General features: G+C 57.7%; 49 protein-coding genes and 1 pseudogene (1 of these 50 running past the window's edge). 21 read left to right on the top strand and 29 right to left on the bottom strand.

Features of this window, described 5'->3' with window-relative positions; all coding sequences use genetic code 11:
• Positions 1 to 682 carry the 3' portion of an ectoine/hydroxyectoine ABC transporter ATP-binding protein EhuA gene (gene ehuA / locus BUB54_RS11705; protein WP_048877325.1) on the top strand. 113 nt of this gene lie to the left of the window's left edge, so 682 of the gene's 795 nt are visible here — the last part of the coding sequence; the start codon falls outside the window, past its left edge; its stop codon occupies positions 680 to 682.
• Between the two features lie 339 nt (positions 683 to 1,021).
• Here the strand turns inward: ehuA and metF are convergent, their stop codons facing one another.
• Positions 1,022 to 1,921, bottom strand: coding sequence for a methylenetetrahydrofolate reductase [NAD(P)H] (gene metF / locus BUB54_RS11700; RefSeq protein ID WP_048877326.1), 900 nt, complete (start codon positions 1,919 to 1,921; stop codon positions 1,022 to 1,024).
• 14 nt (positions 1,922 to 1,935) lie between these two features.
• Positions 1,936 to 2,868, bottom strand: coding sequence for an ArsR/SmtB family transcription factor (locus BUB54_RS11695; RefSeq protein ID WP_048877327.1), 933 nt, complete (start codon positions 2,866 to 2,868; stop codon positions 1,936 to 1,938).
• Positions 2,869 to 3,007: 139 nt separating this feature from the next.
• On the opposite strand from BUB54_RS11695, the gene BUB54_RS11690 reads away from it, so the two are divergent.
• Positions 3,008 to 4,066 (top strand): HoxN/HupN/NixA family nickel/cobalt transporter, encoded by a 1,059-nt coding sequence (locus BUB54_RS11690; protein WP_048877328.1) that lies wholly within the window; start codon positions 3,008 to 3,010, stop codon positions 4,064 to 4,066.
• Positions 4,067 to 4,094: 28 nt separating this feature from the next.
• Here the strand turns inward: BUB54_RS11690 and BUB54_RS11685 are convergent, their stop codons facing one another.
• Together BUB54_RS11685 and BUB54_RS11680 are read right to left on the bottom strand one after the other, a co-directional pair.
• The gene (locus BUB54_RS11685; RefSeq protein WP_048877329.1) at positions 4,095 to 5,588 is read right to left on the bottom strand and encodes an AMP-binding protein; all 1,494 of its coding nucleotides are present in this window, start codon (positions 5,586 to 5,588) and stop codon (positions 4,095 to 4,097) included.
• Between the two features lie 26 nt (positions 5,589 to 5,614).
• Positions 5,615 to 6,433, bottom strand: coding sequence for a p-hydroxycinnamoyl CoA hydratase/lyase (locus BUB54_RS11680; RefSeq protein ID WP_048877330.1), 819 nt, complete (start codon positions 6,431 to 6,433; stop codon positions 5,615 to 5,617).
• A 219-nt stretch (positions 6,434 to 6,652) separates the two neighbouring features.
• Between BUB54_RS11680 and BUB54_RS11675 the strand changes: the two genes are divergently transcribed.
• Together BUB54_RS11675 and BUB54_RS11670 are read left to right on the top strand one after the other, a co-directional pair.
• A complete protein-coding gene (locus BUB54_RS11675) occupies positions 6,653 to 7,117 on the top strand; it encodes a MarR family winged helix-turn-helix transcriptional regulator (RefSeq protein WP_052948270.1) in 465 nt (154 codons plus the stop codon).
• 41 nt (positions 7,118 to 7,158) lie between these two features.
• A complete protein-coding gene (locus tag BUB54_RS11670) occupies positions 7,159 to 8,754 on the top strand; it encodes an acyl-CoA dehydrogenase family protein (protein ID WP_052948271.1) in 1,596 nt (531 codons plus the stop codon).
• Here the strand turns inward: BUB54_RS11670 and BUB54_RS11665 are convergent, their stop codons facing one another.
• Positions 8,755 to 9,462 carry a GntR family transcriptional regulator gene (locus BUB54_RS11665; RefSeq protein ID WP_048877331.1) on the bottom strand — a complete coding sequence of 236 codons (708 nt, stop codon included), beginning with the start codon at positions 9,460 to 9,462 and terminating at the stop codon, positions 8,755 to 8,757.
• A gap of 108 nt (positions 9,463 to 9,570) precedes the next feature.
• On the opposite strand from BUB54_RS11665, the gene BUB54_RS11660 reads away from it, so the two are divergent.
• Both BUB54_RS11660 and BUB54_RS11655 read left to right on the top strand, forming a co-directional pair.
• On the top strand, positions 9,571 to 10,599 hold the full coding sequence (locus tag BUB54_RS11660; RefSeq protein WP_048877332.1) for an aromatic ring-hydroxylating dioxygenase subunit alpha: 1,029 nt from the start codon (positions 9,571 to 9,573) through the stop codon (positions 10,597 to 10,599).
• The gene (locus tag BUB54_RS11655; RefSeq protein ID WP_082075556.1) at positions 10,599 to 11,561 is read left to right on the top strand and encodes a PDR/VanB family oxidoreductase; all 963 of its coding nucleotides are present in this window, start codon (positions 10,599 to 10,601) and stop codon (positions 11,559 to 11,561) included. The genes BUB54_RS11660 and BUB54_RS11655 overlap by 1 nt, the downstream gene beginning before the upstream one ends.
• Positions 11,562 to 11,603: 42 nt before the next feature.
• On the opposite strand, the gene BUB54_RS11650 is transcribed toward BUB54_RS11655, so the two are convergent.
• The 12 genes from BUB54_RS11650 to BUB54_RS11595 form a co-directional block, all read right to left on the bottom strand.
• Positions 11,604 to 12,701 carry an NAD(P)-dependent alcohol dehydrogenase gene (locus BUB54_RS11650; protein ID WP_048877333.1) on the bottom strand — a complete coding sequence of 366 codons (1,098 nt, stop codon included), beginning with the start codon at positions 12,699 to 12,701 and terminating at the stop codon, positions 11,604 to 11,606.
• 12 nt (positions 12,702 to 12,713) lie between these two features.
• The gene (locus BUB54_RS11645; RefSeq protein ID WP_048877334.1) at positions 12,714 to 14,186 is read right to left on the bottom strand and encodes a benzaldehyde dehydrogenase; all 1,473 of its coding nucleotides are present in this window, start codon (positions 14,184 to 14,186) and stop codon (positions 12,714 to 12,716) included.
• A gap of 28 nt (positions 14,187 to 14,214) precedes the next feature.
• The gene (locus BUB54_RS11640; RefSeq protein WP_073211656.1) at positions 14,215 to 15,288 is read right to left on the bottom strand and encodes a branched-chain amino acid ABC transporter permease; all 1,074 of its coding nucleotides are present in this window, start codon (positions 15,286 to 15,288) and stop codon (positions 14,215 to 14,217) included.
• A complete protein-coding gene (locus BUB54_RS11635) occupies positions 15,285 to 16,181 on the bottom strand; it encodes a branched-chain amino acid ABC transporter permease (RefSeq protein ID WP_048877335.1) in 897 nt (298 codons plus the stop codon). Before BUB54_RS11635 ends, BUB54_RS11640 begins: the two co-directional genes overlap by 4 nt.
• 12 nt (positions 16,182 to 16,193) lie before the next feature.
• Entirely contained in the window at positions 16,194 to 16,901 is a 708-nt protein-coding gene (locus BUB54_RS11630; RefSeq protein WP_048877336.1) for an ATP-binding cassette domain-containing protein, read from the bottom strand.
• Positions 16,898 to 17,626 carry an ABC transporter ATP-binding protein gene (locus tag BUB54_RS11625; protein ID WP_048877337.1) on the bottom strand — a complete coding sequence of 243 codons (729 nt, stop codon included), beginning with the start codon at positions 17,624 to 17,626 and terminating at the stop codon, positions 16,898 to 16,900. Before BUB54_RS11625 ends, BUB54_RS11630 begins: the two co-directional genes overlap by 4 nt.
• The gene (locus BUB54_RS11620) at positions 17,623 to 18,507 is read right to left on the bottom strand and encodes an alpha/beta hydrolase (protein WP_073211652.1); all 885 of its coding nucleotides are present in this window, start codon (positions 18,505 to 18,507) and stop codon (positions 17,623 to 17,625) included. Before BUB54_RS11620 ends, BUB54_RS11625 begins: the two co-directional genes overlap by 4 nt.
• Positions 18,508 to 18,521: 14 nt before the next feature.
• A complete protein-coding gene (locus tag BUB54_RS11615) occupies positions 18,522 to 19,826 on the bottom strand; it encodes an ABC transporter substrate-binding protein (RefSeq protein WP_048877338.1) in 1,305 nt (434 codons plus the stop codon).
• 20 nt (positions 19,827 to 19,846) lie between these two features.
• On the bottom strand, positions 19,847 to 20,830 hold the full coding sequence (locus BUB54_RS11610) for a SphA family protein (protein WP_048877339.1): 984 nt from the start codon (positions 20,828 to 20,830) through the stop codon (positions 19,847 to 19,849).
• A gap of 310 nt (positions 20,831 to 21,140) precedes the next feature.
• Positions 21,141 to 22,040 (bottom strand): helix-turn-helix domain-containing protein, encoded by a 900-nt coding sequence (locus tag BUB54_RS11605; protein WP_048877340.1) that lies wholly within the window; start codon positions 22,038 to 22,040, stop codon positions 21,141 to 21,143.
• A 243-nt stretch (positions 22,041 to 22,283) separates the two neighbouring features.
• Complete coding sequence (locus BUB54_RS11600) at positions 22,284 to 23,912, bottom strand: amidohydrolase (protein WP_048877341.1); 1,629 nt, start codon at positions 23,910 to 23,912, stop codon at positions 22,284 to 22,286.
• The gene (locus tag BUB54_RS11595; protein ID WP_048877342.1) at positions 23,912 to 25,405 is read right to left on the bottom strand and encodes an APC family permease; all 1,494 of its coding nucleotides are present in this window, start codon (positions 25,403 to 25,405) and stop codon (positions 23,912 to 23,914) included. The genes BUB54_RS11600 and BUB54_RS11595 overlap by 1 nt, the downstream gene beginning before the upstream one ends.
• Positions 25,406 to 25,695: 290 nt before the next feature.
• Here BUB54_RS11595 and BUB54_RS11590 point away from each other — a divergent pair, with 290 nt between their 5' ends.
• The 3 genes from BUB54_RS11590 (at position 25,696) to BUB54_RS11580 (ending at position 28,847) form a co-directional block, all read left to right on the top strand.
• A complete protein-coding gene (locus BUB54_RS11590; protein WP_148359161.1) occupies positions 25,696 to 26,643 on the top strand; it encodes an AraC family transcriptional regulator in 948 nt (315 codons plus the stop codon).
• Between the two features lie 436 nt (positions 26,644 to 27,079).
• Positions 27,080 to 28,282: an outer membrane beta-barrel protein gene (locus BUB54_RS11585; RefSeq protein WP_082075558.1), complete on the top strand. Its 1,203-nt coding sequence runs from the start codon at positions 27,080 to 27,082 to the stop codon at positions 28,280 to 28,282.
• A gap of 106 nt (positions 28,283 to 28,388) precedes the next feature.
• Positions 28,389 to 28,847, top strand: coding sequence for a DUF3237 domain-containing protein (locus tag BUB54_RS11580; protein ID WP_048877345.1), 459 nt, complete (start codon positions 28,389 to 28,391; stop codon positions 28,845 to 28,847).
• A gap of 451 nt (positions 28,848 to 29,298) precedes the next feature.
• Here the strand turns inward: BUB54_RS11580 and BUB54_RS11575 are convergent, their stop codons facing one another.
• The 3 genes from BUB54_RS11575 to BUB54_RS11565 all read right to left on the bottom strand — a co-directional run bounded on the left by BUB54_RS11575 (position 29,299) and on the right by BUB54_RS11565 (position 33,896).
• The gene (locus BUB54_RS11575) at positions 29,299 to 31,179 is read right to left on the bottom strand and encodes an EAL domain-containing protein (RefSeq protein WP_082075559.1); all 1,881 of its coding nucleotides are present in this window, start codon (positions 31,177 to 31,179) and stop codon (positions 29,299 to 29,301) included.
• A gap of 691 nt (positions 31,180 to 31,870) precedes the next feature.
• Positions 31,871 to 32,875, bottom strand: coding sequence for a dipeptidase (locus tag BUB54_RS11570; protein ID WP_048877369.1), 1,005 nt, complete (start codon positions 32,873 to 32,875; stop codon positions 31,871 to 31,873).
• A complete protein-coding gene (locus tag BUB54_RS11565) occupies positions 32,856 to 33,896 on the bottom strand; it encodes an A/G-specific adenine glycosylase (RefSeq protein WP_244890776.1) in 1,041 nt (346 codons plus the stop codon). Before BUB54_RS11565 ends, BUB54_RS11570 begins: the two co-directional genes overlap by 20 nt.
• Positions 33,897 to 33,907: 11 nt before the next feature.
• Here BUB54_RS11565 and BUB54_RS11560 point away from each other — a divergent pair, with 11 nt between their 5' ends.
• Genes BUB54_RS11560 through smc form a run of 3 tightly spaced genes read left to right on the top strand, consistent with a single transcriptional unit; the run spans position 33,908 to position 38,562 of the window.
• On the top strand, positions 33,908 to 34,351 hold the full coding sequence (locus BUB54_RS11560) for a DUF721 domain-containing protein (RefSeq protein WP_048877348.1): 444 nt from the start codon (positions 33,908 to 33,910) through the stop codon (positions 34,349 to 34,351).
• A 60-nt stretch (positions 34,352 to 34,411) separates the two neighbouring features.
• Entirely contained in the window at positions 34,412 to 35,020 is a 609-nt protein-coding gene (locus BUB54_RS11555; protein WP_052948272.1) for a DsbA family protein, read from the top strand.
• Between the two features lie 11 nt (positions 35,021 to 35,031).
• On the top strand, positions 35,032 to 38,562 hold the full coding sequence (gene smc / locus BUB54_RS11550) for a chromosome segregation protein SMC (RefSeq protein WP_048877349.1): 3,531 nt from the start codon (positions 35,032 to 35,034) through the stop codon (positions 38,560 to 38,562).
• Positions 38,563 to 38,570: 8 nt separating this feature from the next.
• Here the strand turns inward: smc and BUB54_RS11545 are convergent, their stop codons facing one another.
• Positions 38,571 to 39,455 carry an SPFH domain-containing protein gene (locus BUB54_RS11545; RefSeq protein WP_048877350.1) on the bottom strand — a complete coding sequence of 295 codons (885 nt, stop codon included), beginning with the start codon at positions 39,453 to 39,455 and terminating at the stop codon, positions 38,571 to 38,573.
• A 77-nt stretch (positions 39,456 to 39,532) separates the two neighbouring features.
• Between BUB54_RS11545 and rmuC the strand changes: the two genes are divergently transcribed.
• Positions 39,533 to 40,930: a DNA recombination protein RmuC gene (rmuC, locus tag BUB54_RS11540; protein ID WP_052948273.1), complete on the top strand. Its 1,398-nt coding sequence runs from the start codon at positions 39,533 to 39,535 to the stop codon at positions 40,928 to 40,930.
• 19 nt (positions 40,931 to 40,949) lie between these two features.
• Here rmuC and BUB54_RS11535 read toward each other — a convergent pair whose 3' ends face one another.
• Positions 40,950 to 41,924 (bottom strand): hypothetical protein, encoded by a 975-nt coding sequence (locus BUB54_RS11535; protein ID WP_139284884.1) that lies wholly within the window; start codon positions 41,922 to 41,924, stop codon positions 40,950 to 40,952.
• Positions 41,925 to 42,052: 128 nt separating this feature from the next.
• On the opposite strand from BUB54_RS11535, the gene BUB54_RS11530 reads away from it, so the two are divergent.
• Both BUB54_RS11530 and BUB54_RS11525 read left to right on the top strand, forming a co-directional pair.
• A complete protein-coding gene (locus BUB54_RS11530; RefSeq protein WP_048877352.1) occupies positions 42,053 to 42,631 on the top strand; it encodes an SCO family protein in 579 nt (192 codons plus the stop codon).
• 59 nt (positions 42,632 to 42,690) lie between these two features.
• The gene (locus BUB54_RS11525) at positions 42,691 to 44,118 is read left to right on the top strand and encodes an NAD(P)/FAD-dependent oxidoreductase (protein WP_048877353.1); all 1,428 of its coding nucleotides are present in this window, start codon (positions 42,691 to 42,693) and stop codon (positions 44,116 to 44,118) included.
• A gap of 3 nt (positions 44,119 to 44,121) precedes the next feature.
• Here the strand turns inward: BUB54_RS11525 and argJ are convergent, their stop codons facing one another.
• Together argJ and BUB54_RS11515 are read right to left on the bottom strand one after the other, a co-directional pair.
• Positions 44,122 to 45,342, bottom strand: coding sequence for a bifunctional glutamate N-acetyltransferase/amino-acid acetyltransferase ArgJ (argJ, locus tag BUB54_RS11520; RefSeq protein ID WP_048877354.1), 1,221 nt, complete (start codon positions 45,340 to 45,342; stop codon positions 44,122 to 44,124).
• Between the two features lie 6 nt (positions 45,343 to 45,348).
• Positions 45,349 to 46,254, bottom strand: a complete 906-nt coding sequence (locus tag BUB54_RS11515) for a peptidylprolyl isomerase (protein WP_048877355.1) — start codon at positions 46,252 to 46,254, stop codon at positions 45,349 to 45,351.
• Positions 46,255 to 46,354: 100 nt separating this feature from the next.
• Here BUB54_RS11515 and BUB54_RS11510 point away from each other — a divergent pair, with 100 nt between their 5' ends.
• Together BUB54_RS11510 and secA are read left to right on the top strand one after the other, a co-directional pair.
• Positions 46,355 to 47,257, top strand: a complete 903-nt coding sequence (locus BUB54_RS11510) for a bestrophin family protein (protein ID WP_048877372.1) — start codon at positions 46,355 to 46,357, stop codon at positions 47,255 to 47,257.
• Positions 47,258 to 47,338: 81 nt separating this feature from the next.
• Entirely contained in the window at positions 47,339 to 50,014 is a 2,676-nt protein-coding gene (gene secA, locus BUB54_RS11505) for a preprotein translocase subunit SecA (protein ID WP_048877356.1), read from the top strand.
• A 318-nt stretch (positions 50,015 to 50,332) separates the two neighbouring features.
• Here secA and BUB54_RS20810 read toward each other — a convergent pair whose 3' ends face one another.
• The 3 genes from BUB54_RS20810 to BUB54_RS11495 form a co-directional block, all read right to left on the bottom strand.
• Positions 50,333 to 50,509: a hypothetical protein gene (locus BUB54_RS20810; protein ID WP_175556504.1), complete on the bottom strand. Its 177-nt coding sequence runs from the start codon at positions 50,507 to 50,509 to the stop codon at positions 50,333 to 50,335.
• Between the two features lie 241 nt (positions 50,510 to 50,750).
• Positions 50,751 to 51,230: a hypothetical protein gene (locus BUB54_RS11500; protein WP_073211649.1), complete on the bottom strand. Its 480-nt coding sequence runs from the start codon at positions 51,228 to 51,230 to the stop codon at positions 50,751 to 50,753.
• A gap of 195 nt (positions 51,231 to 51,425) precedes the next feature.
• Positions 51,426 to 51,692 (bottom strand): hypothetical protein, encoded by a 267-nt coding sequence (locus tag BUB54_RS11495; RefSeq protein ID WP_148359164.1) that lies wholly within the window; start codon positions 51,690 to 51,692, stop codon positions 51,426 to 51,428.
• Positions 51,693 to 52,169: 477 nt separating this feature from the next.
• Here BUB54_RS11495 and BUB54_RS11485 point away from each other — a divergent pair, with 477 nt between their 5' ends.
• Positions 52,170 to 52,421, top strand: coding sequence for a helix-turn-helix domain-containing protein (locus BUB54_RS11485; RefSeq protein WP_052948275.1), 252 nt, complete (start codon positions 52,170 to 52,172; stop codon positions 52,419 to 52,421).
• An 827-nt stretch (positions 52,422 to 53,248) separates the two neighbouring features.
• Here BUB54_RS11485 and BUB54_RS11480 read toward each other — a convergent pair.
• Positions 53,249 to 54,181: a LysR family transcriptional regulator gene (locus tag BUB54_RS11480; RefSeq protein ID WP_048877375.1), complete on the bottom strand. Its 933-nt coding sequence runs from the start codon at positions 54,179 to 54,181 to the stop codon at positions 53,249 to 53,251.
• A 132-nt stretch (positions 54,182 to 54,313) separates the two neighbouring features.
• Between BUB54_RS11480 and BUB54_RS11475 the strand changes: the two genes are divergently transcribed.
• From BUB54_RS11475 to BUB54_RS11465, 3 genes and pseudogenes are all read left to right on the top strand, one after another.
• A complete protein-coding gene (locus BUB54_RS11475) occupies positions 54,314 to 55,030 on the top strand; it encodes an SDR family NAD(P)-dependent oxidoreductase (protein WP_048877358.1) in 717 nt (238 codons plus the stop codon).
• 427 nt (positions 55,031 to 55,457) lie between these two features.
• Positions 55,458 to 55,638, top strand: a pseudogene (locus tag BUB54_RS21515) (IS21 family transposase); the annotation flags it as partial.
• An 87-nt stretch (positions 55,639 to 55,725) separates the two neighbouring features.
• The gene (locus BUB54_RS11465) at positions 55,726 to 56,022 is read left to right on the top strand and encodes a transposase (protein WP_048877360.1); all 297 of its coding nucleotides are present in this window, start codon (positions 55,726 to 55,728) and stop codon (positions 56,020 to 56,022) included.
• Positions 56,023 to 56,488: 466 nt separating this feature from the next.
• On the opposite strand, the gene BUB54_RS11460 is transcribed toward BUB54_RS11465, so the two are convergent.
• The gene (locus BUB54_RS11460; protein WP_048877361.1) at positions 56,489 to 57,277 is read right to left on the bottom strand and encodes an SDR family NAD(P)-dependent oxidoreductase; all 789 of its coding nucleotides are present in this window, start codon (positions 57,275 to 57,277) and stop codon (positions 56,489 to 56,491) included.
• Positions 57,278 to 57,671: the final 394 nt, after the last annotated feature.

The raw sequence follows: 57,671 nt of genomic DNA, 5'->3' as shown, positions 1-57,671 counted from the left end.
TCTGATTGGCCCCTCCGGCTCAGGGAAATCCACGGTCTTACGAATTTTGATGACCCTGGAAACGATACAGGAGGGGCAGATTGAACTCGATGGCATCCCCTATCGCGAACCGGGCGGTCATGGGCCATTCCATGCATCGGCCAAGCATCTGCATAATATCCGCAGTCGCGTGGGCATGGTTTTTCAAGGCTTCAATCTGTTCCCGCATATGAGCGTATTGCGCAACATCACTGAAGCGCCCGTTGTTGTGCTTGGCTTATCTAAGCGCGAAGCCAAAGAGCGTGCCATGCAATTGCTTGAAATGGTTGGGCTCGCAGACAAAGCAGACGCCTTCCCAACGCAACTGTCCGGCGGGCAAAAGCAGCGCGTTGCCATTGCACGGGCTTTGGCAATGCGCCCGCGTGTCATGCTGTTTGACGAACCGACATCCGCGCTGGACCCGGAACTGGTCGGCGAGGTTCAGGAGGTAATCCGTGGCCTCGCGCACGAACATGATCTAACCATGCTGCTAGTCACGCATGAAATGCGCTTTGCTCGTGAAATTGCCGACCGTGTATGCTTTTTCGATAAAGGACGCATCGTTGAGCAAGGTCCGCCTGCGGAGGTTATGGTGAACCCCCAGGAAGAACGGACACAGAACTTCCTGGCTCCCTATCTTGCCGATCGGCAGGCAGGTGTATAGCCTTACTTGCCGATCACCTCAATCAAGCGGGCTGCAGCAATGCTGCTTTGTCAGCTAAGATCGATCTGTCTAACCCTCCCCTTGAAACGCCAGAGCCAGGAGAATCTTCAATATCGCCTCTGGTCAGAGCGTGGCAATCAGCACCCTGCTTGAAGCCCTGCTGACCCTGCCAAAAGCGAGGGTTGAGGTTGAAACCGATCCGGCACAGCTACGCCCGAAAGATATCCTTGACGAGCGGATCACAGGCGTCCGGACCCAGACCAGAGCCGCCCCCTCCCCTTCAACATACACCGCAAGATGCTCTGGAAGATTGGGAGAAACGGGACGCCCTACCCCCGCTTAGCGCCCGGACAACGCCGCCGAAGAAATATCCTTTTGCTGGCAACTGAGTAAATGGCACAACGCCTGGGTCATTGGTGCCCGGTTCAGCGTATAAAAATGAAACTGCCGCACTCCCTCGGCATAAAGCCTCTGGCATAGGGTTCCTGCCACCATGGCCGCCACCAACGGGCGCATTTCCGGCCGTTCATCAAGCCCTTCCAGCATCCTGTCCAACTCTGGTGGAATCGCCGCCCCACAAGCCGTCGCAAATTTGCGCACCTGCCCGGCATTCACCACCGGCAAAATCCCCGGCACGATCTCCCCGCCAATACCCGCCGCCGCGGCCCGGTCACGGAAGCGCAGAAATGCCTCTGGGGCAAAAAAGAATTGCGTCAATACCCGGTCTGCCCCGGCATCAATCTTGGCCTTGAGATTATCAAGATCGGCCTGATCAGAGGGCGAATCCGGATGACGCTCAGGATACCCCGCCACAGACACCTCAAACGGCGCGAGTCGCTTGAGTGCGCGCGTCAGAGCGGCCGCATTTTCAAACCCGTCAGGATGCGGCTGAAATTTGCCGCTACCATCCGGCGGATCGCCACGCAATGCAACAATATGACGAACACCCGCCGCCCAATAGGCTTCGGCAATTTTTAACACTTCCGTTTGGCTGGCCCCAACGCAGGTCAGATGCGCCGCCGCGTTCAACGCGGTTTCATTGGCAATCCGCGCCACCGCTTTGTGCGTACGTTCTCTTGTTGTGCCCCCCGCCCCATAGGTCACTGAGACAAAACGTGGCGCACAAGGGGCCAGCGCGGTCACGGCCTGCCACAAATCCGCTTCCATCTTCTCAGTCTTTGGCGGGAAAAACTCAAAAGAAACCTGCACTTCATTATCACGCATTATTATCTGATCCATGGGATACACCTCCCTTAAGCGGCGCGCGGCTTGCGCCCGAGCCAGAGTTTAACCGTCAGCTCACGGCCAGCGAGCGTACGTGCCGTTTCCATCTTAAGCCCCGTCGCCATAAGCCAAGCCTGCATCTGCTCATCCGAGAAACCGAGCCGCGCATGGGCATGGCGCGTCCGCAGTTCTTCATGTTCATGCGGGGCAAAATCCACCACCAGCAAACGGCCTCCATCCACAAGTAGCCGCGCGGCCTCACGCAGCGCGGTCTCTGGTTGAGGAAGATAATGCAGCACCTGATGCAACAGCGCAGTCTCCGCGCTGGCATCCGGCATATCCAGGGCACAGATATCCCCCTGATATAATTTCACGCGGCTCGAGGCCAGTTTGGCGCGGGCGAAGCGCAACATCTCCGGGCTGCGATCTATACCGACAACGCTTTCAGCCCTGGCTCCCAGCACTTCCAGCATCCGTCCTGTGCCCGTGCCTAAATCAACGACCCTGCCAAGTGCCTCCTTTGCCAAAAGTTCAGTAATCGCCGCCTCAATATCGGCATCAGCCACATAGAGCGTACGCAGTTCGTCCCACATACCCGCATTGGCATTGAAATACGCCTCAGCCGCCCGCGCCCTATCAGCCACTACAGCTGAGAGCCGCGCCTTATCCGCTTTCATCCAGGCTTCGGCGTCTTCTAGCGCCGCCCACTCATCCAGTGCCACCAGAAGCGGACGGGCCAGCCTCTCGTCCCCAAGCCCTAGAAAAACCCAAGCACCTTCCTTCCGACGCTCAATCAGCGATGCATCCGCCAAAATTTTAATATGCCGGGAGATACGCGGCTGGCTCTGCACCAAAATCTGCGCCAGCTCCCCAACCGAGAGCTCCATGCACCGCAACAGGGCAAAAATGCGCAGGCGCGTAGGGTCGGCAAGCGCGCGAAAGATGGCAATGGGCAAATCCATTATGAATGGATGACATAAAGATATCTTTATGTCTATATCCCTTTAAGCGACTGTCTTCCTAAAGTATGCAGTTTTTATATTTACGTCATACGATCCGAGGAGATAGCCTAACTGGCAACCAAAATTGTCCGGAGCTTATATGCTTGCAGCTTTGAAGCGTGGTTTAAGCGGTGAAACAGGGCGGCGTGTCCGCGCTATGTATTTATGTCTGGTCCTCACTAATATCGGCCTGTGGGGGCTCGCACTCGCGCTCTTCCGTCACTACCCGCTGCTGCTCGGTACCGCCCTCCTGGCTTATAGCTTTGGCCTGCGCCATGCCGTGGACGCCGACCATATCGCCGCCATCGACAACGTGACCCGCAAATTGATGCAGCAGGGCAAGCGGCCGGTTGGCGTGGGACTCGCGTTTTCACTCGGCCACTCAACCATCGTGTTTGGTCTCTCCGCCGTTGCCGCCGCAACCGCCGCCGCGATACAAGGCAAGTTCGATGCACTTTCCAGCTGGGGCGGAATCATAGGCACCACCGTCTCCGGCATCTTCCTGTTCGGCATCGCCCTGATGAATTTGATTATTCTAGCTTCCATCATCAAGACGTTCCAGCATGTGAAGGCAGGCGGTGCTTACGCTGACGAAGATCTCGACATATTGCTGGCCAAACGGGGCTTTTTTGCACGCATCTTCCGTCGCCTGTTCAACATGGTGAACCATTCCTGGCAGATGTATTTCGTCGGCTTTCTGTTTGGTCTCGGTTTCGACACGGCAACAGAGGTGGGGCTGCTCGGCATTTCAGCAGCCGCGGCAAGCAATGGTCTTCCAATCTGGTCGATCATGCTGTTCCCGTCCTTATTTGCGGCGGGCATGGCGCTTATCGACGCGACAGATTCCATTCTGATGCTGGGCGCCTATGGCTGGGCCTATCTCAACCCTATTCGCAAGCTGTTTTACAATATCACCATTACCGCTGTTTCAGTGCTGGTGGCGGTGCTGGTTGGCGGCATTGAGACGCTTGGCCTGATTCAAAACCAATACCATTTCACTGGCTGGTTTTGGGATAAGATCGCCAAACTCAGCGGTGACGCCGTGTTTGGCTTGCTCGGCTATGGCATTGTCGGCATTTTTATCGCGGCCTGGGCCATTTCCGTCGCGATCTATAAATTCAACCGTTACGACGAGATCGAAGTCGTCCGCGCCGAGTGACCGTTATTCGTCACTGGCGCGCAGCAGATCAGGCTTTTTGCGAAAGTTGGATACGCAATTGAGGCTTCTGAATTTTCCCAGTTCCAGTACGAGGCAACACCTCAACAAAACTGATATATTTTGGAATTTTATAGCGTGCCAAACGAGCATTTAGAAATTCCAGAATCAGATTTTCATCTGGCCCGTTCTCAGCAACAACCACAGCAAGATGCCCTACCTCTCCCCAGCGGGCATCTGGTACACCAACTACGGCAGCCTCTCGGATCCCGGGCAAAGCGGCAAGCACGGCCTCAATCTCCACCGGATAAACATTTTCTCCACCGGAGATAAACATATCCTTCTTACGATCCACCAAAAACAAAAAGCCATCTTCATCCTGGCGGGCAATGTCGCCTGTGCGGAACCAACCATCTTCCGTAAAAGCCTTTGCTGTTTCCTCAGGCGCACGCCAATAGCCGATGAAAATATTGTCACCTTTTAAAAGCAGCTCTCCAGCCATACCAGGCGCAACTTCCTGTCCTTCCGCGCCGACAATGCGCGTCTGAATGGCCGGCGGGACGAGACCTGTTGCACCAGCCTTCTGATCTATGATCGGGATATGAATGGGCATGCAAGAGACTGTTCCAGCCTCGCTCATGCCGAAACCATCGGCAATGGGGATTCCATCCCGCAACCAGGCACGTATATCCGCCGCCGGGTGCGGTGCACCACCAGAAAATATCGCTGTGAGGTTACGTAGCTTTTCAGGATCAAATCCTTCAGTGTTACGCAGCATCTGTGCCATTTGAGGCACGCAGAAATAATGACTAACTTTCAAGGTAGAGTCAGAAAGCCTCGCCAATGTACGGGAAGGTTCAAACCCCTCACTCAACAACACCGCGCCACCGCGCATAAAGGCGGGACGTAGATTGGTGATGATACCCATGATATGAAACATCGGCGTTTCTGCGAGCATCGCACTTTGATGCGTAACACGAGCCAGCATCCCGAAATTCACGGCCGTCTGGGCAATATTTCGTTCACTAAGCAAGACGCCTTTAGGCCGACCAGACGTACCTGATGTATAAAGGATTAGGCTGGGGCGAGAGCGATCGAACTGCACTGGCGCCAACGGTGCCGCCCGTTCAATCTGCGGGCGCAGGGCCACAAGCTCAACCTGACGGATTGCTGAAGCGAGGGGCAATAAAAATTCCGAATCGCCAACAAGCAACTCAGGTTCACAATCTTCCAGAAGCCTTAACTGCTCTGCTACCGCGAGCCGCCAGTTGAGCGGCACAAAGATAGCGCCCAGCCGTGCGCAAGCGAGATGCAACAGGGCCTGCTCAGCACAATTACGCCCAAGAGCGGCAATCCGCGCGCCCATCTTAATACCATATTGGCCTGCCAACAGCCCGGCAGTGCGGGCGATGGCTTCATCCCATTCAGCATAATTCCAGCGCCGGTTGGTGGCAAATTCATATACTGCCAGCGCATCCGGCTGCAGCCGGGCCTGGATGCCAGAATCATCTACGACATTGACCATTGCGCTTCCTCCCCAGGTGTACGCAGTTAGTCTTTTAAACGATAAGCACCCAATCCCGGCTTGTAACTTTTTTCATCGATGAACTGGCGGATACCTTCCTTACGCCCGTCATTATCATAAGAATTCGCCGCCTCCTGCGCGCGGACAAGATAATCCTCGGCATTTTCATAGGTCATCTCGCCTACACGCCGGATAGCGTCTTTTGTCGCCTTCAATGCAACGGGGTTCTTCTTCAACAGCGCATTAGCAACATCGGTAACGCGATCGCGCAGTTTTGCGAGTGGCACGGCCTCGTTCACGAGACCCCAAGCTGCAGCTGTTTTACCATCCACATTCTCCCCCATCATCGCATGGTACATGGCATTACGGAAAGAGAGCAGTTCCACGGCCACCTTAGTCGCGCCGCCACCCGGCAAAATCCCCCAATTGATCTCCGACAGCCCAAATTGTGCCTCCTCAGCAGCAAAGGCCAGGTCGCATGCGAAAAGTGGGCCATAGCCACCACCAAAACACCAGCCATTCACCATGGCAATGGTGGGCTTCTGATACCAGCGCAAACGCCGCCACCAGCCATAGGACTCACGCTGCGCCTTGCGGGTGGCCCCCAACCCCTGCGCTTCCGTCTCGCGGAAATATTCTTTCAGATCCATGCCCGCAGACCAGGCCGTCCCTTCGCCTGACAGAACTAGCACGCCGACATCATCCCGGAACTCCAGTTCATCCAGAACCTCCATCATGCGACGGTTCAGGGTCGGATTCATGCAATTCCGTTTCTCCGGGCGATTAAATTTCACCCAGGCAATACGATTTTCGACTGAAAAAGCAACGACATCCGTCTCAGACATTTGAAATCCTTCATACAAGGGCCAACAGTTCCTGCCGAACCGGCCTATTCATTATCAGTTGGACTTGCTTTTATTGATATAATACATAACATACAAGTCCCATATACCGCTTGTGGATGGAAAAAGACAAATGCGGTCAAAATGGACGGGAGGATGTAATAGATTGCCACTTTCTATAACAAGATTGCACCCATCACGAAGGGCAGGCATAGTCACCCTATGGCCCCCAAAGTGAAATCTCCTGTCCCCTCCGAACCTGAAGATATGCCCCCAAGCAATCCGCTTGAACAACTGCTGGGCTACCAGCTGCGTCGTGCCTCGCAGGCGATGATGGCGGATCTGAGTGCAGCGCTGACGGACCTAGAGCTGAAGATCACAGAAATGTCCGTACTGATGGTTATCGAGGAGAATCCGGATATCACTCAAAGCGAGATCGGACGGGTACTAGGTATCCAGCGCGCCAACATGGTGCCGCTTACCACACAACTCGAGCGGCGCGGGCTGATCCGCAAGGGCGTCACTACAGGCCGGGCTCAAGCACTTCGCCTCACCCCCGCCGGGCGCGTACTGATGCGTGAATGCCGTAAGCGTGTCACCAAGCATGAGGCGCGGTTTCTGGCTGGCATGCCAAAATCCCACCGCGATGCGCTGATGCTGCAATTGCGGATGGTCTGGAACCAATAACAAGCGGCGCTCACGGCGCCAGACCGAAATAAGAGGACATAATGCTAACAGAGCAGGCGCTAGCCGGGCTTATTGCCGGGCTGCACGGGCTTGGCCCAAATTGTACCGATATAGATACAAACATCGCTGTGCTGACAGAAGCTGCAAAGCTGGCGCAGGGCGTACTGACGGCTAATGGCAAGATGGCTGACGCATTCGGCGCTCGGCTGGAACATGGGCGCGTAAAACTGCCCAAAGGGCAAAAAACATCCTGGACTGCACTGCTTGAAGGCGGCTGGACCAGCCTAGCTGACCCTGAAGAATTTGGCGGTCAGGACCTGCCTCTACCGCTGGCCGTCGCAGCCCAGATGCTGTTCGACGCAGAGGATGTCGCGCTCGGCATGCTGGCACTCAACCAGCGCTGCGCCGTGCGGCTTTTACGCAAGGCGGCTTCAGCCGAAATGCAGGAGACGTGGATTCCACGCTTGATCTCCGGCGAATGGGCCGCAACCATCTGTATTTCTGAACCCGACGCCGGGTCCGATGTCGGGCGAATCCGTAGCATGTCCCTGAAAGGTGAGGATGGGATTTGGCGGATCAGTGGTCAAAAATGCTGGATTTCCTATGGCGATCATAATCTAGCGCCGCATATCTTGCATCTCGTTCTAGCACGGACACCAGGACAACCGCCCGGCACAAAAGGGCTCAGCTTGTTTCTGCTGCCGGATGTGAAAGCGGACGGCTCACGCAACGGCATTGAGATCTTGCGGATCGAGGAGAAAATGGGGCTTCACGCCTCGCCCACCTGCGTACTGGCGTTGGACGGGGCAGAGGCTTTACCCATTGGCGCTGAAGGCCAAGGGTTAAAAGCCATGTTCGGGATGATTACCGGCATGCGTCTGGGCGTTGGGGGGCAATGTAGCGCCATGGCGGCGAGAGCCTGCGAAATTGCCTGGGCCTATGCGGCGGAGCGGCTGCAAGGCGGCTCGGCAGACGCACCGCCCGTGCCAATCTATCGCCATGCCGAGGTGCGACGATTGCTTCTGGACGCCAAGCTGAGTGCGACAGGGGCAATGTTACTGACTCTACAGGCCGCGGCTTGGATGCAGGCGGGCGATGAAGGCGATGAACAAGCCGCCGCGCGGGTCGCCGTGCTGTTGCCCGTGGTAAAGACACTTTCCGCCGAAGCCGCATTCGAGGCCGCCAGCAATGCCATGCAGGTTCTGGGCGGAGCAGGCTACACGCGGGAATGGCCGGTGGAACGGATTCTGCGCGATTCACGCGTCGCGTCAATTTTCGAAGGCACAAGCGCCATTCAGGCTTTGGATCTGTTGCACCGGCAGTTACTGGGCGCCGGCGCAACAACGGCGTCAGACACGCTGGCGCTTTTATTGCCCTCTGAAATGGTCATGTCGCCGCTGCAGACAATGCTGGCGCATCTGGCGAATGCCCCGCCGCCAGCGCGCGACCATGCGGCATTGCCCGCACTACGGCTCTTTGGTTTGGCCTGCATCGATGGGCTATTGCGTCGCCATAAGAATATAATCGGGGAGGCGTTGCTTGCTTGGCATGAGGCCGGGCTGGCCGCCAAGGCCACTGCCTTGGTAGCTGCAGCGGACTGGGTAGATACAGCCCAACTCTACGCCGCCCTAGCCTGATCAACTCCCGCGCAGGATGGCCACCCCTTCCCGCGCTGGATCCAATTCCGTGTAACGCAACACCGCATTGGCGTGCTCCCGCATCAGCGCCTCCGCCCTGGCCCCCTGGCCAGCGGCAATGGCCTCAACGATAGCATGATGTTGTATGTGCGCGTAATTCAGGCGCTTATATTCAGCAGCGAGGTTGTTACGGTCGATTGCCAAAGCCTTCACCGAAGCGAAGGGCAGATGGTCATTTCGAGAGAGCGCCTCCTGGATGGCCAAGTTGCCGGAGGCTTGGATGATGGCAGCATGGAACCGGATATTCAAATCCAGATAAAGCGGTGCATCAGCCTCGGCAAAACAACCATTTTCAAAAAGAGCATCGCCTTCTTTTAGGCAAGTTTTGAGGGTGTCCAGAACCGCTTCGCTGGCACCGCGTTCGGCCAGGAGACGCGCGGCCAGACCTTCCAGAACACCACGTACCTCCACCGCGCCGATAATTTGCTCAGGGGAGACGGCCCGCACCGCAAAGCCGCGTGCCCCAGCGCGGACCAGCAGCCCTTCCTGCTCTAGTTCCCGAAAAGCCATGCGCACCGGCATGCGTGAAACCCCCAGGCGTTCCGCAAGCGGGATTTCCGCCAGACGCTCGCCGGCGGCGAGTTCGCCAGCGCTGATCATGCGCCGCAACGTAACCAGAACGCGCTGGCCGGTACGCTCGCTACTCATGAGCACCCCCACAAATTGGATACAATTTATACAATTTCGATTGACTCACCCATAAAATTCCTGACTTATTGGATACATTAGCAAGAACAATCCAGGAGTGGAAACGCAATGTTCCTGAAACAAGCATGGTACGTGGCAGCGATGCCAGACGAAGTGGCGGAAAAGCCGCTGGGCCGGACAATCTGCGGCGAAAAGATGGTCTTTTATCGTGGCAAGGGCGGTCAGGTCGCGGCAGTGGAAGATTTCTGCCCGCATCGCGGCGCGCCGCTGTCTCTGGGCTATGTGGAGGACGACAAGCTTGTCTGTGGCTATCATGGGCTGGCAATGGGATGCGAGGGCAAGGCGCTAGATATGCCGGGCCAGCGCGTAAAAGGCTTTCCCTCTATCAAATCCTACGCGGTAGAAGAACGCTATGGATTTATCTGGGTCTGGCCAGGCGATAAGGAGAAAGCCGACCCGGCGTTGATCCATCATCTGGAGTGGGCGGTAAACCCCGAATGGGCCTATGGCGGGGGACTGTATCATATCAGTTGCGATTACCGCCTGATGATCGATAATTTAATGGATCTGACGCACGAAACCTACGTGCATGCAGGCTCCATAGGTCAAAAGGAAATCGACGAAGCGCCGGTTTCCACCAAGGTGGAAGGCGATCATGTGATAACCAGCCGGTTCATGGATGGAATCCAGGCCCCGCCTTTCTGGCAAATGGCGCTGCGGATGAATGATCTGGCACCGGATGTGACCGTGGATCGCTGGCAGATCTGTCATTTCCACCCGCCTTCCCATGTGCTGATCGAAGTGGGTGTGGCACATGCCGGGCATGGGGGATATGACGCGCCTGATTCGGTGAAAGCTTCCAGCATCGTAGTTGATTTCATTACGCCGGAAACCGAGACCTCGCATTGGTATTTCTGGGGCATGGCGCGACATTTCAAACCGCAGGACACCGAATTGACGGCGAGAATCCGGGACGGTCAAGGCAAGATCTTCAGCGAAGACCGGGAGATGCTGGAGCAGCAACAACAAAACCTATTACGCTGGCCCGATCGGCAATTGCTAAAACTCAATATTGACGCGGGCGGCGTGCAATCGCGCCGGATCATCGACAGGCTACTGGCGGAACAGGTGGGATAATGCTGAAAAGCATGACGATCGAGACTAGGCTGATCGCCGTACGGGATGAGGCTGTGGGGGTGCGCAGCTTTACCCTTTCACGTATGGAGGGTGCATTGCCACCCTTCACCGCCGGAGCACATGTGGATGTGCATCTGCCCAACGGTCTAGTCCGGCAATATTCTCTCTACAGTGCGCCGGATGCAGGCGGAGATTATGAGATTGCCGTCCTGCGAGAGCCTGAGTCACGCGGCGGCTCGGTGGCTATGCATGCTCTTGCGGTGGGGGACACGCTGGTCATCAGTCCACCGCGCAACCAGTTTCCCCTAGATGAGACAGCCGAAAAGACACTGCTTTTCGCAGGCGGCATCGGTATCACACCAATTTTAGCAATGGCACAGCGGCTGCATCGCCTGGGGTTAGATTTCGAACTGCATTATTGCGCGCGCACGTCATCACGTGCGGCCTTTTTGAATCTTTTGAAGGGCGCCCCCTTCGCCGCACGCGTGTTCACGCATTTCGATGACGGAGAGGAAGCACAGAAACTCAATGCCCCCGCCTTGCTGGCTACCCCAGAGACAGGCGCGCATCTTTACGTTTGCGGGCCGGGCGGTTTCATGGAGCATGTACTCTCCAGCGCGCGCGCCGCAGGCTGGGAAGAGTCCCGACTGCATCGGGAATATTTCTCAGCCCCCGTAATGGAGACCGAAGGCAAGCAGCCCTTCGAAATTGAGATCGCCAGCACGGGGCAGGTTCTCACTGTACCGGCCGACCATACAGCGTGGGAAGTCCTGGACAAAGCCGGACTATATGTACCTGTATCCTGCGAGCAAGGTATCTGCGGCACCTGCTTGGTGGGAGTAAAAGCTGGCATACCGGATCATCGGGACAGCTATCTGACCGATGAGGAACATGAGGCAAATGACCAGTTCACCCCCTGCTGCTCACGAGCAAAGAGCGCGCGACTGGTACTGGATCTTTAAAAAAACTTGGCGCCGCCTTTAGCCAAGAGCGGCGCCAAAAATTTAGAGCTTCAAAACTGCTTTCACGCAGACGCCAGTTTCTGAATCATGCACGGCTTCATTGATTTCTGAGAAATCATAGAAACGCATCATCTTTTCTGCCGGAAAGCGGCCTTGCGCATGCAGTTCGATCAGCTTGGGCAGGAAGACGGATGGTTCCGCGTCGCCTTCCACAATGCCACGCACATGTTTGCCGCTCGTGAGCAGATCAATCACCGGAACCGGCAATACCTCATCCGGGCGCGACGCGCCGATAATGCCCAGCGTACCGCGCGGCGCCAAGGCCGCCAAGGCTTGTGAGAGAACCGGAATCAATGCGGTTGTGTCGATGGCATAGGCAACACCGGGACCGGTGATTTGCTGAATCGCCTCAACCGGATTTTCTGATCCCGCATTTACGATATGGGTGGCACCGAGCTCCTGAGCCAATGCAAGCCTTTCGGCATTGCGATCCACAGCAATGATGCGCGTTGCACCGACAAGCTTCGCCGCCATCACCGCTGAAAGACCGACGGAGCCGGTGCCGAAAATGGCGATGCTCTCCCCTACCCCCACCTTCAGCGCGTTGATGACAGCCCCGGCTCCGGTTTGAATCCCACAGCCGAAGGGGGCCAGCACAGCCAGGTCCGCTTCCGCCGCCACCTTCACCACATTGGTATGATGCGCCACCACGTGACTGGCAAAGCTGGACTGGCCAAAGAAATGACTATGCACGGCGCCGGAATCACAAGAGAGCGCAGTACTACCATCAGCTCGCGCACCGCCGAAATTCAGCGGGAAAAAGGCATGACAATAGCTCGGCGCATGGGCAGCACAAGAGGGGCAAGCTCCGCAAGCCCGGTAGCTCATCACCACCTTGTCCCCCACAGCGAAGCCGGTGACATCAGCGCCTACCTGTTCGACAATACCTGCCCCCTCATGCCCCAGCACGATTGGCTGGGGTACGGGGAATACTTGGTCGCGCATTGCAAGGTCAGTGTGGCAAATGCCAACGGCCGTGATGCGGATCAGAAGCTCATCCGCGCGCGGGCTTTCAAGGCTGAGGGTTTCGAGAAGGAACTTGCCCCCCTTCTCGCGGGTGACAGCGGCCTGGATATGCATGGCGCCCCCTCCTCAGAATGGTTTCATCGGTGCATCGGCCTGCACGGTCATCCATTGCCACATGGAAAACTCTTCCCAACTGGCCGGCCCGCCCACGGCGGTACCGTTGCCGGATGCGCCGCGCCCGCCGAACGGGTTGGCCACGTCGTCCGCTACGCTCTGGTCGTTAATATGAATCAAGCCGGTTTTCAGTTGGCGGGCGATCTTCATGGCGCGTCCGATATCCTTACCGATAACCCCGGCAGAGAGACCATATTCGGTGTCGTTAGCGAGTTTGACGGCTTCCTCATCCGTGTCGAACGGCACGATATTCACCACCGGCCCGAAAATCTCCTCGTCAAAGCAAGGCATGCCGGGTCGGACATTTTCCAGCACGGTGGGCTTGTAGAACAGCTTCTCATAAGTGCCGCCCGCTGCCAGCTTGGCCCCCGCCGCTACGGTTTCAGTGACCAGCTTGTGCACACGGTCGAGCTGACGCTGGTTAATGAGCGGCCCAAGCGCCACTTGGCCTGAAGCCGGATCACCAACCGGGAGATGGTTGGCCTTTTCCACCAGAGCGGCCGTGAGCGCCGGAACCAGGGAGCGCTCAACCAAAATACGTCCGGATGCCATGCAGATCTGCCCTTGATGGAACCAAGCGCCAAAGGCCACGTTCGAAGCGGCAGAGGCGAGATCCGCATCGCCCAGAATAATCACGGAATTCTTGCCACCCAGCTCCAGCGAGACTTTCTTGAGATTTCTGCCACAGGTCTCGCCCACTTTACGGCCGGCAGCGGTGGAGCCAGTAAACGCGACCATCTGGATGTTCGGGTCGGTGCATAGCGCCTCACCTGCCTCCACATAGCCGGGCACCATATGCAGCAGCCCTTTCGGCAGGCCGGCCATTTCAAAGATACGGGCTATGATGACACCACCCGAAACAACCGTTTGCGGGTCTGGCTTCAGCACCACGCCATTACCAATGGCCAAAGCGGGCGCCACGGCACGCAGGCCAAGGATAAGCGGGAAATTAAAGGGAGAAATCACGCCCACCACACCCAGCGGCACGCGGCGCGCGACGGAAAGCCGCTCCGGCGTAGAAGGTAGCACTTGGCTGGGAATATGGTGCAGCAAGGCGGCGGCGGCGCGGCAGATTTCCACGGCCTCGCGCACCTCGTGCTGGCCTTTGGGGATGATGGCGCCGGTTTCGCGAGCAATCCAGAGGGACAACTCTTCCGCATGGGTCTCAAACAGGTCCGCCGCCTTCAGCAAAATAGCCTCACGCGTCCTCTCGTGGGTCGCAAACCAAGCAGCCTGCGCCTCTGTAGCCACCTTGGCGGCCGTCGCGACCTCCGCCGCACCGCCAATACCGGTCCGGGTCAATGCACCGCCTGTAGCGGGCTCGATCACATCGACAACGCGCGGGGCGGCGATCCAATCGCCGTTAAACAGCTTACCTTCCCAGGCGGTGCCGAGAAATGAGCCTTGTGTTGCTGTGTCCAACATAATGGTGACTCCGTATCTTAGAAAGAATTCAGGATTGTTCAGAAATCCGCATCGCGGCAGGCGGCGGCGGAACTGAGCGCCGGGCAAAGCCGTGCTGACGGCCCGCGTCGACGCCCTGTAGTTTCAGCACATAACCGACGGGTAGCAGACGCAGCGCATAGCGACGCTCCATCCAGCCCCAGATGCCCTGAGGCAGCAGCAAGGCAAACCCCACAGCGGCGGCGCCGATTCCGATGAGATACCATACCCCCTCCGCACCAAAGGCAGCCTCTACTGCGAAGAACAGAACTGCGCCGAGGATCGGGCCTTCAAACGTGCCAATGCCGCCAACCAGCGTCATGAAAATCATGTAAGCGGTCCATTGCACGCCAAAATAAGTATTGGGCTGAAAGGAGATGGACGTCGCGAGCCACACCGCCCCAGCCATGCCAGCACCCAAAGCCGCGAGCACGAACATGATACGCTTGGCCAGTTGCACCCGCACGCCAACGGAACGCGCCGCCTCCTCATTGTCCCGAATGGCCTGCATGGCCGCCCCCAAACGCGAGCGCAACAGTAGGAAGAGCAGCAACGCCACCCCTGCCATGGCCACCAGCCCAAACCAGTAAGTATCCGCTCGACGGGCCGCAGGAGCAAAACTATTGAGCGCCAGCAGAGAGGTGCCGGTTGCCCCCTGAATGATAGGATCCAGGCTGACCAAGAGCTGCACCAAAGCCGCTAGCACCCACATGCCAATGGCGAACTCTCCGGCACGCAACTTCAACATAAAGCTGGAGACGATAAGCGCCAGCACAGCGCTGCCCACGCCCCCCAAGGCCAGTGCCGCATAGACCGGCACACCCGCTTGAGAGAGCCTGATCGCGCCATAGGCACCGAAACCGAAAAAAAGCTGCTGCCCCACCGAAACCAGCCCACCATAGCCCGCCAGCGCGTTCCAGGTGATGGCGAGCACCACATACACGAATAAAGTGGTGAGATGATCCACCACATTGGCCGAGAAGACGAAAGGCGCGGCCAACAACGCGAATTGCAACGCTGCGATCAGGGCTGTGCTGACGATGGAACGGCTCGTCCAACGCTGAACTTTATAGGTTTCGGTCATGCGAACCTCACACGGAGACGGCGGAGATAGGCACTGATTTCACCCCCCTGGTATAGCCGGGCGATCAGCACGATGAGAAACACGACATGGCCCGCGATCTGCGAAAGATGAGTGTTGATGGCCCCGCCTACTCCCTGGGACACCCCTAACACGATGCCGCCGATGAGCGTGCCCCAGAGCGAGCCGGTGCCGCCGATCACCACGGCCTCAAACGCGTAAAGAAGCTGCGGACCACCCGCATAAGGGTCAAAACTGCCGCTGGCGCCCAGCGCCGCACCCGCCAGCCCGACCATGACCATCGCAAGCGCCGTGGTCGCGGCACGAATAAGGCGTGTGTCAACGCCTGAGAGGCGGGCCGCATCTTCATCTTCAGCCGTGGCGCGGATACGCCGGCCGATTTGGGTGCGGGAGAGTAGAAGTTGTGTTCCGCCGAGTACCAGCAAGGCCACGGCGAAGACTAGGCAGGCAAGTTTGCTGATATAGAGGCTGCCGATATTCCAACTGTCATAGGAAAGCGTGCCAATGTCAGCCGCGAAGGAGCGTGTGTCCGCACCGAAGATGCTGAACAGAACATTGTCGCAGATCAGTGCCAAACCGAAAGTTGCAAGCAGCGGCACCAGCGCCCCGCCTTTCAGACTGGGCTCGATAATGAGGAACTGCAGCGCCACCCCTAATAGCGCCATAATGGGCAACATGAGTAATAGCCCTCCGAGCGGCGAAATGCCCAGCGCTTGGTAGACGACCATCATAATGAAGGCGCCAAGCACAGCCAGAGAGCCATGAGCCAAATTAATCACGCGCATAACGCCAAACAGGAAGGATAGCCCCGCTGCCAGCAGCGCATAATAGCCGCCAAGCAGGATACCTTGCAAAATCTGATTAAGCCAGAACATTGCCGCCGCCTTTCAATGCGTTTGCCGGTTGAGGCCGAAATAGGCGTCCATCACCGCTTCACGCGTGAGGGTGCCAGCGGCGCCGGAGAGCACAATGCGCCCTTCCAACATGCAGATGAGCCTTGTGACGGAAGCCATGGCACGACGCAGGTCCTGCTCCACCAGAATAATGGTGGTACCAGCCTGCCTCAGCTTGGGCAGAGCTTCGTAAACACCTTCCACCGCAACCGGCGAGAGACCAAGGGACAATTCATCCAGCAATAGGAGTTCCGGGTTGGTCATCAGCGCACGGCCAATGGCCACTGCCTGCTGCTGTCCGCCTGAAAGCAGGCCCGCCTGGCGTTTGAGGATAGGCTTGAGCTGGGGCAGCACCTCCAACACACTGTCGAAATTCCATATACCTTTGCGGCAAGCAGCCAAGCGCAGTGTGTCCTGCACATTTATGCCGGGAAACAGTCGGCGTCCCTCCGGCACAAGAGCGATACCGCCGCGCACGCGGCGATGGGCCGAAAGCCGCGTGACATCCTGTCCTCTGAACATGATGCGCCCCTGGGCAGGACGATGTGCGCCTGCGATGCTGCGCATTAACGTGCTCTTACCAGCACCATTAGCACCAACAATGCCCAAAACCTCGCCCGGCTCCATGGAGAAGGAAAGATCATGCAGCGCCACCAGCAAACCATGGCAAGCCTTAAGGTTTTCAATGTGCAGAAGGCTCATACTACCTCCTCCGAACCGAGATAGGCGCTGATCACCACGGGATCTTTCAGCACGCTTTGAGGATCGCCCTCGGCGATAATGCGCCCGGCATCCATGCAGACGAGCCTGGTAACGACCTTAACGAGGATATGCACGATATGCTCGATCCAGACGATGGCAATGCCGCGACGGCGCAAGTCGAGAATCACCTCCACAAGGTCCAACGCCTCACCATCGGTCAGGCCCCCACCAATTTCATCCAAAAGCAAAAGCTCTGGACCAGTGGCTAGGGCACGGGCCAGTTCCAGGCGCTTGCGCTCCAGAAGGCCCAACGTCTCCGCCGAACGATTGGCTGCGGAAAGCATACCGCAAAGTTCTAACGAATCGACCGCGCGGTCATAAGCCTCGTGCTGGATGAAGCCACCACCTTGCGTCGCAGCCACCAGCAGATTCTCGAACACAGTCATACCACCAAAAGGCTTCGGCACTTGGTGGGAACGGCCGATGCCATGGCGGCAACGCCAAGCGGCGTCCTGCCCGGTAATAATCGCACCGCGCAAAGCGATGCGACCCTCGCTTACCGGAACGGCACCGGAAAGCAGGTTAAGCAGGCTAGTTTTGCCCGCCCCGTTGGGTCCGACTATACCCACCGCCTCGTTTTCCGCCACCCGGAAGTCAACGCCATTGACAACCGCCAGCGCACCGTAGCGTTTCACCAGCCCGTTTGCTTCCAGCAGCAAGCTCATGACGGCAACAGATGAGCGCGTAGAAACCGAGCAGATTCCTCAATGGAATCCATACCCTCTCGTACTAGCGCCGCATAAAGTTGCCAAGAATGACACATGCCATCCCATATCCTCAAATCAGCTTGATTGCCCGCGTCTCGTAGCTTTTGCACAATGTTTACAGAATCATCGCGTAGCATCTCCCGAGACCCCACATGAACGAGGACCGGTGGTAAGTTAGAAAGGTCAGCAAATAAAGGACTAACCGCTGGATCGCGTAAGTCTTGCCCTGGCAAATAAGCCCCGAGGAATAGAGCAACCAGATCCTTGGAAAGGATCGGATCATCAGTGACGCAATGATGAGACGTACCGTCTGCCGCAAAGTCTAGAGCAGGCGACATTAGGGCCAAAGCCGCAGGGCTTCGCCACTCCGCTTCACGCACTCTAACGGCCGTCGACAGTGCAAGATTACCTCCAGCGCTGTCACCAGCGAGTGCGATAGCTTCATACCCGTTGACCAGAGCCCAGTGATAAACTGCCAACGCATCGTCATGCGCCGCGGGAAAGGCATGCTCCGGCGCCAAGCGGTAATCTGCTGCCAGAACCGTAACATTCGCCACACGCGCCAAATTGGCTGCTACGGTTCGATGGGTTTTGGAAGAGCCCAACACGAATCCGCCACCATGATAGTAGATGATTAGCCGGTCAGACATCGCTCCTTCAGGTTGAATAAGTTCCCCACCCACGGGACCAGCGTCCACTCGTCGGATATTTAGTCTTTCAGGGATTGGCAGAGTGGCATGCGCGGCCTCGAACCAGTCGCGCAACGCCAACGGACCATCCTGCGGCGGTGGATTTTCCGCCATCATTTCCAGCAGGGCATCAAGTTCAGCCAATGACATTCCGTGGCCTCCAGTCACATCTTATAGGGCTCAAGCGGTCCCTGGATTGGCACGGAGGTATCTTCCACATGCTCAAAGGTTCTATAATCCAACTTAAACTTTCCTGATTTCGCCTTCATCCATTGTGCACCAATGAGGTTGGTGGTGGCTACGTTAGGCACTGGGCCGTTCACGAAATCGATCTTACCCATAACCGTAGTGGTTTGCAGCGTACTCATTGCCTTGGCGACAGCTGCTTTGTTCTTAGGGTCGGCCGCAGATTTCAGCGTGGCGACCATGGCATCAAACAAAGCGAGCGAGGGCCCAAGCTGCTGCTCCCATTGGCGGCCGGTCTTATTTTGATACGCGTTGGCCAGCTGCATGGAACTAAGGCCAGTGAGCGCGGAGCTATATGGAAACACGGGGTGCCAGTATGCGCCTGCATTAATACCGTAGCCAAGCGGCCCCAACGCTTCCATCTGCGACGGGAAAAGGCCAGTTTTAGCAACAGTGACGATCTTCATCTGGCGCGTGAGGCCCTGTTGGGCGGCCTGGCGCCAGAAAGCGGTGAAATCAGGTGGGATGGGGAATGTACAGAATACCTCGCAACCCGCCTTTTTGAACATGGCGATCTGGGCGGAATAGTCTGTCGTGCCATCTTGATAGCCGCCGGGATCAACCATATCAAAACCTGCCTTGGAAAGATCCGGCAGAAGATGGGCACGAATAGCATTACCGTCAGCGTCGTTGGGGCAAAGCACGGCCACACGCTTGTTACTCGAAACAGTATTATTCCAGGTCGATATGTAGAGATCTTTGAACTGCTCGGTGCCAAAGCAGAAATGATAGGTCCATTTGAAAGGGGAAGGTTGACCGGGCTTGGCTCCGCGCCCGAAATACCAGGACTCCCACGGCACGATAGTGGAGAGACACGGTACACCTGCCGCCTCGCAGGCATCCGCCACCGGATTCACCACTTCCGGGGTAGAGGTGGTAAGCATCAGATCAATCTGCTGGCCATTAATCAGATCCTTGGCAAGTTGACTAGCTCGTGACGGGTCCGACTGCGTATCTCGATCAAAAATCGAGACCTCGTAAGTGGTGCCGTTCAGAGCGAGGCCATTAGCAAACGCCTTACGTACCAAGCTTAAGATAAACGGATCGCCCTCCCCGAACCCCGCGAGAGGTCCTGTACGCGGGCTCACAAACCCCACCCGTAAGGTATTGGCAGCAGCAGCCCGCGCAGGGCTCAGAGCTGCCCCCAAAGAGAGTCCGGCGGCGCCCCCTAAGATAAGCCGGCGAGAAAGACCAGCTTTGGCAGCAGATTCTTGATGGCTCATGACATTCCCCGAATCAAAACTTAAAAGGCGTGGATGTAGCGAAGAATAACGTTGAAACCGTTGGTCGTATTCTTTTTAACCACGGGCAAATAAACGTTCAGAAAGCCGATATTGTTCCGGTTAAACATATAAGTTGCACCAGGTCCCATCGACAAACTTTCAGTTTCGGTACCTTTCTGCACCACGCCATTTACAGTATCGTCAGTAAATTGCTTGAAGTAATATCCATTCAACCCAACATTCAACTTAGGATAAACCTCGTAAGAAGCGGTGAAGTTCACCCACCCCGCATCACCCGCCTGCGTCGTGGTTCCAGCCGGCAACGGCTCGCTCGAGGCAGGATGGCCATTGGAGAAATTGTGCAAATAATTGAATCGCGCTGAAACCTCAGTCTTCGGCGTTGGCAGCACTGTAACCGCCCAATACGGATTGATGGACCAGAAGCCTGAGCTTGGATTGATATCCTTCGACGTATCATACGACCCGGTCGGCGAGATTACATCAAACTCCATACGTTGCGCGAAAACTGGGCGCCCCCCCCGAATAATAGGCGGAAAAGCAATAAACGGACCCCACGTTAGATCACCAACCCCCATACCACGATTTGCAACCAGTTTGGCGGGGCTCCCGTGCGCGAAAGAAGCGTTCAAGTCCGTAAGTGGTAAAATAAACATGCCACCGAGAACGCCACCGAACAAATGATAAGGCGACACATAGATGAACTGATTCAACGACACGATCGCCGTGATGCTGGTGTTCTTGAATACAGGCACAGCATTGCCATCAGCGCCGTTAATGGCGTCAAAATGCTGAATCTGAAAATATTGCTGGTAAACCAGCCCAGGCGTGTATTTACCCAGCGCGTCAAAGAAGCTGGTGCCTCCGAGATTAATGCCCGACGGCTCATTGACCGTAACAGCCTGGGCGGCCTTAAGCCCAACCCCTGCGCTTAACGCCAGCGCCAGCGCCGCACATGAAACGGCTTTGATTTTTTTTGTTTTCATTGAACGTTCCCAAATTTTGCTTGCCCATCTAGGCTTCGATTACTAACTGACCGAAAACCAGCCAAATTATTGTATGTTATATTACATAGTTTTTTATTTAGCTTAGCTAGTCCGCTTTTCGGCTTCAATGTATTAAATCACACATCTAAAGCCAGCGTTCCGTCGCATCGCTATCTATTATCCTCCCCTTTGAGTCTTGCTGCCGCGTTAAGCCGGGCATTTAGGGAGTTTATTGCATATCAGCCCTTATGAAGCTGTACCAGGAGAGACATTTGGATTTGCACGAGAAGGACACACCTGCTTCGTGAAGCTAAAAATTGGCCTGGCGATAGGCGCTGGGACTACACCCAAAGCGCTGCCGGAAGGCCCGGCTAAAATGTGAAAAGCTGCTAAAGCCATGATTGAACGCTACCTCGCCCACAGGAAGGTGCCGGTGCGCCTTGGCACGAAGCGCCTCAGCGCAGCGTTCCAATCGGGACTGCCAAATGAAGTCGGATAAAGACACATCACTTTCAGCAAACGCGCGATGGAGATGGCGTTTCGAACACCCAAAACGTTCGGCAATGCTCTGCACCGAAAGCTCGGGATCCGCGATATTCATGCGGATATAATGCTTCACCTGGAATTCCAATGTCTCGCGTGCGGACACACTGGCATGCTCGCCCGCCGTGCCGGAGATGGAAAGGCGCAGGAGACTGGTGGCAACATCACCAAGCGCCGCTGATTCGTAATCCGTAGCTCTCACGCCTTCAGACAGGATACTCTTGACATAGTTGGGAAAAACCCTCGCTACCGCAGATGCCTCCCCAAACTTCCGCATGCCGTAACAGGCCAGTTGGGCACCGGAAAGATGTAAGTCCGCCTTAGGGACTAAAATCACGAACTGGCGCACAGGCGTCAGATTTACGACACGATAGGGCCGCGCCGTATCATAAAATGTCCACCCCTCACCGTCGAGCAACACCTCCCGCCCAGATTGTATGAACAAACTACGCCCCGACAATTGGACAGCCACTTTGACAAATTCACGGACCTCTCGTTCGGCGCTTCGCGCTTCCCTAACCACGGCTACCGAGGAGGATGATAATTCGCAGAGCTTAACCCGCCCCGCCTCTTGAAAGCGGGCACGACCGAAAAATGGAGCTTCATCGATAATACTGGACTTCAACCCTCCCATAACCTGCCAGAGCGCATGATCCCAGATTGGCATCTGCTCTACTCCGACTGCTTCGACCCACCTCTCCGGCGTTGTTTTACATGACATGCCGTTTTCATCCCAGTGCCAGCAACATCTATTTTTTAATTTAATTGCAAGCTCAAGGATAAGGCTATGCGTCCACAGACGTCAAGGATTCTTAATTCAACATGCTTTGATACATATCATACTATAAATATTCTGTCAGTGCAGCGCGTATCTCAAGGAGGCGCTGCACTGTCTCATCCATGTCTGCCCCTAATTCACTCTGCGATGCGTCACGAGGCCATTACATACCGTCACGCCAAACGGGGCCATTCCTAACTCATCAACATCTGCGCGTAGTGGATCAACGGTAAAGCCAGTCAAATCCGCATCAAAGCCAAGCGTCAGCGCTCCCAGCCGTGTCTCCTCCTCCACCGCATAAGCCGCATGGCGGGTTAACCCGGCCAGCGCCATCGCGCGAGATAGTACCTGGGCGTCGCCCACAGCTGTCGATGCCGCGTGCCCTGGTAGCCGCCGCGCCACTGCGCAGGTCAGAATTTCACGCGGATCGTAGGGAGCGATCGGCCAGTCAGAGCCCAAAACCAGTCTCACCCCAGTGGCCGCAATGTCGGCAGTTCGCCAGCCTCGAGCCGCCCGCTCAGGTCCCAAGCGCTGCGACCAGGCATCGCTCTGATCAGCGCTGGCATAGCGTACTGCGTGAGAAGGCTGCATCGAAGGCAGCACATCAAGCGCCGCGAACTGACCAATATCCTCGTCCGGTAAGGTTTCGATATGCTCAACCCGATGACGTGCCGCTGCCCGTATAGGCTGGGGCAGGCTAGCCAGCGTCTCCAGAACATGCCGCACAGCCTTATCGCCAATGGCGTGAGTAACAGTCTGCACACCACGTTTGCCAAAAAAATGCACTGCCTTGCTGTAGGCTTCCGGTGAAGGCCAGTGCGGCCCGGTGCAGCCGCCATGCAAATCCGGCTCATGCAGCCAGGCGGTACCGGCATCAATGGTGCCGTCGATAAAGAATTTCGCCCCGCAAACCCGCCATAACCTCCCAGCCCGGCCCTGCAGAGCCAAAACCGCCTCCAACTCGTCGCGTGTCGCACCAGGATTTACCCAGGGCAACACATGAAAGCGCAAGGGCGACGGCGCCTGCGCCTCTAGCGCCGCGAGGCAGTCCAGGCTGTCACCATTAGCGTCCATCACATGCATACCGGTCAGTCCGGCGGCAGCCATGCTGCTGAACAGCCTGCGCATGGAGGCTAGGCGCGTCGCCTGATCCATGCGCGGCAGCACGCTTCGGATCAGTTCCACCGCCTCCGTTTCCAGCAGCGTGCCGGTGGGCAGACCATCGACATCGCAGAGAATTTGCGCCCCGCTGGCAAAACTGCGCGGCCCAGCAATGCCAGCTTTAGCAAGCGCAGCCCGGCTAACCATAGCGCCATGGTAATCGAAAAACATCAAGAAAACCGGGCGCCCGCCGCTGACCACCTCCAGCAAATCGGCAGGATGGCCTACCCCTTCCAACAGCGCCGGATCCAGCCCATGGCCCTGCAACCAGTCGCCGGGGCGCAGGGATGCGGCTTCTTGCGCGAGAGCTGCACGCAGCTGCGTTACATCTCGCACCTCCGCAAGATCCACCCCAATTTGCAAATCATGCCCCTGAATAGGATGGGCATGTCCGTCCACCAAACCAGGTGTAAGGAAGCCACCCGCCAAATCAATCGTCTCGGTGGCAGGGCCGCGCCAAGCCATCATGTCCGCATCCCGCCCGAGGGCGACAATCTTCCCCTTCGCCACCGCCAGGGCGTCCACGTCCTCTCGCCAACCTAAGCCGTCAGGGCGCAAGATATGGCTATTATGAATGATGATATCAGCCGTGATGGTCATTACGCTTCATCCTCCGGGGCGATATAGCCGAGCTGGTCAATCGCGGCCCCCCGCGTCGCCAATTTGTAGATCGTGGCCGCGAGCGCCAATGCGAAAATCCCGCCAATATAGATCCAGAACTGATTTGCCGGCGGCGGCTGGTAAGGGGAGACGGCTTGGTAGAGCCCGTTGCCGATGGTGACAACGCCGATCACCGCCGGCAGAACATGCCGGAAGACGCCAAATCGCCGCCGGTCCGTCCGCCAGATGAAGATCGGGCAGAGCAAAGCCATTAGGAAATAGCCGACGGTGATCGGAGCGGAACCAATACCGGCCAGATAGCCCGTGCCGGTGACCGCATTGCCGTTAAACAGGAAATAGGCGACGATGACGAAAAAACCAATCAGGATGTTCCAGATCAACACCGACATCACCGGCACACCGGAAATGGCACTGACCCGCGCAAAGGGGCTGGGCAGCAGGGCGCCGCGCGCGGCTGCATAGGTCCAGCGCGAAACCGCCGTGATTGCCGCGATATAGGCGCCGATTGCGCTGGTCAGACCGATGAATATCATCACCCAATGGAACCAGGGCATGTAATGGTCGGTGAGTTCAATGAAGGGCGCCGCATTAGTAGGGGCGGCTAGGCTAGCCATGCCGGGGCCGGCGCCATGCCATGCGGCGTAACCCGACACCGCCGCCCAGGTCACCAGGACATAAAGCACTCCGATGATGGCAATCGAGCCAATCACCGCAATTGGCACGTTACGGCGCGGATGGCGCAGTTCCTCGCCCAGACTGCCGGAATTCTCCCAACCAACGTAGCTGAACAAAGCAGCGGTGAAGACGATGCCGTTGAGGCCGCTGAACCCGCCCGTGCCGCCCACCGGATGAAACGGCGCGGCCAGCGCCGAGCCGGATTTCGCCAGCACGACGATAGAGAAGAGAACCAGCCCCACCGCCTCAATCAAGAAAAGCACGAAGGCGACATGGGTCGAGGCGGCAATACCGCGCAATAACACCGGCAGGCTGAGGACGATGCCGGCCAAAGCGATAATCAGCCACCAGATATTCGACAAACCCAGCGCCGTTTGCACCCAGGAGCCCAGAAACACAGAGACCGAGGCTAAGGTGATCGGCCCACCGAGAATGCCGAGATAGAATGTAAGCGCGCTGGTGAAGCGGCCATAGCCGGGACGTATCGCGTTGCCGCCATGATAGATAAACCCGATGAAGCTGCCGGCACTCGGCACCCGCACGGCAAATTCCGAGAGATTCCACCCCGTCGCGGCAATGGCGAAGCCGGTGATGAGGAACGTCCAGGGCGTGAAGCTGCCCATGAAGGCGGAAATCAGCCCGATCAGCGAGAAAATAGCTTCCGCGGGCGCGATATTCGCCAATGTCGAGGCGAAAGCTTCCCCCAGGCCGATGGCGCCGCGCTTCAGCCCGGCATCCGACGTTTCGATCAGGATGGATTGAGCCCCCGGCTCAATCTGCTCGATCATCTCACTCATGAACCCCCGTCTCCTTATTGCATTTCTATGGATCAGAGGCCGAGCCTAACGCCGGCCGGGGCATATGGGAGCGGGAGGCCACGCCAAAAACTTGTCAAAACACGCCACCGTCGTCCATCTTCATATTGCGTTTGAGCCCCAGCAGGCTAAGACAAAACTCCGGGAGAAAACACCATCCGCGGTTCACCGCAGGAAGGAATGATAAATTGTCCGTATCAAAACCAGCTGAATCGCGGATCCGCGCGATCACGTTACAACCTTTCGTAGAGCATCCGCAGGTGCCTACACACTTGCGCAGGACGCTGATGGAGCGCCATGGCATCGACCCAGACAGTATCCATGACCCTTATAGCTGGATCAGGCTGGAAAGCGCCTCGCTGCTGATCGAGGAGGCGGCTTGGCAGTTAGGCGACCCATGCCTAGGGGCGCGGATTGGCATGACCTATAAGGCGGACCAAGCGGGGCCGTTCGGCGCGCTCTTCACAGCCAGCTCGAGCCTGGCCGATATTTTCGCCCATTATCCAAAATTCGCACCGCTGATCCAAAGCCATACGCAAATGCGCGTGGAGCAGCGCGACGGGCTGTGCGTGCTCAGCTACCGAATCAATGACCCCGCCGTGCCAATGCGCTGCCAAGAAACGGAAATGACCACCGCCAGTGCGATCAGCTTCATCCGCGGCTTCCTGTCGCGCAACTGGAGCCCCCTGGAAGTACAGTTCGCCCATGCCGGCCAGGGGCGAGAGGCGGCCTTGCGACAAATTTTTCGCGCCCCGGTGCATTTTGGCCTGTCCGAGAGTCGCATAATCATGGCAGCGGCGGACGTCACGCGCTCAAACCCGCTGGCCACTCCCTCCTTGAGGCCGGTGGTGCTGCGGCATCTGGAGGATCTGCTGGCGCGGGAGCACCAGCCGCCCAACCTGAGGGAAAGTTTGCGCGAGACGATCCGGCACCTGCTAGGGCAAGGGCCGGTAACGCTGAACAACGTGGCGCGGGAGCTCGGCTTCTCCGTGCGCACGCTGCAAAGGCGGCTTCAAGATGAGCGGCTGAATTTCCGCCTGCTGCTGGAAGAGGAGCGGCGCGGCTTGGCAGAAACCATGCTGGATAACCGCAACCTGCCGATGAAGCAGATCGCGGCGCGGCTGGGCTATAGCGAACTCTCCGGCTTCTCGCGCGCCTGCCGCGGCTGGACCGGCAAATCACCGCGCGCCCTACGCCAAGCCACCCAACATAATCTCTGAGTAGCGCGGCGAGCCATGCCGGATCGGCCAGAATAACGCCCAAAAGTTTGCTTGCCACAAAATGACGCTGGGGATGGCGTCTTACTGATTTATGATCCAAAGCTGCAAGCTGGATAAGCTACGCGGCCCGCTGCGCAACCATCATTTTTATTTCGATTTATTTACAACATAAATCAGTGTAATTCGGAGTGACCCGAAGAGATGACCCAAACAGCAGGGTTCATCATGATTTTCTCCGTCAGTTTTTGACAATCCGTACCGCTCCAAAGTCTAATACGTATTGTTTGGCGCAAGTTGACAAGAATTTGGCATGCAGTGCTGTTCATCCTCCCCATTACGCCTGCAATTCTGATTTCTGCGGCGGGAACATTTCCGTCGCGTTATCAAAACGAAATCGAAAACAGATTTCTCGCGCGCAAAGAATGGGAGCCTCGAAATGGGTTTATACAGGACTAGTGCCATCGGCATGTGTGGTTGGCTGCTGGGGGCAAGTGCAGCCATGGCGCTTACCCCACCGGCGGGTATTGAAATCGATGGCAGCTGGTTAGGAAAGCTAACGCTGTCAGGTGGTGCCGACGGCTATGCCTTCGTGCAAAGTGGTACCAGCCAATCATCCTTCAACGGCAATAACGTAACCGGCACCAGACTCGCAAACGCCTTGATTTCACTACAAAAGACGAGTGGCCTGATCCAATTCAACATGGCTATCGGCGCCAACACCGGCGCTATACCGCTGGGCACCGCTCCAGTCCAGGCGAGCGTGACAACCCTAGCTACAGGGCCACTTTATTATGGATATCTGACGATCGCGCCACCGGGCAGTCGTGTTACGTTTTCCGCTGGTCAGTTGATCTCGCTGGAAGGATTTGAGGCTGGCACTGACTGGTACAATTCCAATCTATTCACGAGCGAACTTTTCTACACCCAAAGTTCGATGTTCCGCGGGGCCGAGGCAAGCTATAGAGGCAAGAAATTCAATGCCACCATCGCATGGGGGGATGGATACGAAACCGGGGTGTTCAACACGATACAGGCTGTAGCAACCTATCAATTACCGCATGGGCAATCGATTTCCGCCTATTATGCAGGCCCACTGGGGCGCGTGGGACTAAATGCGAAAACCTATGCTGTTACTGGGCATTATGGCGATCCCGCGAGCTTCGCAACGGTTGGCACCTACGGCCCCTACTACGCCAATTCACAAATGTTCGGCGCATATTATACTTGGACGAATGGCACGCTCAGCCTGACGCCCGAAATCCAGTACCAATATGCCAAGGCTGATGCAAAGCTGGTGCAGCCAGGTTGGGCCGCGATGAGTAAATTCTCAAGCAATCTCGGCGTGGCGCTGTTTGCAGATTATCCCATTCCAAACACGCCTTATGAGATCGGCGCGATGGCCGAGTATTTTACTAGCAACGGACCAGACTCCTGGTTCATCGCCCCCGGGGCACAAGGGGCCGGCTTCGCGGTGACCCCAAGCTGGCAGCACAAGAATCTCTTCATCCGGGCTTCAGCGGGATATCTGCACTTGCTCAATGGCTCCTATGCTGGGGATGGACAGACGGGCGCTTTTGGCAATGCGGCGCATGGCCGCGACGTTGTGCAGGGGCTGCTTGAAGCAGGAATTTTGTTCTAGCCAATATTTCAACGGACTGGTTGCAAACAACTATTGCAGCCAGTCACGAGATCTAAGGAATACAGAGTCAGACTTGTGAAAATGACGATAAGGATAATGTCACCACATGGGTAATCTTGAATTAGATTTTGCTTTCGAGATTGTCGCTGAACTTTCAGCACCACTGGATAATGGCCCCGGTCGGCATGGGCACAGGCGGATCAACCCGATTGTCGGCGGCAGCGTGACGGGACCGCAGCTGAATGGGCGTGTGCTGCCAGGGGGGGCGGATTATGAATGGGTGCGTACGGATGGCTGTTCTGTACTGCAAGCCCATTATACAATGGAAGCCACCGACGGAACGCCGATTTATATTCGTAATAATGGATTATTCATTGCCAGCACAGAAATCTTACGACGCGTGGATGAGGGGGAAGCCGTTGAGGACGACCTCTATTATTTCCGTTGTAGCCCTATATTTGAAGCGCCTGAAGGCAAGCATGGCTGGCTGAGCGACCGCATCTTTGTCGGCAAAGGTATCTTCAAGCAAAGCCATGTTATCATCAAGGTATTTCAGGTTCTGTAGAAGCGACGTTCGCAATCATTCAGTTACCCCTAAAGTCAGCGCTAAGCTTTGCTATGACGCCGCGCATCTCTGTAACACTAAATTCATATAGCACTTGCGCTATTCTATTGGATTTGGTGCAGCATCAAGATTAAAGCAGGCTACTGGCCTTATCGTAGAAGCGCGAAATCAGTATTCAATATATACCATCCGGAAAGCCGTAGCAAAACGCCTATGTCCAACGATATAACCGCACTGGCCGACACGAATGACTCGAGCAGTATAACATGGGCAGCATAGAGGAGGCGTAGAATTACGCCTCACATCGGCTATCGACGTATAACAACGAAGATCCAATATGGCTTTAGGCGGGATCACACCCGCTCGGAAACTAAAATTGGCCACCTGAGTTCTAAGAATAGGCCCCGTTAAAAATGAGAGGAATACCCAAGCATGGCCTATTATGTCTCGACTAAACTGTTAGCATTTTCTCTTCTCGTGTCACCTCCGTCTGCCAAGTCGGAAGTGGATAACCGAAATGGTAGCCTTGCATTAGTCGGAAACCAAGAAAGTATAGCTCGTCCTTTTGTGAAGGTCTCTCCACCCCTTCGGCGATCACTGTAAGCCCCATAAATTTGGAGAGGCACAATATCCCGGCTGCCATTTTGTTGGAATTCGGAGTTAGGCCGACCTCCGCAGTGAGCGAGCGGTCAAGCTTCAGAATATCGAAAGGATATTTATGGAGCCAGCTAAGGGATGAATGGCCGGTACCAAAATCATCCAGCGCCAGAATGAAACCACGCCGCTTCAAATCACCCAAGACTATCGACGAATGCTCGGGGTTTTCCATAGCCGTCCGTTCTGTGATTTCTAGAATGAAACAGGAGGTGGGTACACCTGCCTCAATACAAACCTTTTCCAACAATTCCGGCAACGCACCGTTAGCAAGCTGCCTGGCGGAAATGTTCAAGCTCATCCTGAATTTGTATGGGTCGACATCGGCATTCATTTCCTTTAGACAATAGCAGGATTCTCTCATTACCCAGAGGCCGATCTCGTTAATCAGCCCCGTTTCCTCGGCCATACCAATGAACTGGCCCGGCATCATCATACCATCAGGTCGGTTCCAACGGATTAATGCCTCATAGGCGAAGATGTTACCGCTCATCGTCTCTATGATCGGCTGGTAGTGAAGCACCAACTCGCCTCTACCGACTGCTCCCCGCAACTCAGTCTCCAGACTCATTCGCTTTTGTAAAGCCTGATACATTGTATGTTCAAATAGAACGATCTTTCGGTTGGGATTGCGTTTGGCTTCATACATCGCGATATCCGCATCACGCAAAGCGGGCTCGTAACTCTGGTAAGCGCTAAGCGAGGGCACCATACCGATGCTAACGTCGATGGCATAATGCTTACCATCCAACAAATATGGAGAAGTGAGGCTTTCGTAGAGCGTTTTCGTTGTCCGCCAGATTGCCGATGCATCAGCGGGCGCCACACATAACAGCACAAACTCATCGCCTGAATGGCGTCCCGCGATGCCGCTTACGGAAGGAGCGTTGCCCGATACCGAAGTAAAGGAAGATAAGCGTTGCGCCACTTGCACCAGCAACTCGTTGCCTAGGTGATGACCTAAACTGTCATTGATTAGCTTAAAGCGGTCAAGATCGAGAAACAGTAACCAATAATCTGTATCCTTTCGAGATGAGGCCGTTTTAAGGGCAGCTTCCATTTCTACGACGAAGCCTTTCCGGTTAAGTAGCCCGGTCAACGAATCATGTTTTGCGTCATATTCCGCCAGTTGGCGTGCGCGTTGCAATTCCTCCGCAAGCAAATGCTGCTCCCTCAGGGCGCCCTCAAGATCGATTGCAGCCCTTGCTGTCTGCTCCACTAACGCATCTTTTTCGGCGACAATCCTTTCCAACGCATCTGCCTGAGCCAAAAGTAGATCCGCTAACTCCATGATGAACATTGACTCGCCACCGGTAACGAGAATCGGTTCGAACCGAGTAGAATGGCTCCGTGCAAGTGCGGCCCGGCAGGCTAAGGAAAGAGGAGTATGCGCTTCTAAACTTAGCGTTTCAGGGCGACTTGACTCCAACAATTCCCATATCGGCCGTTTCAGGAACACTTCACGGCCAAAAGGTCTGCTAAGCGAAGCCAAAAAGACCTTGCGACTGAGCAAGGTTACCTCCGCTCCAGCACCGAGCACGATAACCCCAGGCAGTGCAGGGGTTTGCTGAAATACATCCTCTAAGATTGAGGCAGAAGCATCAGCAGAGACTAACGTACTCCAGGTCTTAAATAATGAAGTCGGTTGGCAAAACGTCGAGAGGTTTACGTAATTCATACTTGCCTGAGGTCCTGCAACAGTGCACAGATCAAAACTAACGTTTTTCTGCTTAACGTTTTTTTAATCGAAAAGTTATAGTATTATTACAAAGTTAGCAATTTCGTTGGTGGTATGCCTTGTCTTCGGTAAGGCTTTAATAGGCAGGCTCCGGCGGTGCGTGTCTAGCAAGCGGCAGAGACTTGTCTTTTCGGAGAAAGCTATTCGTTCAACTTGGAATAACAAGGTGAGCGAATGTGTGATGTTGATGCGCAAAAGGGGGCTTTATTCAGCCACCTGAACCCAGACGCGCTAGTGCCGACGGATCATGCCTTGCGCCCGATTCAGGTTCTGATGAGCTAGGCTTTGGTTCGGCTCTCGCAGGCTTTTGAAAATCTCTGCCAGGCCAGCGCCACGCTTCGATTGCGCCAGAGAAGCTGCCGCACGCTCTGTTATTGCAGGCATTTTTCGGTGTGCACTCGGAGCGGCAACTCAAGCATCTGGTTCAGATTCCACGGACCGAACGAGATGACCGAGGTCTCCGGCAACAGAGAGGCCGAAATCGTAGAAAACGGTACACTCAACGGCAAAATCTGCTTTGACAATGGAGACAAAAACTCATTCACCGCAAAAAGGCGGTGAGCTTCCGCAATCTGTTAAAACCCTGCCGCGATGCGCCGAAAAAGATCAGCTGTTACCGGGAAATAACGGCTTAACCCGCAGCTTCTTCAGCCTTGCGCATCAGCCGCAGAAAATTTCCACCCCAGATCTTCTCAATCTCTAAACGCCCATAACCACGGCGCGCCAAAGCGGCCGTCAGGTTTGGGGCCTCGGCGGCGTTCATAAAACCGCGCACACCACCTCCACCATCGAAATCCGTGCCAATCCCAACGTGGTCGATCCCCATGCGTTTCACTGCATAATCAACATGATCGACAATATCATCCACCGTCAGATCAGAGGCCCTTGCCTTTGGCCGCAAGAAGCTGGAAACGATGGTGATCTGCGCCAAGCCACCTGTGCTAGCCAGCATTTCCAGCTGCTCATCATCCAGATTACGCTTATGGTCACACAACGCACGCATACAACTATGCGTTGCTACAACGGGCGTACGCGAGCGCTGCGCGGCCTGCATCATCGTGTTTTTTGAGGCGTGCGACACATCAATCAACACCCCTAACTCATTCATCCGCTCCACCACCGACTGCCCGAAATCAGACAACCCGCTATATTCCTGCTCCACATCATTTAGGCTAGGCAGAGGAATCGCGGCATCCGCGATCTCATTATGGCCATTATGGGTCAAGGTCATGTAACGAATCCCCAGCCCCGCGAACTCATCCAGCAACGCCAAGCTGCGGCCGATCGCATACCCGTTTTCAATCGCCGGAATCACCGCTGGCTTCCCCGCCGCGAACGCCGCTTCCACCCCGGCGGCGCTTGTGGCCATCATACCACCTGAACCATCTTTAGGTGCCATTTCAGCAATCGCGGCCAGCATGGCCCGGGCACGCTCGGCGGCCGCCAAATGCGCCATACCGTCACGGTGCCCTTGCGGGATATACGCCGCGAAGCACACCGCCCCGACACGCCCCCGTCTCAGCTTCGGCAGATCAACGCAACGCGGGCCATCCTCAAACGGGCTCGGCCCCTCGGGCCAGGGAATATCAACATGGGTATCAATGGCCAGCAGGCCGTCATGCAGATCGTTTGTCATCCCCCGCATGGTTGAGCGCCAGACAGGCCGCGTCAAGCGCCTTGCGCATTACGGAAGGCACAGGCGCGGAGCCAACGGGAGCGCTCAACACGCCTTCAGGCAAGGCCGACACCCGCGCCACCCGGACAGTAAGGGTCAAAGCAAAATGGGTAAAAACATGCTCCACCGTGCCGGCTTGGCGCCAGCGCGCCATTATGGGCGGCACCTCGGGCAACACCAGCATACCGCCCAGCAGCCCATGCGGCGGGCGTCTCAACAGCACCACATTGTTCGCTTTATCGAGCAACACATAGGCAACGCCCTCACGGCGGGGACGCTCGGCCTTCTTCACTTTCACAGGCAATGTATCAGCCAGCCCATCTGCTTGCCCCTGGCAATGCGCCGCCCAGGGGCAAATGAGGCAGTTGGGCGATTTCGGCGTGCAGACCGTCGCGCCCAGATCAAACAATGCCTGGGCAAAATCTCCCGGCGCGGCACGGGCATCTTTATCTTCAATCAACCGCTCCGCCGCCTTGGTGATGCTTTTTTTGGCCCCTGGAAACGGGTCCGTGATGGCAAACAGCCGCGCCGTCACGCGTTCCACATTGCCATCCACCGGCAGCACGGGCAGGCTGAAGGCAATGGCGCCGATGGCGTTAGCAGTGTAAGGTCCAATACCCGGCAAGCCGCGTAACCCTTCGATACAATCTGGAAATCCGCCCATCGCCACCACCGCCTGCGCGCATTTATGCAGGTTTCTGGCACGTGCGTAGTAACCCAAGCCGGCCCAAAGGGCACACACCTCCTCCACACTGGCCGCCGCCAGATGCGTCACGGTAGGGTACGCAGCCAGAAATTTGTCGTAATAGGGGCGCACGGTGGCCACCACCGTCTGCTGCAGCATGATCTCGGAGAGCCAGACGCGGTAAGGGTCCGCAACATCTCCCGGAGCGGCGCGCCAAGGCAGATGGCGACGGTGCCGGTAGTACCAGTTGAGGAGTTTCCGTGCCGGAGGAAGGGAAGAGTAAGAAACGGTCGTCACGGGCACCGATTGTGCCGGATGAACCCGCGCCGCGCAATTTCGGCCCGCGCGGTATTGCCGCCGTGCTGGCCCCCGTCACGCGCCCGGCCTTCAAACGCCGCGCGCCCGCCGCCGCACAAATCCTGGCGGACTGGCAGCAACTCGCCGGGCCGGAGCTTGCCGCCCGCGCTGTGCCGCTCAAATTCGCGGGCGGCACGCTGACGCTGGGCTGCACCGCCCCCACAGCGCTGGAGCTGCAATACGCCGTCCCGCAGATCATCTCACGGCTGAACCTCGCCCTCGGGCACAACATGGTGGAGCGCCTGCGTTTTGAGCAACACGCGCCGCGCCCGCCTTCCACGCCACCCGCCCGCCCGGCGCCGCGCCAAACCACACCGCCCCCGCAAGACCTGCCCTCAGGCCCGCTCGGCGCAGCCTTGGCTCGGCTCTATCAGGGCATAAAATCCCGTGGATAACTTCAACGCCGGGTTGGACACCCGCCCCGGAATCTGACTACACTAGATATAGGAGAAATCATGCAATTTACCCGTCGCTCCATACTATCCATAGTAGGCGCCTCAGCCCTGGTTCCATCCGTGGCGTGGGCTGGGCAAACGCCGCCGACCGAGACGGAGCGTTCAATTGGTTCGCCCAAGGCGCCGGTGACCGTGCTTGAGTTCTTCTCACTCACCTGCCCGCACTGCGCCGAATTCGGCACGGTTACGATGCCGGAGGTAAAATCTAAACTGGTGGATTCAGGCAAGGTCCGCTTCGTCTATCACGACTTCCCGCTGGACCAAATCGCGCTGAAGGCCGCCCAGGTTTCCCGCTATCTCCCGGACGATGAATATTACCCTTTCATCGAGGCGCTTTTCGCCAGCCAGAATGACTGGGCCTTCCAGGAAGGCGAGAATTACAAGGCGCATATCTTTAAATATGCTGCCCTCGCGGGGATGGACCAGGCCACTTACGACAAAGCCTGGAATGACGAGGCCCTGGGCAAATGGATTCTCAAAGGCCAGCAGGAGGCCGAGAAGACCTATAAGGTCGACGCCACCCCAACCTTCATCATCAACGGCCAGAAGCACCCTGGCGCGATGGATTACGACACCTTCGCCGGAATCGTGACCAAAGCCGGCGGTTAAAGGGAGACTAAATGCCCGCACGTTTCGCCCGGCTGCGTATCGCCGGATTTAAGAGTTTTGCAGATCCGACGACCGTGGAAATCCTTCCCGGTCTCACCGGTGTAGTCGGGCCAAATGGCTGCGGGAAGTCAAACGTCATCGAAGCACTGCGCTGGGCGATGGGCGAAGCCAACGCCCGCAACATGCGTGGCAACGAGATGGAAGACGTGATCTTCGCCGGTACGGCGGGCCGCACAGCGCGCAATCTGGCGGAGGTCACCCTTACCCTAGAGGAAACGCTGGGCCTTGCCCCTCCGCCCTTCCAGGATGCGCCTGACCTCGAAATCTCCCGTAAAATCGAGCGCGGCTCCGGCAGCAACTATAAGGTCAATGGCAAAGACGCCCGCGCCCGTGACGTGCAGACCTTGTTCGCGGATCTCGCCTCCGGCTCCCGCGCTTCGGCCATGGTTAGCCAGGGCCGCGTCGGCGCCTTGGTCTCCGCCCGGCCCGAGGAACGCCGCGCTTTGCTGGAAGAAGCCGCCGGCATCACCGGCCTGCATGCCCGCCGCCATGAAGCAGAACTGAAACTGCGCGCCGCCGAACAAAACTTGCTCCGCGCGGATGATCTGAAAGGCCAGCTTGAAGCTCGCCTAGGCGACCTTAAAAAACAAGCCCGTCAGGCGACGCGCTATAAAAACCTCTCCGGTAATATCCGCACCGCCGAGGCGGAATTGCTTTCCATCCAACGGGCCATCGCCGTAAAAACGCGTGAAGCTGCCGAGGCCGCCTTTACCGCCGCCGAAGCGCGGGTGGCGGAAGCTGCCGCCAAAACCGAGGAAGCCGCCACCAAGGCCCAGGAAGCCGAAGCCGCCTTGCCTGTCTTGCGCGATGCTGAAGCCGAGGCCCGCACCGTGCTGGAACGCGCGCGAATCGCGGCTGAGCAGGTCAAAGAAGCAGAATCCCGTGCCCGTGCTGCCCTGAACGAAGCCAAAACCCGCCTGGACGCCCTCACCCGCGACCACGGCCACGCCCAGAAGCTGGTGGCGGATGCACAAGCCGCAAGAGCCCGTCTGGAAGCCGAGCAAAGCGCCTTACAGGAAGATAGCAGCGCCGCACCCGCTGCGATTGACGAGGCCGCCAACGCTGCCGAGGCCGCCCTGGAAACCATGCGCGCCGCCGAGGCCGCCAACACCCAGGCCACCGAGGAGGCTGCCCGCATCGCCGCCGAGGCCGAAGCCGCCCGGCGCGCCTTGGCCGAGGCCGAAACCCGCGCCCGCCGCCTTATCCAGCGCGCCGCCGAAACCAAGGCTGAATACGAGAAGGTCGCCGCTACGCTGATCCCGCCCGAGCGCGTGCAAGCCGCCGAGACCGAACGCAACGAAGCTGAAACCGCCCTTGCCGCCGCGCGTGAGGCCGTATCTACCGCCGAGGCCATGCGCGCCAAAGCCGAAGCTGAAGCCGCCGAAGCCCGCACCACCGCCGAGGCAGAACTGGCCGGGGCCCGCTCCCGCGCCTCCTCCCTGGAAGCCGCAGCCACCAAAGTCAGCACGGAATATGACGCGCTGGCGGCCCTGCTGGCCCAGAAATTCGGCCGCGAAACACAACCCATTCTCGACGCCATCACCGTGCCGCCAGGGCTAGAAGCCGCTTTGGGCGCGGCATTGCGCGAGGAACTCTCTGCCTCCGCTGACCCGCAGGCCGCCCGCCATTGGCGCGCCCTGCCCGCTTTGGAAACCCCAACCACCAAATTGGAAACCTTCGCCGCCCTGGCGCAGGGGCCTGAGGCACTCAAACGAGCCCTCTCCCACATCCTGTTGCTGCCCGAAGGCGAATCCGGCGACCTCTACCAGCCCAATCTCACGCCAGGGCAGATCCTGGTCTCGCGGGAGGGCGCGCTCTGGCGTTGGGACGGCTATACCGTCCGCGCGGGCGCCGCCTCGGAAGCCGCCGTGCGCCTCAAACAACGCAACCGCTTGGCTGAGTTGGAGCGCGACCTCACCACCGCGCGCGAGGCCGCCCAGACCGCGAAGGATGAACGCCTAAAGGCCGAAGCCACCGAGCGCGAAGCCCGCGCCAATGAGGCAAAGACCCGTGAAACCCATCGTGCCGCTGAAACCCAGGCCCGCGAGACCCGCCGCTTGGCCGAGCAGCGTTTCGATAAAGCTCGCAACGAGGCCATCCGCCTCACCGCAGAGGCCGAGCGTGGCCAAAGCCGCGCTGCCGCGGCCGAAACCCAGCGTGACCAGGCCGCCGCCGAAGCCACCGAGGCCGAATGCGCCCTCAATGCCATGCGTGAAACCCACGCCGCCCTGCCAGACCTCAACGCCGCGCGTCAGGCAGTCGAACAAACCCGCGCCGCCCTGAACACGGCCCGCCAGACCGAAGGCGCCGCCCGCGCCCGCCTCACCGCGCTGCGCCATGCTGAAACCCAGCGCGCCCAACGCCAGGAAAGCCTAACCCGCGAGCTGGCTAGTTGGGCGGAGCGCGGCAAAGACTCAACAGACCGGCTTAAAGACCTCACCGCCCGGCTGAACGAGGCGCAAAGCGCCATCGAAACGCTGCACACTGCCCCGACCGAGGCCGAAACCTCACACAAAGAGGCGCTCGAAGCCCTGCAAGCCGCCGAGGCCGCGCATCAACGCGCCGCCAAAATCTTGCAGGAGGCAACCGCCACCGCCGAATCCTCCACTCGCCAAGCCCGCACAGCCGAGGCTGAACTCAGCACCGCCCGGGAGTCCCGCGCCCGCGAGGAAGGCAACATCACCGCCGCCAAACATGCCTGGGGCACAGTGGCGGAGCGGATTCTGGAGCGCCTGGGCGCCAACGCCACCCTGCCCGACCCGCCGGAACAGCTTACCTCGGAATCCGAGGACAAAGCCCGTAAGCGCTGGGAAAAACTGGTCCGCGAACGTGAGGAGATGGGCGCCGTCAATCTCCGCGCCGAGATCGAGGTGAACGAGGCCGAACAAGCCATCGCAACCATCGACAAGGAGCGTGACGAAATCACCTCCGCCATCGCCAAGCTGCGCGGCTCCATCGGCCATCTCAACCGCGAGGGACGCGAGCGTCTAAACACCGTATTCGCGGAAGTGGACCAGCATTTCCAAACTCTGTTCACCCGCATGTTCGGCGGCGGCAAAGCCCATCTGGCGCTCGTCGGCTCGGATGATCCGCTTGAAGCCGGACTGGAAATCTTTGCTCAGCCGCCCGGCAAAAAACTAAGTACGCTGTCCCTACTTTCAGGCGGCGAGCAGGCATTGACGGCACTGTCCCTCATCTTCGCCGTGTTCAAATGCAACCCCGCCCCCATCTCGGTGCTGGATGAGGTGGACGCGCCTCTGGACGACGCCAATGTCGAGCGCTTCTGCAACCTGTTGGAAGATATGGTCCGCGAAACCGGCACACGATTCCTGGTCGTTACCCACCATCATCTCACCATGGCGCGGATGGATCGGCTCTATGGCGTGACCATGCAAGAGCGTGGCGTCTCCCGCCTGCTCTCGGTCGATTTCCATAAAGCGATGGACATGGTGGACCCCGGCCACGCCATGGCGGCCGAGTAGCCAGCTCCTCAGGCTTTCGGCACAGACCCTGTGTACGGCGGCGGCGCAGCCTGCTTCGCGGCGGCCGTCTCCGCCGCGCTCAACGCCACCACGCTGCCCAGCGCCTCCGTCATCGTCGTCGGCACCAGAATGGTCGCCCCCCGGTCTTTATTCATGTCGTAGATCAGCCCCATCTGCCTGATTTGCAACGCTACCGGGTTTTCCTGATAAATCCGCGCCGCATCCACAATCTGCTGCGCGATGGCGATTTCCGCACTCGCCAGCGTCACGCGTGCCTGCTTTTCCTTCTCCGCCTGGGCGTTACGGCTCATCGCATCATTCAACTCAGGCGGAATCTTCACATCCCTGATTTCCACGGCAATATCACCAACGCCCCAGCCATCAGACTTATGACGGATCAGCATTTGCAGCCGCTCGTCCATCGCCTCACGATTGGAGAGAATATCAGACAAGTTGGTGGCCGAGATCACCTCACGTAAAGAGGTCTGGGCAATCTGCGCAATCATGCCCTGGTAATCCGTCAGCTCGGTGGCAGCGCGTTTCACATCGGTCACGCGCCAGAACAGGATTGAATCCATCGTCACGGAAACAGCATCGGCGGTCAGCGTGTCCTCGGCGGAAATGCGCGTGCTTTGCCGGCGTGTGTCAACCACCGCGTACACGGTCTCAATCGCCGGGATCAAAAAATATAGCCCTGGCCCGCGCACCCCGGCAAAGCGTCCCAATCGCAGCACCACGGCGCGCTCCCATTCCGCCGCCGTGCGCAAGGTAAGTGCCAGAACTACCCCCACAACAATCACGATGGCACCAAATATGTGCACAGGCAGCAAATAACTAAGCCCCGCCCCGGCAGCGATAATCAGCAAAGCAATTACGGTTACGGCATTATTCATTTGTGCCTCCTGTTCCGTAGCCAGAATAGCAGTTTTACCGCCTGCCCGCGACTCGGCGCCAATGTTACCAAGCCTGCATGACAATGCCCGTTCTGCTCACCGCCCTCACGCTTATCGCCGCTTTTGGCGCACTTGTTTTTGCCTTTCTTTCCTGGCGCACGGCACAGAACGCCCCGCAGCACCTGAAGCTGGAGCTTGAGAAAGGTCTGACGGGCAACCGGGCGGAAGCAGAGTTCACCCGCGCTGCCCTCAACGCTATGGAAGGGCGGCTGAACAGCGCCATCCAGACCGGCACAACGGATGCGCTCTCCAAATCCTTTGAACAGATTTCCGGCGCCACCCAGAATGTGGCCAGCACGGTTGAGAACCTGCGCCGTCAGGCAGCCGAGGATGCACAGAAAACCGCCCACCTGCTGGAAACACGCCTGACGGAAATGCAGGCCGCCAGCACCGCCGCCCTAACCCGCACCTTTGAGCAAATGCAGTCCACCACCCAAAACATTGCAGCCACACTCGACCGGCTTCGCCAGCAAGCCTCTGAGGACGCGCAAAAAACCACCCAAACGCTGGAAACCCGGCTCAGCGCCATCCAAACCAGTGTGAACGAGAAGCTACATGAGGCGGTAGAGCAGCAAATGAACGCCTCCTTCGCCCGCGTGTTGGAGCAATTCGCCCAGGTGCAACAGGCCATGGGCGAGGTGCAGTCCGCCGCCAAGCAGGTGGGTGATCTGAAACGCCTGTTCTCCAACGTGAAAACCCGTGGCGGCTGGGGCGAGGCGCAGTTGGCCACCATGCTGGAGCAGATTCTCCCACCTGGCGCCTTCCAGAAAAACTTCGCCCTGAAAGACACATCCCGCGAGCGTGTGGATTTCGTGCTGCGCATGCCCTCGCGCGAGGTCGTCTGGCTGCCAATCGACGCGAAATTTCCCACCGAGGATTATGACCGCCTGCTGCTGGCCGCCGAAAGTGCTGATGTCGACGCCGAGCGCCTCGCCCGCGAAGGTGTAGCCGCCCGCGTGCGCGGCGAAGCCCGAAAGATCCGCGAGAAATATATCTGTCCGCCGGAAACCGTTGATTTCGCGGTGCTTTATCTCCCCAGCGATGGTCTGTTCGCCGAGGTCGCGCGGATCCCAGGCTTGATTGATGACGTGCGGCAGAAAGAACGCGTCATCATCCTCGGCCCCTCTTTGCTGCCCGCCATGCTACAAACCATCCATCTCGGCCATGTGACGCTGGACCTGGAGAAACGCGCGGGCGAAATCGGGCAGATTCTTGGGGCCACCAAGACGGAAATGGTGAAAATGGACGAGGCTCTGGCAAAACTCGCCCAGAACGCCAGCACAATGAGCAACAATATCGAAAAGGCCCGCACCCGTACCCGCGTCATGGGGCGCGTACTGAAAAACGTAGAAATCGTGGAGAACAACGCTGCCCAAACCCTGTTGGGGCTGGAGGATGGCGGAGAGTTAGACTAGCCGCACACCCGCCCGGTTATCAGCAATCATAATCATAGGCGGTGAGTTCAAAAGCGATGCCGGTTCGCGCCGCCATCTGGGCCACAAGGTCATTGAGGTCGTCCGCCTTTTCACCCTCCGCGATGGTTACCTCCTTCACGGGGCAGTCTTCATAGCCGGTGGCGCAGCAGGCCATGAGGGTGCTTCCACCGCGCCCCTTTGCTGGCAAAACCCGCCTTACCTTGAAGAGTGCAATTTGCGCCATCGGAATGATCAGCAACGCATCCTCGCAAGCAATCAGGGCCCGCCCATCGGCCGAGCACCCGAACCGCCCCCGCAACCTCTCCTCCCCCTCGTACGGAGCACGCATATATTCCAGCCAGTTCTCCCGGAAATAAGCGTCTTCAAGAGGTTGACGCGGTGTTTTCAACTGCCAGTTGCGTGTTTCACCCAACGGCTTGAAGTCATCCAGCCAAACGCGTTCATGTTGCGCCAATGGCGGACGCCAACCCGTATTCACCGCCATTGAGCAAGCGTTTACCAGCCTTGGGTCCCGCTTATGCGCGTTATTATTCCCAAACCAACGTTCCCGCCGTTCAGGCGGCCATACCGTAAGGCGTATAGACGCCGCGCCCCAACGCCAGACCGCCGATCTGGTATTATAAACATCGCGCACCTCTGCCGGCCCGAATAACCGCGCGCATTGGACAACCGCATGCTGGATATTTTCTTCCGTGTCGTCACCGACAGATAAATAAGCCGAGAGCCTCACAGGCGGCATCGCCGGAGAAAACCGCGACAGAGCCAAAAAGCTGAGCGGATACAAAAGATCCCTCAGAGGCGGCGGACTGACCTGCAGATATACTTCTTCAAAACTAAAAGGCGAATCGACCCGAGTGCCGTATTTCAACATCAATTCACCGCGCGTCAGCCGCCAAGGAACCGCTGTACCATCCAACCACCCCTGCACGGGGTTAGCGGCGGGGCTTTGTTCCTGTTCACGCCTATGCGTCAAGATTCGGGCCCATTTTTTCAACATCACGCCAACATCATGTCACGGTTCAAATGCCATGCTACGCTCGGAAATGCGCCGTCAAAAGTCCATAGCTTGCCACGCCGGAAGGTCTGGCGCAAAACACTCCCATGCTGCGCCGGTTACTGCTCCTCAGCCCCCTGGCCCTAGCCGCCTGCCATCACCAGCTCTCGTCGCAGGACGTAAACGTCCGCGGGCTGATCCCGCCGCTCGCCTTTACCATGACGGACGTGGAAACTGGCAAGCAGGTCACCGCCCAAGATTTCTACGGCTCCGTGGTGCTGCTTTATTTTGGCTATACCAACTGCCCGGATGTCTGCCCCACCACGCTTTACAACATGCAGCGCCTGCAAAAGGCGATGGGCAAATCCGCCAGCAAGGTGAAAATCCTGTTCGTGACCGTGGACCCGTACCGGGACACGCCCAAGGTTCTCTCCCAATACGCCGCCTTGTTCGGCAGCAATGTGGTCGGGCTACGCGGCACGCAGGACCAGTTGTACGCCCTGGCACGGCGCTACCGGGTGGTGTTCTCTGTAGTGAAAAAGCCGGTCTATACCGTTACTCACTCAGCGGCGGTTTATGTATTCAACACCAAGGGCCAGCCCGAATTCATCATTGCCGGCCTTAGCACCAGGGACCCGGACATCAAAGGCATCGCCAGCGACCTGCGGCACGTCGCCGAGGAATAGCCGTCCAGGCGTGTTCCCGCGTCAAGGACAACACGCCTTACCTTTGCTAAACAGGTGGCATGACGCATCAGAATCAGCCGGACAACTGGCGGACCATCAGCCTCTGGATGGAAGGCGTTGAGGCGCCACTTACCCCTCGTCCAGCCCTGGCCACGGACATCACCGCCGACATCGCCATTATCGGCGCGGGCTATACCGGGCTCTGGACAGCTTATTACCTGAAAACGCACGCCCCGGACTTGAATATCGTCATATTGGAAGCTCAAACTGCGGGCTTCGGCGCCTCTGGCCGCAATGGCGGCTGGGTGATGGGTGCGGTGCTGGGGGAAGATCGCCTCACCGGCCACCTGCCTGAGCCGCAGCGGCATGAAAGCTGGGCCTTGCTACACGGTATCCCGGATGAGGTCGGCCGCGTGGTCCAGGCTGAATCCATCGCCTGCGATTTCCGTAAAGGCGGCACACTCTATTGCGCCGCCCGCTACCCGGAGCAGGAACGCAGACTGCGCGACTGGTTGCGGGAAATGCACGCCGAGGGCCAGACCGAAGCCGATGCCCGCTGGCTCACCCCCGCCGAACTAACGCAGGAGATTCGGATTCCCGGCGCTTTGGGTGCCATCTACACCCCGCATTGCGCCACCATCCAACCCGCCCGGCTAGCACGCGGCTTGGCTGACGCGGTGGAACGGCTGGGGGTGAAAATCTACGAGCAAAGCGCTGTCATCGCCTGGCAACCGGGCGAGTTGCGCACCGCCCAGGCACGCATCAAGACAGATTGGGTGGTGCCCGCCGTGGAAGGCTACGCCACCACGTTGCCGCCCCTGGGCGATTATCAACTGCCGGTTCAAAGCCTGCTCATCGCCACCGAGCCGCTGCCGGAAGATGTTTGGGCCGGAATCGGGCTCTCCCGCGGCCAATCCTTTAGTGAGTTCAGCCGTCAGGTCACATACGGCCAACGCACGGCGGATAACCGTCTCGCGTTCGGCGCGCGGGGCGGCTACCGCTTCGGCGGCAAGCTGCGGACGGACTTCAATCTGACGGAGGCAGAGGAGCATCTCCGCCGCTATCTGCTGGGTGAAATCTTCCCGCAATTACAAAATGTCACCATAACCCATCGCTGGGGCGGCAATCTCGGTATGTCACGCCGCTTTCAACCGCACATGCTGGTGGACTCGAAGAATCGAATTGCCCTGTCCGGCGGCTATGGCGGGGAGGGCGTGGGCGCATCCAACCTTGGTGGCCGCACGCTGGCGGACCTCATTCTCGGACGGAACAGCCTGGAGACAACCCAGCCCTGGGTGATCAAAGACAAAACCATCTCGCAGGCCCTGCGCCGGTGGGAGCCGGAACCGCTGCGCTGGCTGGGCTATAACGCCATCATCGCCAGCTTCGTGCATGAGGATCAGGTTTTAGCCAACCCACACAGTGCCCCCTGGCGGCGGCGGCTGGCCGAAGCCCTGGCCGCGCGCATGGAAGGACTGATGCGTTAAGCCTCAGCTCCGGTAGGAGCCGTTAATGTCGATATAACCGTGGGTCAGATCACAGGTCCAAACCGTGGCCTTGCCCTCCCCCAGTCCAATATCGACGGTTATCTCAATCTTTCGGCCCTTCATGTGCGCCACCACCGGCGCTTCATCATAGCCGGGCACCACGCCGCCCGCGCGGGCCATCCACACACCGCCAACCGCCACGCCAAGCGTGTCCCGATCGGCCGGTTCACCTGCCTTGCCCACGGCCATCACAATCCGACCCCAATTGGCGTCCTCCCCCGCAATGGCGGTTTTCACCAGCGGTGAGTTGGCAATGGCAAGACCAATCTTCTTAGCGGAAGCATCGCTTACCGCGCCCTGCACATTGATGGTCACGAATTTCTGCGCGCCCTCGCCATCCCGTACCACCAGCAGCGCCAACTCATGCAGCACCTGATGCAGCGCCTCCCTGAAACCGGTGAGGTCAGCATTGAGGTCATTCCCGGCCTGCCCGGTGGCGAACAGCAGGACCGTGTCAGAGGTCGAAGTATCGGAATCAATGGTCACGCAATTGAACGTGCGCTCCACCCCGCCAGCCAGCATGTCCTGCAAGGCCGAGGCGGGAATCGCCGCATCCGTGAAAATAAAGCACAGCATCGTCGCCATATCGGGCGCGATCATGCCCGACCCCTTGGCGATACCGTTGATCCGCACTGTCTTGCCGCCAAGCTCCACCGTCCGGGTGGCGCCCTTGGGGAACGTGTCGGTCGTCATGATCGCCTTGGCTGCCTCGGCGAAGCGGTCTTGCTTGAGGCTAGCCTTCAGCCCGTCCATTACCGCGACAATGCGTTCCGCCGGCAGCGGCTCGCCGATCACGCCGGTCGAGGCCAGAAAAATCTGTTCCGGCGCAGTGCCGAGGGTGGTGGCTGCGGCCTGCGCCGTGGTTTCAACGGCGCGCACACCAACGGCACCGTTGAACACGTTGGCATTGCCCGCATTCACCACCAACCCGCGCGCCAGTCCTCCGGGCAGCACCTGGCGGCACCAAGTCACCGGCGCGCCAGGGCAGAGGTTGCGGGTAAATACCCCCGCAACTGCCGTACCCGCGGCCAACTCGGCCAGCAGCACATCCGTCCGCCCTTTATAGCGGATACCAGCCTCGGCCGTCGCCAACCGCACACCGGCGATGGGCGGCAGTTCCGGCATCGGCAACGCCAAAGGAGACACAGGCAACTGGCCGGCCATGGCGGCTTACTTGCTGCTGTCGCTGGAGGACGGAGCGGACTTCTCCTCCGGCAGCGGCTTACCGTTCGCGTCGAACACCTGGATCTTCACCTGGCCGCGCACCTTGTCCAGCACGTTCTGCACCGCTTGGTCAGCAAGCTTCTGGCGGATTTCCTGCTTCACGTCATCCAGGGACGGGGTCGGCGCGGTCCTGTGGCCTTCGTTCAGGATCACATGCCAGCCGAACTGCGTTTGCACCGGGGTCTTGGTGTACTCGCCCTTCTTCAGCGCAAAGGCGGCGTCAGCAAAGGCTGGCACCATCTCGTCCTTGGAGAACCAGCCCAGTTCACCGCCATTCTTCGCACCGGGGTCGATGCTGTCCTTCTCCGCCAGCTTGGCGAAGTCAGCGCCCTTGTTGAGCTGCTTGATAATGTCCTCCGCCTTCTCCTTGGAGGACACCAGGATCTGCCGCGCATCCACCTGCTCGGGGCCCGGCTTACCTGCATAATGCTGGTCATAATAAGCTTGCACAGCGGTGTCGGTCACCTGCGCGGCCACAGCCTTCTGCACATAGGCATTCTCAAGCTGGACATTGGCAGCGGCCTTCATCCGGGCGGCCACATTGGGGTCTTTCTCCAGCCCCTCCTTCTGCGCGGCGATCAGCAGCGCCTTGCGGTCCACCTCCTGGTTGATCAGCAGCGGCAGCAGCTTCTCAGGCGGGAGCTGCTGCATCTGCGGCGGGATATTCTGCGCATCCGCCTGAATGTCGCTCATATGAATTTTGATATTATTCACTGTGGCAACAACCGGGTTGGAATCCGCCGGGGCCGCCGTCTTGGAAGAATCCGCGGAAGATGTGGTCGCTGCGAAAGCAGCCGGCGCGGCCAGGGCCAGCGAAAGGGCCAGGGCGGAAAGCGTAGGCAAATGGCGCATCTGTCGAACCTTATTCTTTGAAGGATGTGGCTCCTATGAGCCAAACCCCAAGCCGGGGCAAGACTTGGCCGGTTCCGGCACGGCGTTGTATGCCGCAGGCATGATTGTACGCCCCCGCCCGTCCGGCCTTGGCCTTGTGTTCGCCTTACGCGGCTCGATATTGCCCATGATCGCCACACGACTGGCGGTGATTGTGCTGCTTTCATGCGTCGTAGTGTGGCTGCATCATATCTGGCCGGTGCATGTCGGGGTGGCGAGCGTAGCACCCTTCACCCTGCTCGGGCTGGGCCTGTCCATCTTTCTCGGCTTCAGAAACAACTCCTGTTACAATCGCTGGTGGGAGGGCCGCCAGCAATGGGGCGCGCTGATCTCTACCTCACGCAGCTTCCTACGGGACATTAACGCCCTGTTGCCGGAGGACGACCCTTTGCGCCGCCGCGCCGCCCACCGTATCGGCATGTTCGCCCACGCGCTCCGCACGCAACTGCGAGGTAGCCAGACCCAGCCCGCACCTGACTGGCTGCCCGCTGGCGGATGGGCCAGGCCCGTCCGCAACCGCCCCGGCCTGCTGCTCAGCGAACTGGCGTCGGAATTCGCCGAACGGATGCGCGCCGGCGAAATCTCGGACATCAGCTACCGCCTCTTCTCAGACCACATGACCACGATGACTAGCATCCAGGGCGCGTGTGAGCGGCTGCGCGCTACCCCCATGCCCTTCGCCTATTCCCTGATGCTGCACCGCACCGTCTGGCTGTTCTGCCTCCTGCTGCCCTTTGGCATGGTGGATATTCTGGGTCTGGGCACCCCACTTCTCACGCTCGTGCTGGCTTATTCCTTCCTGGGGCTAGACGCACTGGGTGAGGAGCTGGAGCAACCTTTCTCTGCCACCCCCAATGGCTTGCCGCTGGATGCCATGGTCCGCATCATCGATATCGCGGTGGCCGAGACACTGTGCGACCCTACGCCAGAGCCCTTGCACCCCCAAAACTTCGTCCTGCTCTGATCCGGGTCATTTGACCCTGCCTGCCCTGGCGATTATGTCAGCGGGCAGTTCTCTTTTATAAGTGCGGATTTCATCCCGATCATGCTTTCCAGCCTCGCCCGCGCCGTTTTCGGCTCCAGCAACGACCGTGCCCTGAAAAGCTATAAGCGCCGGGTCATCGCCATCAACGCCCTTGAACCCCAAATGCAGGGGCTGGACGATGCCGCTCTGACCGCCAAGACGCTGGAGTTCAAGGAACGCCTCGAAAAAGGCGAGACCCTGGACGACCTGCTGGAGGAAGCCTTCGCCGTGGTGCGCGAGGCCGCCAAGCGCGTTCTAGGCATGCGACATTTCGACGTGCAGCTCATCGGTGGCATGGTGCTGCATGACGGGCGGATCGCCGAGATGAAGACCGGCGAAGGCAAAACGCTGGTCGCCACTCTGGCGGTGTATCTCAACGCCATCAACGGCAAGGGCGTACATGTCGTCACCGTGAACGACTATCTGGCCAGCCGTGACGCCGCGCAGATGGGCCAGCTTTACGGCTTCCTGGGCTTGTCGACCGGCGTGATCATTCCCGGCGTGGAAGAACCCGAACGTCGCACCGCCTATGCTGCTGACATCACCTACGGCACTAACAACGAATTCGGCTTCGATTACCTGCGCGACAACATGAAGTACCGCCTGGAAGACATGGTCCAGCGTCCCTTCAGCTTCGCCATCGTGGACGAGGTGGACAGCATCCTCATCGATGAAGCTCGCACCCCGTTGATTATCTCCGGCCCGTCTGACGAGCCGACTACCCTTTACGCCCAGGTGGACGCGGTAGTGGAAGCCTTCCTGGCCAAAGGACAGGTGGCCGAAGACGGCAAACATGAATTTTATGAGAAAGACGAAAAAGCCCGCACGGTGAACATGACCGAGCTGGGCGCCGAAACGGTTGAGGAAATGATGCAGTCCGCCGGATTGCTGAATGGCGGGCTTTACGACCGCACCAACGTGCCGCTGGTGCATCACGTCCAGCAATCCCTGCGCGCCCGCACGCTGTTCACGCGGGATGTGGATTACATTGTCCGCGAAGGCAAAATCGTCATCATCGACGAGTTCACCGGCCGTATGCTGGAAGGCCGCCGCTATTCGGATGGCCTGCATCAGGCGCTGGAAGCCAAGGAACGGGTTGAGGTTCAGCAAGAGAACCAGACCCTGGCCTCCATCACCTTCCAGAATTATTTCCGCCTCTACCCCAAGTTGGCAGGCATGACTGGCACGGCCATGACCGAGGCCGATGAATTTGACGAAATCTACAAGCTCTCGGTTGTCGAAATCCCCACCAACCTGCCAGTGGCGCGCGACGACCAGGATGACGAGGTCTATCGCACCGCCGCAGAGAAATATGAGGCAGTGGCGAAGCTAATCGAGGAATGCCGGGGCCGGAACCAGCCCGTTCTGGTTGGCACCACGAGCATCGAGAAAAGCGAGATCATCTCCAACCTGCTCACCCGCAAGGGCATCAAGCACAGCGTGCTGAATGCACGCTTCCATGAGCAGGAAGCCAAGATCGTCGCCCAGGCCGGTGCGCCGGGGGCCATCACCATCGCCACCAACATGGCGGGCCGTGGTACGGACATTAAGCTCGGCGGCAATTACGAAATGCGCTTGGCACTGGAGCCGGACATCGACCCCGCCGCACTTCGCGCCGAGATCGACGCCAATCATGATGTGGTGAAAAACGCTGGCGGCCTGTTCGTCATCGGCACCGAGCGTCATGAGAGCCGCCGTATCGACAACCAGTTGCGCGGCCGCTCGGGCCGTCAAGGCGACCCCGGCGCCTCACGCTTCTTCCTGTCGCTTGAAGATGACCTCATGCGCATTTTCGGCTCCGAACGCATGGGCGGAATGCTGCAGAAGCTGGGGCTTCAGGAAGGCGAGGCCATCATCCACCCCTGGATCAACCGGGCGTTGGAAAAGGCGCAGAAAAAGGTCGAAATCCGCAATTTCGACATGCGTAAGAACGTGCTGAAATACGACGACGTGATGAACGACCAGCGCAAAGAGGTTTACGCCCAGCGCCGCGAGTTCATGAGCACGGACAGCGTCGCGGATGTCGTCACGGAAATGCGTCATGACGTAATCGCCGCGATGGTCGAAAACCGGGTGCCAGAAAAAGCCTTCGCCGAACAATGGCAGTCCGCCGAGTTGGCCGTCGATGTGAAGCGCGTTCTCGCCCTCGACCTACCCGTAGAGGAATGGGCCGCCGAGGAAGGCATCGACGAAGTGCATCTGCGCGAGCGAATCGAGGACGCGGCCAATGCGGCCGCCGCCGCCAAGGCCGAGCAGTTCGGTCAGGAACTCAACGCCTATATCGAAAAATCCATACTGTTGCAGACACTTGACCATGTCTGGAAAGAGCATCTGCTGGCGCTGGATTATCTGCGCCAGGGCATCGGCCTGCGTGGCTATGGCCAGCGCGACCCGCTGAACGAATATAAGCGCGAAGCATTCATGATGTTCGCCGCGATGCTGGACGACCTTAAGGAGCGGGTGACCCTGGCAATGGCCCATGTCGCCGTGCAGCCCGTGGCCGAGCCGCCTCCTCAGCAAATGTTCGAGTCTCACCCCGCTCCGGGGGAGCCGGCTCTGACTGACCCGGTGATGGAAGGCTTCATTTCAGAAGAAGTGAACCCTGCCCAACCTGAAAGCTGGGCTTCCACACCGCGCAACGCCCCCTGCCCCTGTGGCTCCGGCAAGAAATACAAATATTGCCACGGAAAGCTATAAAGCTTTAAAATTCAACAACTTTGACGGGTCGAAACAACCCTGTTTAGGCTATACACATTCTAGACACCGCAGCATTTGATGCATTTTCGCTGCGGTTCTAGACAGAAGTTCGAAAAACCTGCACGACATAACCCGGATGGAGGGCAGCAAAGTTGTGCTGCGCCTCGGAAGTGCGCTGTATCAAGCGCGTGTGCGACTTAGAGCCACTTGCCTTTGACTTGAATCTTGCTCTTCCGGCACGGTCAGGTTTTAAGATTCATAAGTTTCCGGTTGGAACAGGCGGCCATTGGTAGGTCATCGTCGCGGATAAGCCTACTCTCAGGATTTGCGTGATCGTGTTTCGGCAGTGCTGCAGTGGTTGGTGCGCGCTTTGCGGTCAGCCGCTCCTACGTCATCAAAGCGCGGCACCGCCGTGACCGCCAGGGCGGTCCGTGCGTTAGCGGACAACGCTCCCATACGCCCACCAAGCTGGCCGGGTATGACGCTATTTTGCATGCGCGTATACAGACCTAGCCCGACGCAACGTTGTCGGAACTGGTGGACTGGGGAGAGACGGAGCTTGGCATTTCGCTCACCATCAAGGCCATTCGGAAACGGCTGAACGCGCTTGATCTGACGCTCAAAACTTGCCAAGGGCCGTTCCACATATGAGTGAGAGCCAGATCTCAATGGAATTCAACACTGGCATCCATGAAACCGGCAGCAACCCGTCTTGTGGAGACAAACTAACAATTAATCAGTACGATGAGCTCATATAACGCTTATAGGCTGCAACCCAATCACTAGCGATTGCGTGACGGGCATTGTTCAGCGACAGGTCGCCACGACAAACGAGCTTGTGTAACCTGTTTTCAAGGCGATCTTTGCTGTGACTTCCTAAGTTACCTGGCACGTAATGTGGCTCGGGCCAAAGGTTCTGTGGCGACGTAGGAGACCCACCAAGTTCAAGGGGAATAAGGTGGTCTTCTTCATAATCTCCCAAGCGGCGATCCTCATAGCGATAGGCGCGAATCTGCGATCGCTTCAGTTTTTCAGTATAATATTCAGGCGGTCGAACTTTACGTGTCCAGCCACGCACGCAGATTGTTGTGCCGATATTGCTCTGGGTAACGTGAGTATTAATAGCGCCTGGGGTCATGCTTGGATTGGGTAGTCCAGTGCTCGGCTGCCAAGCCGCCAGAACAACGCCAAATGCAAGTTTAGACAATGTCAACATATAAAATTCCCTAGACCTAACTCCGAGGCCAGGCTGATGGAGCGGTCCAGCCGATCAAGGTCAATATCTCATAGACGCCATGTACCCCTCGAAAGCTTCATTTCTAAAAAGAAATATTCAGCTGGCTTGAAGAACGCTATGGGAGGATCGAAGCATATTGATGATCGGCAATTGCTTGAGTTCTTCAAGGTCAACTCAGATGGCCGGGCATAACTCACGCTCTTCGCATTGCACTTTTTGCTCATATTTTTTTTCTTCAGCTAGCTGAACACCTATAATTACATCCGGTATTGGCTTGCGCGGTCTAACCGGACGAGGCCCGTTGCCCCTGAAATAGTCTTCCAACAGCTTTTGATTAGCCTCAATTAATCCAGCTGCGTCATTTTTTCCGGTTGCTTTTAACTCCGCGATCGCCTTGGGCATCATGGCGATTATTTTAGACACGGTCTTAGACGTACTCATCAAACATACCCCTTAGTCGCTTGAAGATGCGGCCTGGCCTTCCATAACAACCAATTACAAAAAAGTTACCTTGTAAAGCCTGTTTTATATCCTTAAACTGCCTGTCATAAAAAATTTTAATGATGCAGGGGCTAACCACTAGGCCATGTCTGCAGACCGAACTTTTCTGGACGCCCTGTAAGCCGTTCAGCAAGCTTTTCGTCTGCGGGCGATCGCCTGAATGTCCCGGCATTGGATGGATGTGCAACAGTAAGCCGAGCGCATCAACATCAGCGCGCAGCTTGGCCGTCAGCCCCCGCGTGAACGGCCAGAGGCGGAAACTCCCCCCTCTTTTGCTCAGCACATAAGCAGGGCATATATTAACTTACAACCCCTAACTTCAAAGTAAGAACATGTTAGGGAAAGGACCACTGTAAAAAGCATGAATCGTGGAAATTCTGGATATCTGGGCGTTAAATAGGTATGAGAACAAATAATATGACTAATGAAGCCCCGCGAAAGGCAAACCTTATCGATGAACAAATTGGGCAAAGATTTCGCCTAAGGCGTACGGCGGTCGGTTTGACACAGGCTGATTTAGCAAAGCTTTTGGGCGTTACATTTCAGCAGATACAAAAATATGAAAGGGGCATTAATCGGATAAGTGCATCGCGGCTATATGAAGCAGCAAAGCACCTAGATATCTCAATTTCTTATTTTTTTGAGAGCGGAGATGGCGATCTAATTTAATTCCAATTCCTTCTAAGAAAACCCGGAATAAACTCATGTTTCCGCAATCACGAGGAGAATTTTTTATTTCATTGAAGGAATAAATTTCTGATGCGAAGGGTAAACTTTGCAAGCGTTGGATCTAAGCATCTAGCAAGACGCCCCTTCCTATAGCACGATCTGCCTGATCGGCACGGAAATTTAGAACGGTGTAAAAACGCTTTACCCAACAGTTCGAAGCATTTTTCTGAAAGCCGATTTTTAATGATCGGACATGAAGTCCTGAAACCAACACGTTATGCTCAACAGTATACGACGCCGCCCGTGGGCGTGGCATCCGCCTCATCAGTGCAGCCGCTCGCCGCAGGCTAGTTCAATCAGATCGAAAATCGATGGGAGGGCGCGGAAAGTAGCCTAAATCATCTAGGAAACCTTCCAAGCCCCGGAGTGTAACTCGATACGTTGTTCTTGACGCGGCAAGCGAATGAGATAGTTTGTTTGCTTATCAAATTAATATATGAAGAGTTATGGACACGCTGAACAAGCTGATGATTTCTGAACCATTTTCAAAACAATCTAGCCTTGAGTCGTGCCTAAGGTGGGTCATTCGACATGTTGGCACTCCCAGGGGTTATAATTGAGATTGCGGAATCGGCCAGGAGGCGAGAGTGTCGGTCATCTCGTTGCCTGCGGTATCCAAGCCGCCGCGTTTCTAAAGGCAAAGGCGCGGCCCCTTGTCGCTGGCCTGTAACCTTTCAACATAATCCTACTCAATGCCGGTAGCGGCGGCACTGATCTGAACCTGCACCCGGTCATACAGCAACCCAAACAGCTCTTCCTCCGTCCAGTCATTCCCGATGTCGTGGGAAAGCCGTCAGGCAGACGGAGATCACGGTCTCGCGCAGCCAGCGGTGGGCGGGATCAGCATCCGTGCGGGGATGCCACATCGCCGATATCGCTATCTCCGGCGTCGGGACGGGTAGCTGGAAGCTAACCAAGCCCTGTATGAGCGGATCACCACCCATCAGACCGATATCGAAACACGAGCGCGGTACGAGCGCGATGAGGTTTGACTGGCGCGCAATACGCAAAGCATCGGGAAAGCCGGGTACGACGGCGACGATCTGCCGTCTGAATCCCAACTTCTCCAGCGCCTCATCCACCGGCCCCGTGAAAGCCCCCTTTCGCGACACTACGACATGTTTGTACGCCACATAGCGCTCCGGCGTTATGGTCGCCTCCAGCAATGGGTGCCCATCCCGAACCACCCCCAGAAATCTATCGCGGAAGAGGAGATGTGTTCGCACCTCCGGTGCAAAGTCCCCAAGAACCCCGATTTCTAGATCGACTAGCCCAGCCCGAAGCGGTTCGGCGTCCTTGATAGGTTTGGGCGCGAACCGTAGGCTGACATGTGGCGCCGCTTCCGCGACGGCCGCCACCAGCGGCGCGCAGAATAACCCGATAAAGCCCTCATTAGCGCGAATGACAAATGTCTGCTCCAGCGTGGCGGCGTCCAGCCGGTCATTCTGAGGGGTAAGAACCACCCGCACCTCATGGGCCAACTCGTGAACCCGATCACGCAACGCTACGGCACGCGGTGTGGGAACCAGCCCGCGCCCGGCGCGCACCAGCAGCGGGTCGCCTGTTGCAGATCGCAGCCTTGCCAAAGTCCGGCTCATGGCAGAGCTGCTTAAGCCGAGCCGACGCGCCGCTCCGGTCACGCTCCCCTCGGTCAAAAGGGCGTCGAGCGCCCGCAGCAAATTCAAATCCAGACTGTCCATGACCGAGCTTATACACTCGAGCGGCCAAGACATAGCGTCTTCCGCAACTATATTGTGCATCTCATGCGGCTGGCGCCAAGTCACGACCTCAACCATATCCGCTGTCAATATACCGCCTTGAAGGATCATCACATGTCCACGAATATTGCACATGATACTACCGGCACGGCCCTGATCATCGGCGCGTCGCGCGGCCTTGGATACGCCATAGCCGCCGAGCTCTTGAAAAAAGGCTGGAACATCATCGGCACGGTCAGGTCCGGCGCACGAACTGAGCTGCACGATCTCGCTGATAAACACCAGGACCGGGTGGCGATTGAAATCCTCGACATCAACGCGTCAGATCAGATCGCGGCGTTGCGCGATCGTCTGACAAGCAGGGTACTCGACATTCTTTTTGTCAATGCTGGAACCACGACGCACGATCAGCATGTCCATGTTGGGCAGGTGAGCACGGAAGAATTCACATACGTCATGGTTACCAACGCGCTGAGCCCCATGCGTGCCATTGAAGCATTGCAGGATCTCGTCCCGAAAAATGGCCTGATCGGCGCCATGTCGTCAGGACAGGGCAGTATCAGCAATAATGAAAATGGCGGACGGGAGGTCTATCGCGGCAGCAAAGCGGCGCTCAACATGTTCATGCGGTGCTTCGCAGCGCGTGAGGCACATCCGCAGCGCGCCATGGTCGTCATGGCGCCGGGCTGGATTCGCACCGGCCTGGGCGGGCCTGACGCGCCGCTCGGCCTTGAGGAAACCATTCCCGACATTGTGAACACTTTGCTCACAAAACGTGGAAAGTCTGGCCTGGAGTATCTCGACCGCACGGGCCAAACTGTCCCATGGTAAGTGGAGTTATGCCTGAGGGCCTCGCCTTACGCCGGAACTCTCGCAGCCATTTTTAAAGAAAAAGCACTCTCGGCAGTCTCCCACGTATAACACGCGGGCGGCACCCCCGCGCGCTTTGAGAACGCCACCCTGACGGGACTAGCGGGTTAATTTGCGCTGAGATTTGAAGTGGGTGGATGCCCGCTCCCGACGGCATCGCGATGTGCCAAACTGATATTGGTCAAACGTCGCAGTAAAGAAAGCGCATCAAGGGACGAGGCCATTATACGACTGGATCTCGCAAAGCAGCCTTTTCAGTTTCACGGTGAGCTGCGGGATGGAAATACGGACTTTCGGAAGAAATTGGCGCGTATGCAGTTGATCTTCTTTCTGGCGAAGGCGCCGCATTGCATTACGGCTATGGCAGGCTGAGCAGCAGCGCGAGTAGCAAACCGGCGGCCGCGCGACATTCGCGCCGCTGTTATTTACACTTGACCAAGCCTTCCAGTTTGACGGGAGCGAGGACTAGGCTGCTATCGCGGACGAAAGGAGGAAACCGCATGTCGTGCACGCAAAGCTGTCGCATAGTCGTCCATGCCTTTCCGCTGCAGACCCGCGAAATGTTGTTTTATACGCTAGCAGAGAATACCAGGAGAGAGTGTCCGTCCCTTGTGTATGGCCAATTTGGTCTATGCTTCCAAAGGGGAGCATGAAAGATGACGATTTCGAATGAGTTACTGAAGGGGTGCAAGCGGCCCGAGGACCTGCTTGGTGATACCGGGCTGATGAAGGAACTGAAGATCCTGCTGATGGAGCGGATACTGGGCGCGGAATTGATGGCGCATCTGGGCTATGAGGCTAGTGCGGAACTGCCGTCTGATCAGCCCAACCGGCGCAACAGTGTTTCGACGAAGCGGGCGAAGGGCGCAGATGGCAAGGTGCGGGTTGCCGTGTCCCGGGATGGTGATGGCAGTTTCGAACCTGAGTTAGCGAAGAAGGGCCAAACCCGATAGACGGGGTGGATGACAAGATCATTGAGCCTTACGCCGCAGGTCCGTCTCTGCGCGATATTCGGGCGCATTTGTCAAACGGCATTCAAACGAGATGCCTGATCGGCGTGCAAAAAGCTCTTACCAAGGGCCGTCCCACATATGCGTCGGAGCCCTTATTCCATGCCGACCCACATATTATAGTCAAATACTTGACCAACACCACTATTGCACATCGCACTATAGCCTGGGCGAACGGCTTGGTGGTCGACGATTTTTGGCTCACCGTAGTGACGAAAGAGTGTAGATGAGCCAAAAATCCTCCTTTATTCAGAAAGCTAGGTTTGTCTTATGGGCGCTGACGGGCATGGCCAACTGTTTCCCCGCACTTGGCGGCCTGAAGCGGCCCTCGAAAAGCGCTCATGGTCTTGCCCCGTTTTGTACAACACCATAGCGCGGGCGTTCATATCAACCAGCTTGGCCTTTGCGCTCATACCAACACCATGCCACCGTCGACTAGCATGCTCTGCCCGGTCATGTAGTCGGACCCTTCTGAGGCGAGAAAGATCGACACGCCGACCAAGTCGTCGGGACGCGAGGCGCGGCCCAGCAGAATGTCGGCCGAGAAACCCTCGAAAGCCTCGTTGTCGCGGTTCGTCAGCCCCTCGTCCTTGAAGCCCTTGTCTATTAGCTTCCACATGTCAGTGGCGACGACGCCGGGACAGATGGCATTGACATTGATCTTGTACTTGCCGAAGGCGCGGGCGGCGGCCTGAGTCAGCGCCACCACGGCGAACTTGCTGGCCGAATAATGCGCCAAGGGCTCGTAGCCCTGCTTTCCCGCGATGGAGGCCGTGTTGACAATCTTGCCGCCTCCGCCCTGGGAGATAAACTGTTTCGAAGCTTCCTGAATGCAGATCAGCACCCCCATGGCGTTGATGTCCATGACCCGGTACCAGTCGTCTTCGGTGATATCGTTGAACTGCTTGACCTGCGCGATTCCGGCATTGTTGAACATTGCGTCCAGTCGGCCATATTCCGCAACGGCGCGGGCGATCAGCGCCTTGACGCTGGCACGGTCGGTCACGTCGGCGACGATGCCGATGGCCTGACCGCCAGCGTCTCGTATCTCGGCGGCAGTAGCTTCAGCGGTGACAGAATCGATGTCGGCAATCACTAAGCGGGCGCCCTCCTTGGCCAGCCCTTCTGCAATAGAGCGGCCAATGCCTCGGCCCGAGCCGGTCACGATGATACTGCGGTTTTCGACGGTATTGCTCATGGATTTTCCTCCCATTTTGAAAATCCGCCCCGGCTGTGGGGCGGCCGGATATCCGGTTCGCCTTACTTGACTTTTCCATCTGCGCCATATGCCCGGCATGGGCGATGCAGATGTGTCGCCGCGCCCTTGAGGCCAAAGCATGATAGTATAGACATACATCAAGCTAACAAATTAGTAGGTGCTACTTAGCACCTACTCTACTGTACCAATGAAATATCGCCGGTTTAGCACGGGCAGATGACAAGTTCGGTGCCACAATTAGAACGCGTACTTCAGATAGAAACGGCTGCTGAAGTACGGGTTGTTGTAGTGAACATTGGACTCAGAGCTGTTCTGGGCAAACGCGGCATCGGTATCCCAGGCAACGGAGAGGCCCTTGAGCACATCGGCAAGG

Origin of the sequence: Acidocella aminolytica 101 = DSM 11237 (assembly GCF_900129125.1) — a bacterium.
GTDB lineage: Bacteria > Pseudomonadota > Alphaproteobacteria > Acetobacterales > Acetobacteraceae > Acidocella > Acidocella aminolytica.
The sequence above is the reverse complement of the archived record's forward strand: the minus strand, read 5'-3'. Positions and strand labels throughout refer to the sequence as shown.

Excerpts from the sequence above, each read along its gene's own strand:
- metF (WP_048877326.1), bottom strand. The coding sequence starts at position 1,921 with ATGGATCAGATAATAATGCGTGATAATGAAGTGCAGGTTTCTTTTGAG.
- BUB54_RS11695 (WP_048877327.1), bottom strand. The coding sequence starts at position 2,868 with ATGGATTTGCCCATTGCCATCTTTCGCGCGCTTGCCGACCCTACGCGC.
- BUB54_RS11690 (WP_048877328.1), top strand. The coding sequence starts at position 3,008 with ATGCTTGCAGCTTTGAAGCGTGGTTTAAGCGGTGAAACAGGGCGGCGT.
- BUB54_RS11685 (WP_048877329.1), bottom strand. The coding sequence starts at position 5,588 with ATGGTCAATGTCGTAGATGATTCTGGCATCCAGGCCCGGCTGCAGCCG.
- BUB54_RS11680 (WP_048877330.1), bottom strand. The coding sequence starts at position 6,433 with ATGTCTGAGACGGATGTCGTTGCTTTTTCAGTCGAAAATCGTATTGCC.
- BUB54_RS11675 (WP_052948270.1), top strand. The coding sequence starts at position 6,653 with ATGGCCCCCAAAGTGAAATCTCCTGTCCCCTCCGAACCTGAAGATATG.
- BUB54_RS11670 (WP_052948271.1), top strand. The coding sequence starts at position 7,159 with ATGCTAACAGAGCAGGCGCTAGCCGGGCTTATTGCCGGGCTGCACGGG.
- BUB54_RS11665 (WP_048877331.1), bottom strand. The coding sequence starts at position 9,462 with ATGAGTAGCGAGCGTACCGGCCAGCGCGTTCTGGTTACGTTGCGGCGC.
- BUB54_RS11660 (WP_048877332.1), top strand. The coding sequence starts at position 9,571 with ATGTTCCTGAAACAAGCATGGTACGTGGCAGCGATGCCAGACGAAGTG.
- BUB54_RS11655 (WP_082075556.1), top strand. The coding sequence starts at position 10,599 with ATGCTGAAAAGCATGACGATCGAGACTAGGCTGATCGCCGTACGGGAT.
- BUB54_RS11650 (WP_048877333.1), bottom strand. The coding sequence starts at position 12,701 with ATGCATATCCAGGCCGCTGTCACCCGCGAGAAGGGGGGCAAGTTCCTT.
- BUB54_RS11645 (WP_048877334.1), bottom strand. The coding sequence starts at position 14,186 with ATGTTGGACACAGCAACACAAGGCTCATTTCTCGGCACCGCCTGGGAA.
- BUB54_RS11640 (WP_073211656.1), bottom strand. The coding sequence starts at position 15,288 with ATGACCGAAACCTATAAAGTTCAGCGTTGGACGAGCCGTTCCATCGTC.
- BUB54_RS11635 (WP_048877335.1), bottom strand. The coding sequence starts at position 16,181 with ATGTTCTGGCTTAATCAGATTTTGCAAGGTATCCTGCTTGGCGGCTAT.
- BUB54_RS11630 (WP_048877336.1), bottom strand. The coding sequence starts at position 16,901 with ATGAGCCTTCTGCACATTGAAAACCTTAAGGCTTGCCATGGTTTGCTG.
- BUB54_RS11625 (WP_048877337.1), bottom strand. The coding sequence starts at position 17,626 with ATGAGCTTGCTGCTGGAAGCAAACGGGCTGGTGAAACGCTACGGTGCG.
- BUB54_RS11620 (WP_073211652.1), bottom strand. The coding sequence starts at position 18,507 with ATGTCATTGGCTGAACTTGATGCCCTGCTGGAAATGATGGCGGAAAAT.
- BUB54_RS11615 (WP_048877338.1), bottom strand. The coding sequence starts at position 19,826 with ATGAGCCATCAAGAATCTGCTGCCAAAGCTGGTCTTTCTCGCCGGCTT.
- BUB54_RS11610 (WP_048877339.1), bottom strand. The coding sequence starts at position 20,830 with ATGAAAACAAAAAAAATCAAAGCCGTTTCATGTGCGGCGCTGGCGCTG.
- BUB54_RS11605 (WP_048877340.1), bottom strand. The coding sequence starts at position 22,040 with ATGCCAATCTGGGATCATGCGCTCTGGCAGGTTATGGGAGGGTTGAAG.
- BUB54_RS11600 (WP_048877341.1), bottom strand. The coding sequence starts at position 23,912 with ATGACCATCACGGCTGATATCATCATTCATAATAGCCATATCTTGCGC.
- BUB54_RS11595 (WP_048877342.1), bottom strand. The coding sequence starts at position 25,405 with ATGAGTGAGATGATCGAGCAGATTGAGCCGGGGGCTCAATCCATCCTG.
- BUB54_RS11585 (WP_082075558.1), top strand. The coding sequence starts at position 27,080 with ATGGGTTTATACAGGACTAGTGCCATCGGCATGTGTGGTTGGCTGCTG.
- BUB54_RS11580 (WP_048877345.1), top strand. The coding sequence starts at position 28,389 with ATGGGTAATCTTGAATTAGATTTTGCTTTCGAGATTGTCGCTGAACTT.
- BUB54_RS11575 (WP_082075559.1), bottom strand. The coding sequence starts at position 31,179 with ATGAATTACGTAAACCTCTCGACGTTTTGCCAACCGACTTCATTATTT.
- BUB54_RS11570 (WP_048877369.1), bottom strand. The coding sequence starts at position 32,875 with ATGACAAACGATCTGCATGACGGCCTGCTGGCCATTGATACCCATGTT.
- BUB54_RS11555 (WP_052948272.1), top strand. The coding sequence starts at position 34,412 with ATGCAATTTACCCGTCGCTCCATACTATCCATAGTAGGCGCCTCAGCC.
- smc (WP_048877349.1), top strand. The coding sequence starts at position 35,032 with ATGCCCGCACGTTTCGCCCGGCTGCGTATCGCCGGATTTAAGAGTTTT.
- BUB54_RS11545 (WP_048877350.1), bottom strand. The coding sequence starts at position 39,455 with ATGAATAATGCCGTAACCGTAATTGCTTTGCTGATTATCGCTGCCGGG.
- rmuC (WP_052948273.1), top strand. The coding sequence starts at position 39,533 with ATGACAATGCCCGTTCTGCTCACCGCCCTCACGCTTATCGCCGCTTTT.
- BUB54_RS11530 (WP_048877352.1), top strand. The coding sequence starts at position 42,053 with ATGCTGCGCCGGTTACTGCTCCTCAGCCCCCTGGCCCTAGCCGCCTGC.
- BUB54_RS11525 (WP_048877353.1), top strand. The coding sequence starts at position 42,691 with ATGACGCATCAGAATCAGCCGGACAACTGGCGGACCATCAGCCTCTGG.
- argJ (WP_048877354.1), bottom strand. The coding sequence starts at position 45,342 with ATGGCCGGCCAGTTGCCTGTGTCTCCTTTGGCGTTGCCGATGCCGGAA.
- BUB54_RS11515 (WP_048877355.1), bottom strand. The coding sequence starts at position 46,254 with ATGCGCCATTTGCCTACGCTTTCCGCCCTGGCCCTTTCGCTGGCCCTG.
- BUB54_RS11510 (WP_048877372.1), top strand. The coding sequence starts at position 46,355 with ATGATTGTACGCCCCCGCCCGTCCGGCCTTGGCCTTGTGTTCGCCTTA.
- secA (WP_048877356.1), top strand. The coding sequence starts at position 47,339 with ATGCTTTCCAGCCTCGCCCGCGCCGTTTTCGGCTCCAGCAACGACCGT.
- BUB54_RS20810 (WP_175556504.1), bottom strand. The coding sequence starts at position 50,509 with ATGCAAAATAGCGTCATACCCGGCCAGCTTGGTGGGCGTATGGGAGCG.
- BUB54_RS11500 (WP_073211649.1), bottom strand. The coding sequence starts at position 51,230 with ATGTTGACATTGTCTAAACTTGCATTTGGCGTTGTTCTGGCGGCTTGG.
- BUB54_RS11495 (WP_148359164.1), bottom strand. The coding sequence starts at position 51,692 with ATGAGTACGTCTAAGACCGTGTCTAAAATAATCGCCATGATGCCCAAG.
- BUB54_RS11485 (WP_052948275.1), top strand. The coding sequence starts at position 52,170 with ATGACTAATGAAGCCCCGCGAAAGGCAAACCTTATCGATGAACAAATT.
- BUB54_RS11480 (WP_048877375.1), bottom strand. The coding sequence starts at position 54,181 with ATGGACAGTCTGGATTTGAATTTGCTGCGGGCGCTCGACGCCCTTTTG.
- BUB54_RS11475 (WP_048877358.1), top strand. The coding sequence starts at position 54,314 with ATGTCCACGAATATTGCACATGATACTACCGGCACGGCCCTGATCATC.
- BUB54_RS11465 (WP_048877360.1), top strand. The coding sequence starts at position 55,726 with ATGACGATTTCGAATGAGTTACTGAAGGGGTGCAAGCGGCCCGAGGAC.
- BUB54_RS11460 (WP_048877361.1), bottom strand. The coding sequence starts at position 57,277 with ATGAGCAATACCGTCGAAAACCGCAGTATCATCGTGACCGGCTCGGGC.